This window comes from Gordonibacter sp. 28C (assembly GCF_003339845.1).
GTDB lineage: Bacteria > Actinomycetota > Coriobacteriia > Coriobacteriales > Eggerthellaceae > Gordonibacter.
Map to the genome: position 1 here is coordinate 1 of NZ_PPTR01000007.1, position 57,671 is coordinate 57,671.

General features: G+C 67.1%; 47 protein-coding genes and 1 tRNA gene (1 of these 48 running past the window's edge). 4 read left to right on the forward strand and 44 right to left on the reverse strand.

Annotation, left to right across the window (positions count from 1 at the left end):
* The first annotated feature begins 342 nt into the window (after window positions 1-342).
* Window positions 343-1,731 carry a radical SAM protein gene (locus tag C1878_RS09760; protein ID WP_114601441.1) on the forward strand — a complete coding sequence of 463 codons (1,389 nt, stop codon included), beginning with the start codon at window positions 343-345 and terminating at the stop codon, window positions 1,729-1,731.
* A 31-nt stretch (window positions 1,732-1,762) separates the two neighbouring features.
* On the opposite strand, the gene C1878_RS09765 is transcribed toward C1878_RS09760, so the two are convergent.
* The 24 genes from C1878_RS09765 to dltA all read right to left on the reverse strand — a co-directional run bounded on the left by C1878_RS09765 (window position 1,763) and on the right by dltA (window position 28,986).
* The gene (locus C1878_RS09765) at window positions 1,763-2,488 is read right to left on the reverse strand and encodes an MgtC/SapB family protein (RefSeq protein ID WP_114601442.1); all 726 of its coding nucleotides are present in this window, start codon (window positions 2,486-2,488) and stop codon (window positions 1,763-1,765) included.
* 44 nt (window positions 2,489-2,532) lie between these two features.
* Window positions 2,533-2,685, reverse strand: coding sequence for a hypothetical protein (locus tag C1878_RS16745; protein ID WP_167510328.1), 153 nt, complete (start codon window positions 2,683-2,685; stop codon window positions 2,533-2,535).
* A 108-nt stretch (window positions 2,686-2,793) separates the two neighbouring features.
* Window positions 2,794-5,571, reverse strand: a complete 2,778-nt coding sequence (gene mgtA / locus C1878_RS09770; protein ID WP_114601443.1) for a magnesium-translocating P-type ATPase — start codon at window positions 5,569-5,571, stop codon at window positions 2,794-2,796.
* A 206-nt stretch (window positions 5,572-5,777) separates the two neighbouring features.
* Window positions 5,778-6,104: a DUF3784 domain-containing protein gene (locus C1878_RS09775; protein WP_114601444.1), complete on the reverse strand. Its 327-nt coding sequence runs from the start codon at window positions 6,102-6,104 to the stop codon at window positions 5,778-5,780.
* 582 nt (window positions 6,105-6,686) lie between these two features.
* A complete protein-coding gene (locus C1878_RS09780; protein ID WP_114601445.1) occupies window positions 6,687-7,385 on the reverse strand; it encodes an HAD family hydrolase in 699 nt (232 codons plus the stop codon).
* Window positions 7,386-7,463: 78 nt separating this feature from the next.
* Window positions 7,464-8,369 carry a cation diffusion facilitator family transporter gene (locus C1878_RS09785; RefSeq protein ID WP_114601446.1) on the reverse strand — a complete coding sequence of 302 codons (906 nt, stop codon included), beginning with the start codon at window positions 8,367-8,369 and terminating at the stop codon, window positions 7,464-7,466.
* 69 nt (window positions 8,370-8,438) lie between these two features.
* A tRNA-Leu gene (locus tag C1878_RS09790) sits at window positions 8,439-8,527 on the reverse strand.
* 74 nt (window positions 8,528-8,601) lie between these two features.
* Window positions 8,602-8,856: a preprotein translocase subunit SecG gene (gene secG / locus C1878_RS09795; protein WP_041238829.1), complete on the reverse strand. Its 255-nt coding sequence runs from the start codon at window positions 8,854-8,856 to the stop codon at window positions 8,602-8,604.
* Between the two features lie 230 nt (window positions 8,857-9,086).
* Window positions 9,087-10,658 carry a 2,3-bisphosphoglycerate-independent phosphoglycerate mutase gene (gene gpmI, locus C1878_RS09800; protein WP_114601447.1) on the reverse strand — a complete coding sequence of 524 codons (1,572 nt, stop codon included), beginning with the start codon at window positions 10,656-10,658 and terminating at the stop codon, window positions 9,087-9,089.
* A gap of 242 nt (window positions 10,659-10,900) precedes the next feature.
* Complete coding sequence (tpiA, locus tag C1878_RS09805) at window positions 10,901-11,671, reverse strand: triose-phosphate isomerase (RefSeq protein WP_114601448.1); 771 nt, start codon at window positions 11,669-11,671, stop codon at window positions 10,901-10,903.
* A gap of 80 nt (window positions 11,672-11,751) precedes the next feature.
* Window positions 11,752-12,936 carry a phosphoglycerate kinase gene (pgk, locus tag C1878_RS09810; RefSeq protein ID WP_114601449.1) on the reverse strand — a complete coding sequence of 395 codons (1,185 nt, stop codon included), beginning with the start codon at window positions 12,934-12,936 and terminating at the stop codon, window positions 11,752-11,754.
* A gap of 61 nt (window positions 12,937-12,997) precedes the next feature.
* Window positions 12,998-13,999: a type I glyceraldehyde-3-phosphate dehydrogenase gene (gene gap / locus C1878_RS09815; RefSeq protein ID WP_114601450.1), complete on the reverse strand. Its 1,002-nt coding sequence runs from the start codon at window positions 13,997-13,999 to the stop codon at window positions 12,998-13,000.
* A gap of 284 nt (window positions 14,000-14,283) precedes the next feature.
* A complete protein-coding gene (locus C1878_RS09820) occupies window positions 14,284-15,048 on the reverse strand; it encodes a transposase (protein WP_114601451.1) in 765 nt (254 codons plus the stop codon).
* A gap of 73 nt (window positions 15,049-15,121) precedes the next feature.
* Window positions 15,122-16,051 (reverse strand): DNA-binding protein WhiA, encoded by a 930-nt coding sequence (whiA, locus tag C1878_RS09825; RefSeq protein WP_114601452.1) that lies wholly within the window; start codon window positions 16,049-16,051, stop codon window positions 15,122-15,124.
* On the reverse strand, window positions 16,030-17,154 hold the full coding sequence (gene yvcK / locus C1878_RS09830; RefSeq protein WP_114601453.1) for a gluconeogenesis factor YvcK family protein: 1,125 nt from the start codon (window positions 17,152-17,154) through the stop codon (window positions 16,030-16,032). The genes whiA and yvcK overlap by 22 nt, the downstream gene beginning before the upstream one ends.
* Window positions 17,155-17,164: 10 nt before the next feature.
* On the reverse strand, window positions 17,165-18,133 hold the full coding sequence (gene rapZ, locus C1878_RS09835) for an RNase adapter RapZ (protein ID WP_114601454.1): 969 nt from the start codon (window positions 18,131-18,133) through the stop codon (window positions 17,165-17,167).
* A complete protein-coding gene (gene uvrC, locus C1878_RS09840; protein ID WP_241963695.1) occupies window positions 18,126-20,321 on the reverse strand; it encodes an excinuclease ABC subunit UvrC in 2,196 nt (731 codons plus the stop codon). The genes rapZ and uvrC overlap by 8 nt, the downstream gene beginning before the upstream one ends.
* 305 nt (window positions 20,322-20,626) lie before the next feature.
* Window positions 20,627-22,822 carry an ATP-dependent helicase gene (locus C1878_RS09845; RefSeq protein ID WP_114601455.1) on the reverse strand — a complete coding sequence of 732 codons (2,196 nt, stop codon included), beginning with the start codon at window positions 22,820-22,822 and terminating at the stop codon, window positions 20,627-20,629.
* Window positions 22,823-22,864: 42 nt separating this feature from the next.
* Window positions 22,865-24,487 carry a serine hydrolase gene (locus C1878_RS09850; RefSeq protein WP_114601456.1) on the reverse strand — a complete coding sequence of 541 codons (1,623 nt, stop codon included), beginning with the start codon at window positions 24,485-24,487 and terminating at the stop codon, window positions 22,865-22,867.
* A gap of 13 nt (window positions 24,488-24,500) precedes the next feature.
* Entirely contained in the window at window positions 24,501-24,674 is a 174-nt protein-coding gene (locus C1878_RS16610; RefSeq protein ID WP_158539784.1) for a hypothetical protein, read from the reverse strand.
* Window positions 24,674-25,987, reverse strand: a complete 1,314-nt coding sequence (dltD, locus tag C1878_RS09855) for a D-alanyl-lipoteichoic acid biosynthesis protein DltD (protein WP_114601457.1) — start codon at window positions 25,985-25,987, stop codon at window positions 24,674-24,676. Before dltD ends, C1878_RS16610 begins: the two co-directional genes overlap by 1 nt.
* Before the next feature lie 15 nt (window positions 25,988-26,002).
* Window positions 26,003-26,257, reverse strand: coding sequence for a D-alanine--poly(phosphoribitol) ligase subunit DltC (dltC, locus tag C1878_RS09860; RefSeq protein ID WP_114601458.1), 255 nt, complete (start codon window positions 26,255-26,257; stop codon window positions 26,003-26,005).
* Window positions 26,250-27,422 carry a D-alanyl-lipoteichoic acid biosynthesis protein DltB gene (dltB, locus tag C1878_RS09865; RefSeq protein ID WP_114601459.1) on the reverse strand — a complete coding sequence of 391 codons (1,173 nt, stop codon included), beginning with the start codon at window positions 27,420-27,422 and terminating at the stop codon, window positions 26,250-26,252. The genes dltC and dltB overlap by 8 nt, the downstream gene beginning before the upstream one ends.
* Window positions 27,423-27,435: 13 nt before the next feature.
* The gene (gene dltA, locus C1878_RS09870; protein ID WP_114601460.1) at window positions 27,436-28,986 is read right to left on the reverse strand and encodes a D-alanine--poly(phosphoribitol) ligase subunit DltA; all 1,551 of its coding nucleotides are present in this window, start codon (window positions 28,984-28,986) and stop codon (window positions 27,436-27,438) included.
* A gap of 236 nt (window positions 28,987-29,222) precedes the next feature.
* Between dltA and C1878_RS09875 the strand changes: the two genes are divergently transcribed.
* Window positions 29,223-29,744: a DUF188 domain-containing protein gene (locus C1878_RS09875; RefSeq protein WP_114601461.1), complete on the forward strand. Its 522-nt coding sequence runs from the start codon at window positions 29,223-29,225 to the stop codon at window positions 29,742-29,744.
* Between the two features lie 421 nt (window positions 29,745-30,165).
* Here the strand turns inward: C1878_RS09875 and C1878_RS16615 are convergent, their stop codons facing one another.
* Both C1878_RS16615 and C1878_RS09885 read right to left on the reverse strand, forming a co-directional pair.
* On the reverse strand, window positions 30,166-31,185 hold the full coding sequence (locus C1878_RS16615) for a hypothetical protein (RefSeq protein ID WP_158539785.1): 1,020 nt from the start codon (window positions 31,183-31,185) through the stop codon (window positions 30,166-30,168).
* A 499-nt stretch (window positions 31,186-31,684) separates the two neighbouring features.
* Window positions 31,685-33,034: a DUF2130 domain-containing protein gene (locus tag C1878_RS09885; protein WP_114601462.1), complete on the reverse strand. Its 1,350-nt coding sequence runs from the start codon at window positions 33,032-33,034 to the stop codon at window positions 31,685-31,687.
* 274 nt (window positions 33,035-33,308) lie between these two features.
* Between C1878_RS09885 and gdhA the strand changes: the two genes are divergently transcribed.
* Entirely contained in the window at window positions 33,309-34,640 is a 1,332-nt protein-coding gene (gene gdhA / locus C1878_RS09890) for an NADP-specific glutamate dehydrogenase (RefSeq protein ID WP_114601463.1), read from the forward strand.
* 132 nt (window positions 34,641-34,772) lie between these two features.
* Here gdhA and C1878_RS09895 read toward each other — a convergent pair whose 3' ends face one another.
* The 7 genes from C1878_RS09895 to C1878_RS09925 form a co-directional block, all read right to left on the reverse strand.
* Complete coding sequence (locus tag C1878_RS09895) at window positions 34,773-36,107, reverse strand: GGDEF domain-containing protein (protein WP_114601464.1); 1,335 nt, start codon at window positions 36,105-36,107, stop codon at window positions 34,773-34,775.
* On the reverse strand, window positions 36,104-37,663 hold the full coding sequence (locus C1878_RS09900) for a diguanylate cyclase domain-containing protein (protein ID WP_114601465.1): 1,560 nt from the start codon (window positions 37,661-37,663) through the stop codon (window positions 36,104-36,106). The genes C1878_RS09895 and C1878_RS09900 overlap by 4 nt, the downstream gene beginning before the upstream one ends.
* A 161-nt stretch (window positions 37,664-37,824) precedes the next feature.
* Window positions 37,825-38,670, reverse strand: a complete 846-nt coding sequence (locus C1878_RS09905) for an alcohol dehydrogenase (protein ID WP_114601585.1) — start codon at window positions 38,668-38,670, stop codon at window positions 37,825-37,827.
* A gap of 77 nt (window positions 38,671-38,747) precedes the next feature.
* The gene (locus C1878_RS09910; protein WP_114601466.1) at window positions 38,748-39,281 is read right to left on the reverse strand and encodes a GNAT family N-acetyltransferase; all 534 of its coding nucleotides are present in this window, start codon (window positions 39,279-39,281) and stop codon (window positions 38,748-38,750) included.
* A 117-nt stretch (window positions 39,282-39,398) separates the two neighbouring features.
* A complete protein-coding gene (locus C1878_RS09915; protein ID WP_114601467.1) occupies window positions 39,399-40,985 on the reverse strand; it encodes a GNAT family N-acetyltransferase in 1,587 nt (528 codons plus the stop codon).
* 162 nt (window positions 40,986-41,147) lie between these two features.
* On the reverse strand, window positions 41,148-42,737 hold the full coding sequence (locus C1878_RS09920; RefSeq protein ID WP_199519324.1) for a GNAT family N-acetyltransferase: 1,590 nt from the start codon (window positions 42,735-42,737) through the stop codon (window positions 41,148-41,150).
* Window positions 42,738-42,963: 226 nt separating this feature from the next.
* Complete coding sequence (locus tag C1878_RS09925) at window positions 42,964-43,179, reverse strand: helix-turn-helix domain-containing protein (RefSeq protein WP_199519325.1); 216 nt, start codon at window positions 43,177-43,179, stop codon at window positions 42,964-42,966.
* A 160-nt stretch (window positions 43,180-43,339) separates the two neighbouring features.
* On the opposite strand from C1878_RS09925, the gene C1878_RS09930 reads away from it, so the two are divergent.
* Window positions 43,340-43,990 carry a CpsD/CapB family tyrosine-protein kinase gene (locus C1878_RS09930; RefSeq protein WP_241963696.1) on the forward strand — a complete coding sequence of 217 codons (651 nt, stop codon included), beginning with the start codon at window positions 43,340-43,342 and terminating at the stop codon, window positions 43,988-43,990.
* A gap of 47 nt (window positions 43,991-44,037) precedes the next feature.
* On the opposite strand, the gene uvrA is transcribed toward C1878_RS09930, so the two are convergent.
* The 11 genes from uvrA to C1878_RS09985 form a co-directional block, all read right to left on the reverse strand.
* Complete coding sequence (gene uvrA / locus C1878_RS09935; protein ID WP_114601468.1) at window positions 44,038-46,914, reverse strand: excinuclease ABC subunit UvrA; 2,877 nt, start codon at window positions 46,912-46,914, stop codon at window positions 44,038-44,040.
* Between the two features lie 224 nt (window positions 46,915-47,138).
* Window positions 47,139-49,277 carry a PTS sugar transporter subunit IIC/EAL domain-containing protein gene (locus C1878_RS09940; RefSeq protein ID WP_114601469.1) on the reverse strand — a complete coding sequence of 713 codons (2,139 nt, stop codon included), beginning with the start codon at window positions 49,275-49,277 and terminating at the stop codon, window positions 47,139-47,141.
* 130 nt (window positions 49,278-49,407) lie between these two features.
* Window positions 49,408-49,752: a nitrous oxide-stimulated promoter family protein gene (locus C1878_RS09945; RefSeq protein WP_114601470.1), complete on the reverse strand. Its 345-nt coding sequence runs from the start codon at window positions 49,750-49,752 to the stop codon at window positions 49,408-49,410.
* A gap of 283 nt (window positions 49,753-50,035) precedes the next feature.
* Window positions 50,036-52,231 carry an ABC transporter permease gene (locus tag C1878_RS09950; RefSeq protein WP_114601471.1) on the reverse strand — a complete coding sequence of 732 codons (2,196 nt, stop codon included), beginning with the start codon at window positions 52,229-52,231 and terminating at the stop codon, window positions 50,036-50,038.
* Window positions 52,221-53,045, reverse strand: a complete 825-nt coding sequence (locus C1878_RS09955) for an ABC transporter ATP-binding protein (RefSeq protein WP_114601472.1) — start codon at window positions 53,043-53,045, stop codon at window positions 52,221-52,223. Before C1878_RS09955 ends, C1878_RS09950 begins: the two co-directional genes overlap by 11 nt.
* 106 nt (window positions 53,046-53,151) lie before the next feature.
* Window positions 53,152-54,177 (reverse strand): HAMP domain-containing sensor histidine kinase, encoded by a 1,026-nt coding sequence (locus tag C1878_RS09960; RefSeq protein WP_114601473.1) that lies wholly within the window; start codon window positions 54,175-54,177, stop codon window positions 53,152-53,154.
* Between the two features lie 16 nt (window positions 54,178-54,193).
* Entirely contained in the window at window positions 54,194-54,862 is a 669-nt protein-coding gene (locus C1878_RS09965; RefSeq protein WP_114601474.1) for a response regulator transcription factor, read from the reverse strand.
* A 132-nt stretch (window positions 54,863-54,994) separates the two neighbouring features.
* The gene (locus tag C1878_RS09970; protein ID WP_199519326.1) at window positions 54,995-55,459 is read right to left on the reverse strand and encodes a hypothetical protein; all 465 of its coding nucleotides are present in this window, start codon (window positions 55,457-55,459) and stop codon (window positions 54,995-54,997) included.
* Between the two features lie 5 nt (window positions 55,460-55,464).
* Entirely contained in the window at window positions 55,465-56,070 is a 606-nt protein-coding gene (locus C1878_RS09975; RefSeq protein ID WP_114601475.1) for a TetR/AcrR family transcriptional regulator, read from the reverse strand.
* Between the two features lie 154 nt (window positions 56,071-56,224).
* Window positions 56,225-56,725, reverse strand: coding sequence for a hypothetical protein (locus tag C1878_RS09980; protein ID WP_114601476.1), 501 nt, complete (start codon window positions 56,723-56,725; stop codon window positions 56,225-56,227).
* A 153-nt stretch (window positions 56,726-56,878) separates the two neighbouring features.
* Window positions 56,879-57,671, reverse strand: partial view of a tyrosine recombinase gene (locus C1878_RS09985; protein WP_114601477.1) — the 3' portion only. Its footprint extends 173 nt past the window's final position; the window shows 793 of its 966 coding nt (coding positions 174-966); its start codon lies beyond the right edge, outside the window; its stop codon occupies window positions 56,879-56,881.

Here is a 57,671-nt window from a genome sequence, read left to right on the forward strand (position 1 = left end):
GTATATGTGGCAACCTGGGAAGAATTGCCGGTTGTATGGACGCGACCATTATCAGCCCAAAGATCCACGGTCAAATGAGAAGACGATATGAAGTAGGGGCTCACAATGTTCTACTCATATCGTCTTTCGTTCCAGACAATCTTGTCCCGCGGACGGGACCCTCCGGAAACCCGGACTCCCTAATATTACGGTTCAATGACTTTTTCTCTCCGCTTCGTTCGCCCGAACCATTATTCATATACTGCGAGTTAGGGCAACCGAAACGCGATCGGCGTTCTCACCCCGGCGGGAACGCCAGCGCACGCCGGCATGGCGAAAGCGCATCGAGGGGAAGGAACTTCTATGGCGGGCACGAAGAAGACTATCGCGGAAAGCGCGCAGACGGCCGTCGCGCGCAAGATCCTCGACTACGCGCAAGGGGGCGACCCGGCCGTCCAGCTACCCAAAATGCTCAAGGCCGTGGACACGCTGCTCCCCAACGACTACCTGGTGGAGCAGCGCGCTCTGTTCCACCAGGTCATCGACAACCCCGACAACAACTGGATGGTGCTGCTGAAAAGCCTGTGGACCGACGTCGACGACGGCGTGCGCACGAAGGCCGTCGAGAACCTCCTGGTGAACGCCAGCCTCATCGGCCTCAAGCGCCAGGACAATGCGGCGGCCGAATACGGCTGCAACGTGCCGTGGGCCATGCTCGTCGATCCGACGAGCGCCTGCAACCTGCATTGCACGGGCTGCTGGGCCGCCGAGTACGGTGACAAGCTGAACCTTTCGTTCGACGAGCTGGACGGCATCATCGAGCAGGGCAAGGAGCTGGGCGTGTTCTTCTACCTGTTCTCGGGCGGCGAGCCGCTCGTGCGCAAAAGGGACATCGTCCGTTTGTGCGAGAAGCACGGCGACTGCGCGTTCACCGCGTTCACGAACGCCACGCTCATCGACGACGCGTTCGCGGAGGACCTGCTGCGCGTGAAGAACTTCATCCCCGCCATATCGGTGGAAGGTTTCGAAGAGGCCACCGACGCCCGCCGCGGCGACGGCACGTACCGGGCCGTTCTGCGCGCCATGGACGTGCTGAAGGCGCACCGCCTGCCCTTCGGCGTGTCGTGCTGCTACACGCACGACAACGCGCGCTCCGTGGGCAGCGAGGAATTCGTCGACGACCTCGTGGCGCGCGGGGCCAAGTTCGCCTGGTTCTTCACCTACATGCCCGTGGGATGCTCCGCGCCCACCGACCTGCTGGCCACGGCGGAGGACCGCGCGTTCATGTACCGGCAAGTGAGGAAGTTCCGCGAGACGAAGCCGCTGTTCACCATGGACTTCTGGAACGACGGCGAGTTCACGCAGGGCTGCATCGCGGGCGGGCGGCGCTACCTGCACATCAACGCGAACGGCGATATAGAGCCGTGCGCCTTCATCCATTACTCCGACTCGAACATCCGCGACACCACCGTCCTCGAGGCGCTGCGGCGCCCCCTGTTCATGGCCTACCACGACAGCCAGCCGTTCAACGACAACCACCTGCGCCCCTGCCCGGTGCTCGACAACAAGGACAAGCTGGCCGAGATGGTGGCCTCGTCCGGCGCGCGCTCCACCGACCTCGAACAACCCGAAGACGCAGCGGCCCTCTGTGCCAAGACGCACGCCACGGCCGACAAATGGGCCCCGGTGGCGCAGGAGATATGGGAGGACGGCCACTGGACGACCGGCCCGAACAAGGGCCGGCGCAAGTAGCCGCGAACGCCAGGGAGCCGGCGACAACCCCCTAGTCCCCGCTCTCCACGCTTTCCGCCTCCCACCGTATGCCGAGCACCTCGGGCATCGAGAGCAGCTGGGCGAGCGCGTCCTCGATGTTCTCGTCGTCGCGGGAAAGCGTGAACACGGTCGCCGAGACCACGACGATGTCGCCCGGCTGGTCGGTCGAGGAGATGGACCGCACGACGAAGCCGGGCCGATGGACCGCGTCGAACACGATGTCGCGGATGACGAGCTCGTCGTCGCGCATGCAGCGGACCTCGAACGTGTACTCCGTTCCCATCGACTCGCGCGCCTCCGGGGCGGTCTCGCGGCCGTCGAGCAGGGACGCCACGGGGCGCAGCAGCATGTTGGCGCCCATGACGAGAACGCTCCCCAACGCCGCGAGCCACATGAGGCCCGCCCCTGCCAGCGTCCCCACGGCCGCCGACGCCCACAGCGTGGCGGCCGTGTTGATGCCCGACACGGCCGCGCCGTGCTTCATGATGACGCCTGCGCCCAGAAAGCCGATGCCGGAAACCACCTGGGCGGCGACGCGCGACGGGTCGCCGTACCCCATGCCCTCCGGCACCATCAAGGCCCCGGCCGACGTGAACAGCGCCGCGCCGAGGCAGACGAGCGCGTTCGTTCGAATGCCCGCCGCTCGCCCGCGCCACTGCCGTTCGAAGCCTATCAGGGCCCCGAACACCAAGCCGGCGAGCACGCGCGATACGATCTCTAAGTCCAAAACGTCCACGTGCGCCTCCTTGCGCGTCGTTTTCGTTCACGCCGCAGAGCAGGTCAGCCCTCGAACGGTTTGAACGCGAGCCAGAAAACCAGGTTCTCCGCCACGACGATCACGGCGACCGCCGCCATGCCGACCCAGAACCCCATGTTCAATCCCATGAAGTCGACGGTGCCGAACAGCGCCGTCCACAATTCCTTCCAATCCATCTCTCTACCTCCTCGGTGTCCAGGTCGCCGAGCGCGTCGGCGACGGTGCGCCGGGACGGCTGGGGAGCCGCCCCGGCATCGGTTACGACGTCGATCCCGTCCGCCCGCTCACAAAAGCTCTCCGTAGTGGCGCACGTACGCCTTCTTGAGACTGGTCGCCAGCGCCATGTACAGCAGGATGCAGGGGATCAGGTAGGCGAAGTACGCGCCGGGCAGGGGCGCCAAGCCGATGGCCGCGCCGAACCCGGTGAACGGGATGCAGGTGAGCACGGCGATGCCGGTCATGGTGAGCAGCATGACCGGGGCCGACGCGCGGCTCTGGATGAACGGCAGCTTCGGCGTGCGGATCATGTGGATGACCAGGGTCTGGCTCCACATGGACTCGACGAACCAGCCTGCCTGGAACAAGGCCACGTAGGCGGTCTGCATGTCGAGCAGCTGCGCCCCGCTGTACACGGTCGCCAAATCGTTGTACAGCACGCCGCCCGAGACGAACGCCGGGCAGAACACGAAGTACATGAACAGGTAGGTGGTGAAGTCGAAGATGGAGCTGGTGGGGCCGATCCATATCATGAAGCTCTCGATGGACGATGCGTCCCACTTGCGCGGCTTCTCCAGGAACTCCTTGTCCACGTTGTCCCACGGGATGGCCATGCACGACAGGTCGTAGATCAGGTTCAGCAAGATGAGGTGCACGCTCTCCATCGGCAAGAACGGCAGCAGGGCCGACGCGGCCAGCACCGAGAACATGTTGCCGAAGTTCGAGCTCGCCGTCATCTTGATGTACTTGATCATGTTCGCGTAGGTCTTGCGCCCCTCGACGATGCCCTCCTCGAGCACCATGAGGTCCTTCTCCAGCAAAATGATGTCGGCCGACTCCTTCGCCACGTCCACCGCCGTGTCCACGGAGATGCCCACGTCCGCCGCCTTCATGGCGGCGGCGTCGTTGATGCCGTCGCCCATGAACCCCACGGTGCGGCCGCCCGCGCGCAGCGCCGTTACCACGCGCGCCTTCTGGTCGGGAGAGAGCTTCGCGAACACCTGCACGACCTCGGCGGCCGCGGTCAGTTGGGCGTCGGTCAGCCTATCGACGTCGGAGCCCAGCAGCATCCGGTCCACCTCGAGGCCCACCTGGCGGCAGACGGTGCGCGCCACCTTGTCGTTGTCGCCCGTCAGTATCTTCACCGAGACGCCGTGCTGCCGCAACGCGGCGATGGCGTCCGCCGTGGACTCCTTCGGCGGGTCGAGGAACGCCAGGTACCCCATGAGCACCATGTCCGACTCGTCGGCCACGCTCAGCACGCCCACGGGGGCGGGGTCGCTCTTCTGCGCCAGGGCGATGACGCGGAACCCGTCCTCGTTCAGATCGTCCACGGTGCGCAGGATGTCGGCCTTCACGTCGTCGGTCAGCGGCATGACCTCTCCGTGGTACTCGGCGTGCGAGCACACCGCGAGCATCTCCTCCACGGCGCCCTTGGTGACCATCTGCACCTTGCCGCACCCGTCCCGCACCACGGTGGACAGGCGGCGCCGGGCGAAGTCGAAGGGCAGCTCGTCGATCTTCTCGTACGCGCTCGACAGGTCGACGAGCTGCGGGTTGGCCGCCTCCTCCTCTTCGGTCTTCTGGATGATGGCCACGTCCATGAGGTTCTTGTACCCGGTCTGGAAGTAGCTGTTCAGGTACGCGTGGCGCAGCACGCGCACGTCCTCGTTGCCGTGCACGTCCAGGTGGTACTCCAGCACGACCTTGTCCTGCGTCAGCGTTCCGGTCTTGTCGGTGCACAGCACGTCGATGGCCCCGAAGTTCTGTATGGAGTTCAGGTTCTTGACGATGGTCTTCTTCTTGCTCATGGACACGGCGCCCTTGGCAAGGCAGGTGGTCACGATCATGGGCAGCATCTCGGGCGTCAGCCCCACGGCGATGGAGATGCCGAACAGGAACGCCGACAGCCAGTCGCCCTTCGTCAAGCCGTTGATCACGAACACCAGCGGCACCATGACCAGCATGAAGCGGATGAGGACCCACGACACCGCGTTGACGCCCTTGCTGAAGCTGGTCTCCACGGCCTCGCCTGCGGCGCCGGCCGTTATGGAGCCGAAAAGCGTGTCGTCGCCGGTCGCCACGACGACCGCCGTCGCGCTGCCGGAGATGACGTTCGTTCCCATGAAGGCGAGGTCCCTGCAGTCGGTGAGGTTCTCGAAGTCCTCTACGGGCTCCGGCGTCTTCTCGATGGGCTCGCTCTCGCCGGTGAGGGACGACTGGGCCACGAAGAGGTCCTTCGCTTCGAGCACGCGCACGTCCGCGGGGATCATGTCGCCCGCCGACAGCTTGACGATATCGCCCACGACCACGTCGTCGAGCTCGAGCTCCTGCTCCCCGCCCGGCTGGCGCACGACGGTGCAGGTGGTGGTTATCATGGCAAGCAGCTTCTCCGCCGCGTTGCCGCTGCGCGTCTCCTGCACGAAGCGGAGCGTGCCCGAAAGGATCACCATGACGGAGATGATGACCACCGTGGTGGGGTCGACGTCTTCGGGCGTGCCGTCGAACAGAGACAGCGCCGGGAACAGCACGTCGGTGCAGACGGACACCAGAACCAACACGGTCAGAATGGCCGTGAAAGGGTTGACGAACGCCTCGACGAGGCGCCGCCCCAAAGACTTGCGCTTCTCGTGGGTGACCTTGTTCGAGCCGTATTCGGCCCGTGCGCGCACGACCCCTTCGTCGCCCAGCCCGGCCATCGACGAGCTTGTGCTGCGGAGCACGACGTCGGAGCTATGCTGGGCCGCATAGCGCAGACGCGCTTCGCATGCCTCGCGCCAGGGCTGGAGCGCGCTTTTCTTGTCGGCCGCTTCCCTACGGGTAACGACCTGCTTCTCCAAATTCATATCCTTGTCTCCTTCTCCGAGAGAATGCAAGGCGCGCATGCCGAGGCAAGGAGAGGGCCGAGAGGGACGCGCCGAAGAGGGCGGGTTCCGCACAGCCGTTCCGTCACCTGAGCAACACGCACAGCATTGCGTTGCTAGGTCCAGGTCCATCGTCCGATTTCATGATGCCCACCTCCTCTGGTTGGCGGTTTCGTATGCCGAACGCTCTAACGGGCGAGCGCAGCGGTGTTGACGTAGCGCTTCGACTTGCTGATGAACACGGCGTCGGCGCAGGCCGCGACGGACCACAGCGCCATCAGCGGACCGAGCGCCGCTTCGCGAAGCCCGGGCACCAAGCCGCAGGCCAGCAATACGGCGCCGCACAGCATGACGATGCAGCCGAGGTTCCTGTTGACGCGGCGCAGGTTGACGCGCGCCTTCTCGCTTTCGGGAACGGCCCTCCATGCGCGGGAACGGGACAGCGCGCTGCCCCGCAAAAACGCCGCGCCTGCGACGAATACCGGGACGGCGAACAAGATGCACAGGGTGCCCATGAAAAACCTCCGTTCGTTTCGCGCGCACCGGATAGGAGCGCGCGGCGGGACGACGGCTCGCCGCCAGCGTAGGAAAGCGCACGGCACGTCCGCCCTTCTCGTCGAAGGGCTCGTGCGGGGGCGCGTTCCGTCAACGCGGGCGCGACTGTCGGTCGTGATGCCTGCGGAAAAGAAGGAGCGTATGCGGTTGCGTTAGGAAGCGGTTATTCGGAATGGTCTTGCATAGAGCAGATCAACGTAAGGGGAATCTGACCGAGGCAAGGCATACACGAAACCGTCCCGTGCAAAGCACGTAGCTTCTACTTCGACCAGAGCTACTGTCGGTACTCATGAGCCCTCACCTCTTTTCTTTGCGTGCCGAATGTTCGATGCCGTGTTCGAGAGCGAGGCCCCGAACACGGCTCGCAGTATAACCCTACCTTGGCGAGATTTGCGAATTTTGTTACTAAACTTTACAGAGGGGTTCCGTGAAGGGACGCGAAGGCTCGCGCGCCGCCATGTCCGGTAAGAGCCCGGCGCGGGGCTCCGTCGGGTCTTTCGGCTGGCGGGATGCGCGTCCGGCCCCGCGCGGAGCCCTTGCTCTCACTCCTCCAGCAGCTTCGGCACGTCGGTGAGCGTTTCAACGACGTCGTAGCCGCACCCCGCCTCGACGCCGTGGCGGTCGACGATGACGGGCCTTACGCCCGCCGCACGAGCTCCGTCCCCGTCGGCGTCGGGACGATCCCCCACGTGCACGACGCGGGACGCCTCCACACCCAGCTCTTCGCACGCCAGGTCGAATATGACGGGGTCGGGCTTGCGGTAGCCCACGACGGCCGAGGAGACGACGGCGTCGAAGTACGGCAGCAGCCTCAGATCGCGCAGGAGCCCTTCGAGGCCCGCATCCCAGTTCGACACCACGCCCAGCATGAGCCCGCGCCGCTTGAGCGTTCTCAGGCAGCCCGCGACGTCGGGATAGAGCGCCCAATGGTCCCCTTTGCGGTACGATTCGTGCACGGCGGCGGCCATGCCGTCGGCATCGTGCGCGATGCCGGCCAGATGGCACACGTAGCGGTACTGGTCGAGCCAAATGGCCACCGAGCCCTCGTGCGAGCACCAGAAGTCGCCGTCGCGCAGGTACTCGGCCTCGTAGTAGGCGTCCATCGCCGGCATGTGGGGCTCCACGTCGCGCACGGTCAGGCGATGGCCGCGCTCGCGCGCCACGCGCGCGAACGTCTCGGCCACGGAGGGGCTCGGGTAAAGGAGCGTCGACCCCACGTCGAACAAAACGGCTTCCACCATGTCGAATCCCCCTTCGCGGGTCCAACCGGCTGACAAGGGACGCCGAGGCGTCCGGGCCCGCGCCAGCCGGCGGAGCCCCTATTCCGTATGGCCGTCGTCGGGCTCGATGTGCACGAGCGTGTCCGCCACGTTCGGGAAGCGCGCCCGCACGGCGTCTTCCACCTCGTCGGCAAGGGCGTGGGCCTCCCCCACGGTCATGGAGGGGTCCACGAGCACGTGCAGGTCGGCGTACACCTCCCCCTCCGTGCCGCGCGTGCGGATGCGGTGGGCGTCGCGCACGCCGGGAACCGCGACCGCCGCCGCCCTCACGTCTTCCTCGGGTATGCGGGCGCGATCCGACAGCGTGGCGAGCGCGTGCTTGAACACGTCGTAGGCGGTCGCCAGGATGGCGACGGTCACGACCAGCGCCATGACGGGGTCGGCCACGGGAAAGCCCAGCGCCACGGCCGCCAAGCCGACGATGACGCCGACGGACACGAGCGCGTCGGACAGCGTGTGGTTCGCGTCGGCCGCCAGCACCTCGCTCTTGAGGCGCTTCGCGCAGCGCCGCTCGTAGGTGGTCACGCCCAGGTTCACGGCCAACGTGCCCACCATGACCGCGAACGAGACGACGGTCACCTCGGCCGTGTACACCCCGGACATGAGCTTGCCCACGGCGCTCGAGCCCACCTCGAAGGCCGCCAGGAGCAGCAGCACGCCGATGACGAGGCTGGCGTACGTCTCGAACTTAGCATGGCCGTACGGGTGCCCCTCGTCGGCGGGACGGGCGGCCAGCGCGATGCCGACGAGCCCCACGACGTTGCCGGCGGAATCGAACACGGAATGGATGCCGTCGGCCTGCATGGACGCCGACCCGCTGACGGTGCCGTACGCGTACTTAGCCGCCGCCACGGCCAAGTTGAGGAAAAGGACGACCCACAGCACGCGGCGGATCGATCCCATGCGCTCCGAAACGGGGCCTTTCGTCGCCAGCGTTCTGGTCATGGGGCACCTCCGTCCAAACGAGCCGATATACGAAAAGGAGAGCCACTCGGACTCTCCTTCTAGCTTTTCTGGTGTCGGAGGCGGGATTTGAACCCGCACACCCGTTGTGTGGGCACTAGCACCTCAAGCTAGCGTGTCTGCCGTTCCACCACTCCGACGTATGTATGCTGCCTTGCAAGCAACGGAGGTTATTCTACCTGAACCGTTGCAGCTTGTGAAGAGCGAATTTCCTCTATTTTGCGATCGTGCCCTGCGGGTAGATGATCATGAGCACGATGAGCGAGAGCAGGAACACCACCGCGAAGATGATGGTGATGCGATCGAGGTTCTTCTCCACGATGCTCGTGCCGGTTTGCGTGGAGTACACCGAGCTGGCGATCATGTCGGATATGCCCGTGCCCTTGCCGGAATGCAGCAGGATGAACACGATGAGGCCCAAGCCCGACACGACGAGCAGGATGAGCATGATGATAAGGAACGGGTTCAAGGCGTCTCTCTTCTTTCCACGTGAGGACAATCGTTTACACAAGTTATGAAGTATACCCGAAAGGAGCCCGTCATGGCAAGCGCATCGCCAAGCGACGTCGCAAGCGCCGCAAAACGTCCAGACGACCCGCGCGCATCGGCCCGCTCGCCGCATCGTTCGCCCCTTCGTGCGCCTTCCCCGGAAACCGCTACGCCGGGCGGGCAGCAGCCCGCCCTTACCGAAAGACGCCCTTACGCCAGCAGGCTTCTTCCCGTCATGACGAAGGGTGCCGGAAGGCCCACGAGCTCCAACAGCGTGGGCGCGATGTCGCAGAGCGCGCCTTGGGAGCCGTCGAGCGTGCGCCCCGTGCCCGCGAAGTCCACGAACGCGAGCGGCACGGGGGCCGTGGTGTGGGCCGTGAAGGGGCTGCCGTCCTCGGCGAGCATCTTGTCGGCGTTGCCGTGGTCGGCCGTGATCAGCGCCACGCCGCCCTTGCGCTCGAGCGCCGAGAGCACCTGGGACACGCCCGCGTCCACCGCCTCGACGGCGGCTGCGGCGGCCGGGATGACGCCCGTGTGGCCCACCATGTCGGGGTTCGCGAAGTTCACGATGTACACGTCGGCCTCGTCGGCGTCGATGGCCGCGGCAAGCGTGGCGGCCACGTCGGGCTCGCTCATCTCGGGTTGCAGGTCGTAGGTGGCCACCTTGGGGCTGGGGATGAGCGCGCGCTCCTCCCCTTCCTTCGGCTCCTCGCGCCCGCCGTTCAGGAAGAACGTCACATGGGCGTACTTCTCGGTCTCGGCGATGTGGTACTGGCGCAGGCCCGCCTCGGCCAGCACGTCGGCCAGCACCTCGCTGGGGAACTCCTTGGGGAAGGCCACCGGCGCGGGGATCTCGGGGTCGTACTCGGTCAGGCACACGAAGCTCACCTGCGGGTACGCTCCGCGCTCGAAAACGGAGAACGCCGGGTCCGCCAACGCGCGCGTGATCTCGCGCGCGCGGTCGGGGCGGAAGTTGAAGAACACGACCGCGTCGCCGTCGCGCACGCCGCGTTCGGTCAGCGCCACGGGCGCGACGAACTCGTCGGTGACGTCGTCGGCGTAGGAGGCGGCCATGACTTCGGCCGACGTCGCGTCCGTGCGCGGTTCGGAGGCCACGACGGCGCGCCAGGCACGCTCGACGCGCTCCCAGCGGTTATCGCGGTCCATGGCGTAATAGCGGCCCGAGATGCTGCCGACTTCCGCCGTGCAGCCCTCGTCGGACAATTCGGCCAGCACGCCTTCGAGCTCTTCCAAGTAGCCGGCACCGCTCTTGGGCGGCACGTCGCGACCGTCCATGAAGCAATGAACCGCGATATGCGCCACGCCCGCCGTCTTCGCGGCGCGGGCGAGCGCGTAGAGATGCTCGTTGGAGGAGTGGACGCCGCCGTCGGACACGAGCCCCATGAGGTGCAGCGCCGCGCCTGGCTGCGATGCGGCGGAGAACGCCTCGTTCAGCACGGGGTTCGCCGCCAGCGAGCCGTCGGCGCAGGCGCGGTTGATGCGCGTGAGCTCTTGGAACACCACGCGACCGGCTCCGATGTTGAGGTGGCCCACTTCGGAGTTGCCCATCTGCCCGTCGGGCAGGCCCACGGCCTCGCCCGACGCCTCGAGCTTCGTCCACGGACGGGTGGCGAACACCTCGTCCAAGCACGGCGTGCGCGCCTGCGAGATGGCGTTGCCGGGGCCCGGTTCGGCCAAGCCGAAGCCGTCCATGATGACGAGGCACGCGGGAAGGGTAAGGTTTTCGGCTGACGCCGCACGGGATTCTTCGACTGCACTCACTTCGTTCGCTCCGCTCAGAATGACAGGAGGCGGCGCGGATCCCGCGCCGCCAGGACAACAGGGTATTGCAGGTTGCCATCCTGAGCGCAGGCCGAAGGTCGAAGTCGAAGGATCTCCGCTTGTCGAAAGATCCTTCGTCCCCGCTTCGCGGGGCCTCCCTGCGCTCGCTTCGCGTGCTCGGGGTCTCGACCGTCCGCTGGACTGTCGTATGCTTTGCTCGCTCAGGATGACAGCAGGGGGGTTTACAGGCACGCCTCGATCAGCTGCACGAACGATTCGCACTTGAGGCTCGCGCCGCCCACGAGCCCGCCGTCGATGTTCGGCTGGGCCAGCAGGCCCTCCACGTTGCCCGGATTCATGGAGCCGCCGTACAGCACGCGCATGTCCTCGGCCGTCTCGCTGCCGTACAGCTCGGCCAGCGTGGCGCGGATGGCTGCGCACACGGCTTCGGCCTGCTCGGGCGTGGCCGTGCGGCCCGTGCCGATGGCCCAGATGGGCTCGTAGGCCACGACGCACTTCGCGGCGTCGCGCCCGTCCACGCCGGCGAAGGCCGCGCGCACCTGGGCGGTGACGTACTCGTCGGTCGTGCCCTCGTCGCGCACGGCGAGCGACTCGCCCACGCACACGATGGCGTACATATCCGCATCCACCAGCGCCTTCACCTTGCGGTTCACGTCCTCGTTCGTCTCTCCGAACAGCTCGCGGCGCTCGGAGTGGCCGACGATGGAGCACGCGCAGCCTATCTCCTTGATCATGGGAACGGAGATCTCCCCCGTGTAGGCGCCCGACGCCTCCCAGTACACGTTCTGCGCGCCCACGGATATCTTCGTCTTGTCGAAGTCGAGCACCGTCTTGGCGGGCTTGAGGTCCACGTAGGGCGGGCAGATGACGATGTCCACGTCTTCCGGCCACTCCTTCTCGTATTGGTTCGAAATCTCCTGCGTGAGCACCACGGCCTCGCCGACGGTGTTGTTCATCTTCCAATTTCCCGCCATCATGGGCTTGCGTGCCATGTCAACCTTCTTTCACTCTCGAAGCATCCGTGAAACGTCCCGAAAGGGGACGGTCCCCTTTCGGGACGTTCGCCAACCTGCTACCTCAGCGCCTCCACGCCCGGCAACGTCTCTCCTTGCACCAGCTCCATGGAGGCTCCGCCGCCGGTCGAGATGAACGTCATCTTATCGGCCAGTCCGAACTTGTTCACGGCGGCCACGCTGTCGCCGCCGCCGATGACGGTGTCCGCGTCGGCGTTGGCGGCCACGGCGTCGGCCACGGCCTTCGTGCCGGCTTCGAACGCCTTCATCTCGAACACGCCCATGGGGCCGTTCCAGAACACGGTTTTGGCCTCGGCCACGGCGTCGGCGTAGAGCTTCGCCGTCTCGGGCCCGATATCGAGGCCCATCATATCACCGGGAATGTCATCGACCGAAACCGTTTTGGTTTCGGCATCTTCCGCGAAGCGGTCGGCGCACACGACGTCCACCGGAAGCAGCAACCGCACGCCGCGCTCCTCCGCCTTGGCGATCATGGCCGCCGCGCGCTCCACCCAGTCCTCCTCCTTGAGCGAGGCGCCCACGGCTTTGCCCTGCGCCAGCAGGAACGTGAAGCACATCCCGCCGCCGACGATGAGCGTGTCGCACTTGTCCATGAGCGCGTCGATGACCTTGATCTTGTCCGACACCTTCGAGCCGCCGAGGATGGCGGTGAAGGGGCGGCGCGGCTCCTCGAGCATGCCCGAGAGCGTGTCCACCTCGCGTTGCATGAGGTAGCCCGCGTACGCCGGCAAGAGCGCGGCGACGCCGGCCGTGGACGCATGGGCGCGGTGCGCGGTGCCGAACGCGTCGTTCACGTACGCCTCGCCGAGCGCGGCCAGCTCCTCGCAGAAGGCGGGGTCGTTCTTCTTCTCGCGCTTGTCGAAGCGCAGGTTCTCCACCACGAGCACGTCGCCGTCGCGCAGCGAGGCGGCCTTCGCGCGGGCGTCGTTCCCTACCGTGTCGGCAGCGAACACGACGGGCTTGCCCAAGAGCTCCGAGAGCCTCTGGGCGGCGGGACGCAGCGTGAACGCCTCCTCGAAGCCCTCTCCGGCCGGGCGGCCGAGGTGGCTCATGAGGATGACGCGCGCGCCTTGCGCGACGAGCTTCTCGATGGTGGGCAGCGCCGCGCGGATGCGCGTGTCGTCGGCGACGGCGCCGTCTTTCACCGGCACGTTGAAGTCGACGCGCACGAGCACGCGCTTGCCGCGCGCGTCCAGCTCGTCGACGGTTTTGATCTCGGCCATGGGCCCTCCTGCCTAAACGAGAAACGAGCCTGCCAAGGCAGGCTCGTTTCAATGAATGCTGTTAGAGAAGGATCTTGACGAGGTCCTTCACGCGGTTCGAGTAGCCCCACTCGTTGTCGTACCAGGAGATGCACTTGACGAAGTTGCCCTCGCCGCCCAGCACCATGGTGAGCTTGCCGTCGTAGATGGAGGAGTGCGGGTTGTCCACGATGTCGATGGAGACGATGGGGTCCTCGGTGTATTCCAGGATGCCCTTGAGCGGACCCTCGGCAGCAGCCTTCATCGCGGCGTTGATCTCGTCGATCGTCGCGTCCTTCTCAAGCTCCACCGTGAGGTCGACCATCGAGCCGTCCGGCGTGGGAACGCGGGTGGCGAAGCCGTCGAGCTTGCCCTTGAGCTCGGGAAGCACGAGCGACACCGCGCGGGCGGCGCCCGTGGTGGTGGGGATCATGGACATGGCGGCCGCGCGGGCGCGACGCAGGTCCTTGTGGGGAAGGTCGAGGATCTTCTGGTCGTTCGTGTAGGAGTGGATGGTGTTCATGTAGCCGCGCTTGATGCCGAAGTTGTCCAGCAGCACCTTCGCGAAGGGAGCCAGGCAGTTCGTCGTGCAGGAGGCGTTCGAGACGATGTTGTGCTTCTCGGGATCGTACTGGTCGTCGTTCACGCCCATGACGATGGTGATGTCCTCGTTCTTGGCCGGCGCGGAGATGACGACCTTCTTGGCGCCCGCGTCGAGGTGCGCCTTGGCCTTCGTGCCGTCCGTGAAGAAGCCCGTGGACTCCACGACGACGTCGACGCCCAGCTCGCCCCAGGGGAGGTTGGCGGGCTCGCGCTCGGAGAGCACCTTGACCGCATGGCCGTCGGCCACGAAGCCGTCCTCGGTGACCTCGACCGTGTCGAAGGCGCGCCCGTGGATGGAATCGTACTTGAGCAGGTGGGCCATCGTCGGAATGTCGCCGAGGTCGTTCACTGCCACGACCTCGATCTCGGGATCGTTCACCATCGCGCGGAACGCCAGGCGGCCGATGCGACCGAATCCGTTAATGCCTACTTTGATTGCCATGCGTATCCCCTTTCATGAAAGATACTTGGTTGCCCATCGTAACGGGCTGATCATACCACGCAAGCCGCCAGCAGGCACAACCTTGCCGTTCTCTCCCGAGAAAAAGCCGACGAACGGTTCTTCCTCCGTCATCCATCGGAAAACCCCCGGGCGAAGGCCGACGCGAAAAGCCCCGTTCCGAACCCTTCGCCCTCCCCCGTTTCGACGTGCGGAAAACGCCCCACAAGGGCGCCGCCGCCCTCCCGGGACGTCAGCCGCGTGTCCTAATTGGGGACAGTCCCCAATTAGGACATTTTGGAAGAGGTCGCGCGGGCGATGGTTTTGCCGCCGATGCCCGTCAGGCGCTCGATCTGCCTTATCGACAGGCCGGCGTCGCGAAGGGCCGCGAGGCATTCGTTCCTTCTCGCTTTTGGAAGCGCCTTCACCTCGACGGGCGCGCACTCGAACGACTCCGACAGAACGGCGCTGGCAACCTCGCCCATCCCGTCATCCGTGACGCGATGCCCGCCGGCGAAACAATAGCGCCCCGCAGCGTCCTCGGAATGGAACGCCGCGAACGCGTCGACCCCGCCGAGCATGTCCAAGACGGTCGACGTGGCTGTGATCTGCGGCCTTCCCACGTACTCGTGGTAACTGCTCCACCAGTACTCTGCCGCAGTGGAAACGCCCGCTTTCGCAGGGTTGTTATGGATGTAGCGAACCGCCTCGAGCAGATAGGAGTCGCCGTCAACGGGAAAGCTGGCGTATCGCCCTTGGAAAACGTGTCCCGCATGCCCGCTTTTCCGGTTGAAGTGCTGGGCGTATCTCGTCGCGATGACGCGCATCGCGCTGCTCAACCGCAAGCCCTCGTCTCGAAGCAGCAGGTGCGCATGATTGTCCATAAGGCACCACGCGATGATGTCGATGCCCTTCTCTGCAAACTGCGCCGCCGCCGTATCGACGAAAACCCCTCTGTCGGCGTTGTCTTCGAAGATAAGCTGCCTGCCGTTCCCTCGCAGCACCACGTGGTAGTAGCCGGATTCCGAGACGGCCCTTGCCGAACGCGCCATAACGCCTCCCCTTCCGATCTCCGTTTCCTTTTTTCAAAATGTCCCAATTGGGGACTGTCCCCAATTGGGACATTCAGCCGCGGATCTCGCGGGCCATCTGCTCGATGCGGCGGACGCGGTGGTAGACGGCGGATTTGGACAGGGGCGGGGTCGCGCGCTCCCCCAGCTCCTTGAGCGTGGCGTCGGGGTAGGTGACGCGCAGGCGGATGAACTCCTGCAGGGCCGGCGGCAGGTTCTCCATGCCGTGGGTCTCCAGCACCGCGCGTATGGCGTATATCTGGTCGACCGACGCGTTGGCGGCCTTGGCCTGGTTGGCTATCTCGGCGTTCGTCATGCGGTTCACGTCGTTGCGCACGCTCTTGATGACGCGGGCGTTCTCCATGGAGAGTGCGCTTTGGTGCGCGCCGGTGAACGCGAGGAACTCCAAGATGGCGGCGCCGCTCTTGAGGTAGACCATGTACGAGCTGCGGCGCTGCATGACGCGCGCGTTGATGTCCTTGCGCTCGAGCAGCTCCACCAGCCCCTCGGCCAAATCCTCGTTCTCCACGGTGATCTCGAAGTGGAAGTCGCCGCGGGGGTCGGACACGAAGCCGCTGCCGAGGAACGCGCCGCGCAGGTAGGCCGCCGTGCAGCATTCCTTCGCCACGAGCTCGTCCTTGATGCCCAGTTCGAGCCCCTCGCCCGACAGCACGCCCATGTCGCGCAGCGAGTCCGCCAGATGCGGCTGCGCGGGCACCTCGATAAGGTAGTTCGGCGTTTTGTGCAGCACGCTGCGGCGCACCGTGAGCTCGGTCTTCAGGTGGTAGAGCTCGTGGAGCAGCTTGATGATGAGGCGCGCCACGCTGGGCGCGTCGGTGGCCACCTCGATGCGGTACGTGCCCTGGCCGCTGAAGAACAACGTGCCCTCGATGCGAACGAGCGCCGCCAGCGTGGCCTTCTCGCAGTGCGAGCACACGGGAGGGACGCGGGCGAGCTCGTCTTTCACCTCTGCCGTGAACGACATAGCTTCAGCACCCCCGAAAACGCGTCGCGCAGGGCTTGCGGATCGTGCCAGGTGGGGCTGTGCGCGTCCACCAAGTCGCGCGCGATGACCACCGGCCCCTGCTGCTGGATGACCTGCACGTCGCGGTAGCTGATGCGCACCGGGCGGATGCGGCCGGAGAGGTCCGCGTCGTCGAGTCCCGATGTCGAGGCATGCTCGGGGTCGTCCCCGGTCATGGCGCCGAACACGCCCGTGGCCGGGCTGTCGGGACGCAGCGGCACCGGCGTGTGCACGAGCACGTAGTCCACCAGCCCCCGCATGCCGTGGTCCATGAGCGCCTCCACGTGCTCGCGCGCCGTGAGGCCCCACGTCTCCCCTTGCATGTCGGCGAGCGAGCACACGAACAGCGTGCCGGCCTGCGACGCGCGGATGGCGTCGACCACGCCCGGCACCAGCAGGTTCGGAATGATGGACGTGAACAGCGACCCCGGCCCCAGCACGATGAGGTCGGCGGCGCGGATGGCCTCGAGGGCCGGCTCGTAGGGCTCGACGGGGCGGTCGGCGCGCAGCGCCACGCGGGCGAGCGCCGTGCGGGAGTGGCAGGCCACCGCCTGCCCTTCGAGCTCGCGGCCGTCACGGGTGCGCGCGACGAGCGTCACGCGGTCGAGCGTGGAGGGGCACACATGGCCCTGGGCGTCCAGCAGCCGCTCGCAGATGGCGATGGCCTCGGGGAACGACCCCGCGGCGTCCTCGAGCGCCGAGAGCATGAGGTTGCCGAGCGTGTGGTTGCCCGCGAACGGGAAACGGTACTTGAACGCGCGCGCGAGCGGGTCGGACGGGTCGCCCGCCATGGCGGCGAGGCACTTGCGCACGTCGCCGGGAGGCGTGACGTTCGCCTGCTCGCGCAGCACTCCCGTGGAGCCGCCGTCGTCGGCCATGGCCACGACGGCGCTCGTGTCGAGGCCCATGGACAAAAGCGTGCGGATGGACACGGGGGCGCCGGTGCCGCCGCCGATGACCACGGCGCGCAGGTGCTCGCCGGGCTCGATGCACGGCGGCGCGGAGCCGAGCGCCGCGAAAGCGGCGGTGGCGGATGGATCGTGGGTGAACGCGGACATGGCCATGAGAGCCGCCTTACGCCTGGGGGGCGGCCGGCTCGGGCGCGGCCTTCTGCGGCACGCCCGTGATGCGCCCGTCGGCGCCCTCGGCGAGCGCGAGGTCGCGATGCGCGATGCTCACGCGGTAGCCCTTCGTCTTCAGGTAGTCTCCCGTCGACTCGGCGAGCGCCACGGAACGGTGCTGGCCGCCCGTGCAGCCCACGGCGATGGCGAGCTGCTGCTTGCCCTCGGCCACGTAACCCGGCATGACGCAGTCCAGAAGCGCGCGCCAGCGCTGCTCGAACTCCTCGGTCTCGGGGCGGTAGAGCACGAAATCGCGCACCGGCTTGTCCAGGCCCGTGAGGGCGCGCAGCTGCGGCTCGTAGTAGGGGTTCGGCAGGAAGCGCACGTCCATGACCAGGTCGGCGTCGAGCGGGGCGCCGTGCTTGAAGCCGAAGGAGTACACGGTCACGGCCAGCCCCTGCTGCTCGGTTCCGGGCGCGAAAAGCGCGCGGATGGCAGCACGCAACTGAGCCGGCAGCATGTCGGTGGTGTCGATGACGTGGTGGGCCGCCTCGCGCACCTCGAACAGCAGGTCGCGTTCCCGCTCGATGCCCTGCACGATGGAGGCGCCGTCCGCGCACAGCGGGTGGCGCCGGCGGCTGGACTTGTAGCGCGCGACGAGCTTGTCGTCGGCCGCGTCCAGGAACAGGATGCGGTAGTCGATGCCCTGCTTCTTCAGCTTGCCGAGCTCCGCCGTGAGGCTGGCGAAGAAGTCGCGGTTGCGCGCGTCGCACACCACGGCCAGGCGGCGGTGCTCGTCGGGCTGCCCCGGCATGCCCGTGAGCTCCAGCAGGTTCCCGATGAGGCTCGAGGGGAGGTTGTCCACGCAGAAGTAGCCCAGGTCCTCGAACGAGTGCATGGCCTCGGTGCGTCCGGCCCCGCTCATGCCGCTCACGATGACCAGTTCGGGCATGCTCGCCAAGTCGGCGGTTTCGTCAGTCATGCTGTCGTCCTTCCCTCGTCGTTTCCGCGCCTTGCACGACCGCCTCCACCGCCGCGTCCACGACGGGCGACGAGGCTGCCGCCGCGCCCGTGCCGGGCGGCGGGCAAGCCGCCTGCGCGGCGGAGGCGGCTTGCGCCTCGGCCTCGCCGCCCACGACGCGCTCGTCTTTTCGCTCCCTATTATACTGCTGCAGCACGCGGTAGAGCTCCTCGGCCACCTCTTCGGGCACGACGCGCGCCTCCTTGATCTCGTCGAGCGCGGCCGCTTTCAGGTTCCTGAACGACTTGAAGTGCTTGAGCAGCGCCTTCTTGCGCACGGGGCCCATGCCGACCACGTCGTCGAGGATGGAGGCGGTCATGCCCTTGCCGCGCAGCTCGCGGTGGAACGTGATGGCGAAGCGGTGCGCCTCGTCGCGAACCTGCTTCACCAGGTAGAGCGACGCGGAGCCCGAGGGGAGCACCACGGGACCCGTGTCCTGCCAGGGCACGAACAGCTCCTCGTCGCGCTTGGCCAGGCCGCACATCGCGATGTCGTCGATGCCCATCCGCTCGAACATCTCGAGCGCCGCCGACAGCTGCGGCTTGCCGCCGTCGAGGATGACGAGGTCGGGCTTGCTGCCGAAGCGCTCGTCGGCCATGCGCTCGGGCGCGTAGCGGCGGCCCATGACCTCCTGCATGGACAGGAAGTCGTTCGCCTCGTCGAGCGGCGTCTTGATCTTGAAGCGGCGGTACTGGTTCTTGTCGGGCTTGCCGTTCGTGAACACCACCATCGAGGCCACCGTGTAGGAGCCGTGGATGGTGGAGATGTCGAAGCACTCGATGCGCATGGGCGGCTCGTCCAGAGCCAGCGCGCTCTCCAGCTGCAGAAGCGCGTTGTTGATGCGCTTGTCGTCGTAGTTCGTGCGCACCTTGTAGCGCATGAGCGTGTGCTTCGCGTTCGTCTCGGCCATGCCCACGAGCTCGGCCTTCTCGCCCTTCTGCGGCGCGGTGATGCGCACCTTGGCGCCGTAGGGGCTGGCCAGCTTGCTCGTGAGCCACGCCTCCATGGCCTCGCGGTCCTCGGGCTCGTCGCGCAGGATGACCTCGTGCGGAATGGACGTGGTGGCGTCGTAGTAGCGCAGCAGGAACATGTGCAAGAGGTCGTCGTCGGGGACGTCCTTTCCGCGGTCGAGCACGAACTCGTTGGAGTTCATGATGCGGCCCTCGCGCACCATGAACACGTGCACGCCCGCCACCGTCTCCTCGCGGAACAGGCCCACGACGTCGGCGTCGAGGTTGCGCGCGGACACGGCGTGCTGCTTGTCGGTGAGGCTGTTGATGGTGTCGACGCGCGCCTTGATGCGCGCGGCGCGCTCGAAGTCCAGCTCGGCGGCGGCCTCCTGCATCTCGGCCGTCAGCTCCTCCACGAACTCGCGGTGCTGCCCCGAGAGGAACCGCTCGATCCGCTTGACGTTGACCTGGTACTCCTCGGGCGCGATGCCGCCGCAGCACGCGCCGGGGCCCAGGCCCACGTGCGCGTCGAAGCACGGGCGCGCGTCGTGCGACATGAGCGCGAGCGGATCCTTCTCCAAGCGGCGCTTGAGCTGGCGCCAGTCGGCGCACGACGTGGCGCACAGAGGCACCACGCGGCGCGCGATGTCCACCATGTCGCGGGCGGCGCGGCTGTCGGTGTAAGGGCCGAAGTACCTCGTGTCGGCGCGGTGCTTCTCGCGCGTGTACTTGATGGCGGGGAACACGTCGCCTTTCGTGAGCGCGATGAACGGATAGGACTTGTCGTCCTTGAAGTCGGCGTTGAAGAACGGCGCGTGCTGGTTGATGAGGTTCTTCTCCAGCACGAGCGACTCGTGCTCGTTCTCCACCACCAGGTAGTCGAAGCTGTCGATCTGGTCGACCAGCAGGGGTATCTTCGCGCGCTCGTCCTGGAAGTTCACGTACTGGCGCATGCGAGCGCGCAGCTGCTTGGCCTTGCCCACGTAGATGACCTGGCCCGACTTGTCCTTCCAGAGGTACACGCCCGGCAGCGCGGGCACGGCATTCAGCTCCTGCTTGATGCGCGCGAGCTTGGCGGCGAGCGTCTCGTCGGCGGTACCGTCGCCCAGGCGCTCGAAGCCGCCGGCGTCGGCAGCTTCGAGGTCGTCGCCGTCGAACGGGAACTCGTCTTCGGGAATGATGTCGGTGGGATCGTCCATGCGGTCAGTATAGCAAACCGCACAGGCGTTCCCCTGAGCGCGCCCCCGCTCCACGCGGTTTGCAAAAGCGGGCGGTGCGGGAGGGGCGGGAGCGCTTCGTCCGGGCAACGCCTCCATGAGCTGCGGCACCGAATCGACGTAACCCTTGCGTAACCTTCGGCATACGTCGATCGCAACGCAATTGGTGAAGTCGAGCGAAGAGTGCCTCCCCTCGCCGTTCTGCAGAACGAGGATCTCCGGCTCGCCGCAGTAACGTCGCTTCGTTCGCGCCGGGATTGCGCGGCGCAAGGGAAGCGAGGGCAGGCTTATCGGGCCTCGTCCAGCTTGGCCTTGAACGAGATCGTGCGGGGCGTGTCCAGATCGTCGAACGCCACCTCGTAGGCCCGCTTCTCGGTGTCGACGGCCTCCACCCGCCCCGCGCCGAACACCGCATGGGACACGCGGTCGCCTACGGCGAAGCGCGCGTCGCGAACGAGGTCGGCCATCCAGCGATCGGCAAGCGCGTAGGCGGCGCGGGCATCGTCGAGCTGCTGTTCGGCGGGCCTGTTCGAGAACTCGAGCGCCGCCGGGTCGATGTCGAGCAGGAAGCGCGACGGGTAGCGCGGCGCGCCCTCGTGCGAACGCCCTTCCGCCTCGGTGAGGTACAGCCCGTCGCGCGCCCGCGTCATGGCCACGAACGCCAACCGGCGCTCCTCCTCCATGCCCTGCGGGGTGCTCGTCTTGCGCGACGGGAGAATGCCCTCGTTCATCGAACAGAGGAACACGTGCGCGAATTCCAGGCCCTTGGCCGCATGGACGGTCATGAGCCGAACTTTGTCCTGCGCGTCGTCCATCGCGTCGGCGTTTGAGAGAAGGGCCGTATGCGCCAGGTAGTGTTCGAGCGTCACTTCCTCCCCGCACGTCGTCTCGAACTCGTAGACGGACTGCTTCAGCTCGGCCAGGTTGTCGAGCCGCTCCTGGCTGCCCTCGGTGCGCAGCGCGCGCTCGTAGCCGCTTTCCGACAGCACGGCCGCCAGGACCTCGGACACCGGACGGCCCTCGTACGACGAGCGGAAGCGGTCGACCAGCTGCAGCAGTTGGCGCGCCTTCGTGCGCTTGAACAGCTCGTCGTCCACGAAGCGCTCGAGCGCCTCGTACAGGCTGCATCCCAGCTCGTCGGCCTTCTCGCGCAGAAACGCCATGCGCCGGGCGCCCAGGTTGCGCTTGGGCGCGTTCGCCACGCGCGCGAAGTCGAGATCGTCCTGGTATGCGACGAGGCGCAGGTACGACAGCGCGTCCTTGATCTCGCGGCGGCCGAAGAACGGCACGCCGCTGTACACCGCGTGCGGCACCTCCGCGCGCAGAAGCGCCTCCTCCACCGGCCGCGACGCGTAGTGGGCGCGGTAGAGCACCGCCATGTCGCGGTACGCCACGCCCTCGCCGTGCAGCGCGAGGGCGCCCTGGGCGATCCACGCGGCCTCGTCGTCCGAGCTCTTGGCGTGGTGCCACACCGTGGGGCCGTGGACCGCGCGCATGGCGACGAGCCGTTTGGGCACGCGCTCGCGGTTCTTCTCGATGAGCGAGTTGGCCACGGCCACCACGCGCGGCGCCGACCGGTAGTTCTCCAGCATCATGACGGTGCGCGTGCCGGGGAACCGCTTGTCGAAGTCCAGCAGGTAGCGCACGTTGGCGCCGCGCCAGGTGTAGATGGTCTGGTCGGGGTCGCCCACCACGAACAGGTTCTTGTGGTAGCCGGCCAGCACCTCCATGAGCTCGTGCTGCAAGCCGTCGATGTCCTGGAACTCGTCCACCATGACGTATTCGAGCCGCTTCTGCCACTTCAACCGGATGTCGGGGTTCTGCTCGAAGAGGTGCAGCACGAACACGATGAGGTCGTTGTAGTCCAGCCCGAAGCACTTCTTCTCCTGGTAAAGGTACCCGCAGAAGATGACGTCGCGGGCGTCCGTCGCATCGAGATACTTCTGCCGCAGGCCCTCGAGCGGCATGGCCAGCATGTCGCGGTAGTAGTCCGGGCGCTCCTTCAGCTTCATGATCTCGATCATGTCGCGCGCCTTGGAGAACGTCATGTCCCGCAGCGTGAGCCCGCGCTCCTCGTAGATCGTCTGCAGCATGGCGTCCACGTCGGCGTTGTCCAGCACGAGGAAGCTCTTCGGGTACTGGACGGCGTGGGAATCCTCCTGCAGCACCGACACGCAGAAGCCGTGGAACGTGTTGATGTAGCCGGTGTCGGCATCTCCCGTGAGACGCCGGATGCGCCGCCTCATCTCGTTCGCCGCCTTGTTCGTGAACGTGGCGCACAGGATGTTGCCGGGCATGATGCCCAGGTCGTTCACCAGGTAGGCGAAGCGGTGCGCCAGCGCCCGCGTCTTGCCCGTGCCCGCGCCGGCTATCACGCGCACGTACCCTTCGGTGGCCGTGACGGCCTCGCGCTGCGCGGCGTTCAGGCGCGGGGCGCCGTCCCCGTCGTCGCCGGGCCGGGCGCTCGTTGCGATATCGATCATCTGTTCCATAAATACAGTATATCAAAAACGTACGGATGTTTCTCATGTAGTGCAGATTGTTTTCGCAACGGAGTTGCTTCGAGAGCCGTCGCCGCGCGCGCTCTTGGCAACGAGCACCAGCTTCGCGGCCCCGGCGGCGGCGAGCAGCGCCGCGCAAACCAGGAGCACGGCGGACACGTCGGGGGCGAACGTGAGCAGGTCGCGCCAGGGAACGCCCCAGACGAGCGGCAGCCCGAGCAAGGCCAGGGGAGCGGCGACGTGCAGCAGGACGGCACGCGCGGCCCGGAAGGCCCTTCCCCGTCCGCCGGATCCGCGGGACACCGGCCCGTCCCCCCTGCCCGCATTCCACCGCCGAAGCGCGAGGAGCGGCAGGGCGCAGGCCGACAGGGCGCACACGTACAGCGCGTCGTCGCGCCGGTGCGCCTGCCGCACCCAAGCGGCGTCCACCGGCTCCGGATCGGCGCCCACCGCCGCGGCCACCACGCCGCCCGCCATATCGAAGAACAGGCCGTCTCCCCCGGCATGGTCGCTCGCATCCCCCAGCACCACCACACCCAGGTCGCGCTCGGGCAGCAGGCACATGCTGGCCACGTAGTTCTCCACCTGGCCGTCGTGAGACAGCACCAGCTCGCCGTCGTCCCAGCAAAACGACGTCCACCCCATGCCGTAGAATGTGTCGCCGTCGGGGTCGGGCACGCGGTCGAGGAACATGCTCGCCACGCCCTCGGGCGACAGCACGCGCGCCCCGTTCGCGCCCTCGCCGCCGTTCAGGTACATCTGCAGGTAGCGCGCCATGTCCCCCGCGCTGGCCGCCACGTACCCCGACGGGGCCGCTCCCCACGCCTCGTCGCCCGAACGGTGCACGAACCCGTCCGCAACGGGAACGCCGAACCAGGTGCGGTGCCCCGGCGCCATGCCGAGCGAGGCCGCCCGCGCCGGGTCCGCGCTCGAGGCCGTCATGCCGAGGGGGCCGAGCACCCGGCTGTCCAGGTAGTCGGCGTAGCTCAGCCCCGACACGGCTTCGACGATGCGCCCGAGCAGGTCGTAGTTCGCGTTCGCGTAGGAGAACTCCCCGAACGCCTCCCCCACGCGCGCGTCGGCGAGCGAATCGTAGTACCCGAACCCGCTCGTCTGGTTGAGCAGGTCGCGCACCGTGACGGCGGCGGGCACGTCGTACGCGGGCGCGTAGGCCGATGCCGGGGCATCGAGGTCCACCGCGCCCTCTTCGACGAGCTGCATGACCGCGAGGGCCGTGAAGGACTTGCTCAGCGATCCGACGACGAACGGCGCGTCGGCGCCGGGGCAGTCTCCCAGCGTGCGCAGGTAGAGCACCTCCCGCCCGTCGACCACGGCGACGGCGCCGCCGGGCACGCCCGTGGCCGCAAAGCTCTGGTCCAGGTACGCGTCGATACGCGCGGCGAGCGCGGCGCCTTCGGGCTCTTGCCCTTCCGGAGGCGCCTCGGCCCCCAAATCGCCCAGGTCGCTCCCGACAAAGCCGTCGCCCCCGTCGTCGGGCTCGGCAGCGGCGGCGTCCGGCTCCGGCGCGGGGACCGGCCCGCATCCCGGAAGCAAGAGGCACGCAAGAGCCAGCGCCAGCGCCGCGCACCATGCGGCGGCGAGGGCCGTCGGCCCGCCGCGCTGCCGTTCCGCTATCCGTTTCCGCATGAGACGCCTCGCCCTAGAAGTTGCCGTAGACGAACTGCACGGGCCCGCTCAGGCCCGAGAACAGGACGAACCACGCGAGCAGCGCCGCAAGGAGCGCCGTCGCGGCGAATGCGAGCGCGGCCGCCAGCAAAGGGCGCGCCTCGACCGCGCGGCGCACTCCGTCAGCCGCTGCATGCAGCCGCTCCATCACGCACCCCCTTCCGCCGCGCCGGCCAAGGACGCGCCCGCGTCGCCCGCCGCGTCGAGCCCTTCGGCCGGCCCGAACGCGCCGCCGCCCAGAAACGCGTCGTCGCGGCCGTGAACGTAATCGTAGAAGGCCCGCTCGGTGCGCACCCAGCCGCGCCAGCCGGGGTGCACGGTGTCGCACAGGAAGTACTTCTCGTACTCGCAGCTCGAGAAGTCGGCGTAGGCCGCGCCCGCGTCGTCACAGATCGAGCGGACCCGCTCGTAGAACACGCTCCGCGTGCCGGCGTCGACGCCCTCGCGGTCGTACCAGGCGCCGTGCATCGGCAGGATGACCACGAGCGGCTCGATGCCCGTCTCGCGGCACACGTCCAAGAAGCACGCGAGGTCGCCGTACTCCTCGTCGGCGTGCTCGAAGTCCTGCCCGCGCTCCGCGTCGTATCGGGAGTTCTTCTGCCAGTACGCGTCGTAGACCCCGTAGGGGTTCGTGGTGCAGGCGGCGTCCCCCGACGCGTCGGCCTGCGCCAGCAGCGCCTTCCAGTCGGGCTCGCCCGTGGGCTTGCCGGACGACCGGACGGCGCTTTTGAGCGGCGACTGCGCGATCACCTGCGGCAGCCGACTGCGGATGCGCAAATCCTCCGCGAAGGAGAACGCCGCGTCGTTGGCCGCGTCCACCACCGAGTCGCGGTTGGCGGCGGCGACGTGCGCGGCGTCCGCGCCGAGCGCCTCCACGCGGGAGCGCACGTAGGCTTTCGTCTCGTCGGACACGCGGGGGTTCGCGACGAACTGCCGGTACAGGCTGTACGAGAACTTCGAGGAGAACTTGTCCTGCGCGCCGTTGCCCTTGAAGAACCATTGCGGAGACACCACGATCATGGCCTTCCCGTTCTTCGCCGCGCCTCCGTAGGCCCCAGCCGCGACGGCCTGCCACAGGCTCTGGTCGTAGGCCTCCCCGATGTAGGTGAGGTCCACGCCGCACGCGTTCTCGCCGAACACCGCCTGCGGGCATTGCGCCACCTTGTCCTTCGAGATGTAGAACTCGGACGACCCGAACGCCAGGTAGCCGTCGTCGCTCATGGCGGACAGCGTGAACGCGGTGCTCTCGGACTTCGCGTCCGAGTAGACGTAGTCGTAGAGCCGCGCCGGATCGTGGTCGGTCGGGCTCGGCAAGAGGAACGCGTCGAACCCCGCGAACGCGAGCGCGGCCGCCAACAGGCCCGCCAGCACGCCGCGGAGCAGCAGGCGGCCTTTCCCGCCGTCGCGTCCCCCGCGCGCGGGGGACGCGGCCGATACGGATGTCGAAGGGCTCGAAGCCATGGGCCTTCCCTCCGCCTACAGGCGTATCTCCACCTGGTGGACGATGAGGTTCACCGTGTTCATCTCGTCGCGCTCCACCTCGGTGGGGGCGATGGACACGCCGAACTCCTCCTCGATGGTCACCAGAAGCTCGATGGCCCCCATCGAGTCCAAGAGGCCCAGCGCGAACAGGTCCTCGTCTCGGCGGGCGCGCACTTCGTCGTCCTCGCAGATGTCCTCCAGGATGTCGAGCATCCGCTCCTCGAGCTCCTCGTGCGTGATCTCAGCCATGGAACGCTCCTTTCACGAGCATCGTTACCTGCCCCGAGAACAGGGCGAACCCGAACATCACCAGCTGCAGCGTGACGAACCAGGACGCCGCCCTGAACAGAGGGCTCTTCTTGTGGGCCTTGTAGAACCCCGACTTCTTCTGGAACGCCTCGGTTCCCGCCAGCAGCAGGCCGTGGTACAGGCCGTACAGCAGGTAGTCCGCCGTCAGGCCGTGCCAGGCGCCCATGAGCGCCATGTCGAACACGAAGCCCCAGCACGCCGTGGTCAGGCGGCTCTTGAACCAGCGGTGCCGAAGCGCCAGGCGCGAGAACCGCATGAACACGAAGTCGCGCAGCCAGAACGACAGCGTGATGTTCCACCGGTTCCAGAAGTCCTTGACGTCGACCGACGCGAACGGCGCGCGGAAGTTGCGGGGCGTGCGGATGCCGAAGCAGTAGCTGGCGCCCATGGCCATGAGGCTGTAGCCTGCGAAGTCGAAGAACAGGTACAGCCCGTACACGTACGCCGTCCGGACCTGCGCGCCCAGTTCCGCGACGAACGGTCCCGAGCCCCACGCGGCGGGCGCGTAGAACCGGTGCAGCCACACAGCCACCACGAACGCGTAGACGGCGCCCGCGAGCAGCAACAGGATGCCGCGCGCGAGCAGCCCTGCGTACTCGTCGCGCGGGCGCACCGCGTTCGCGTCCTCCAGAAAGCGGCGCGAGCGGTCGATAGGCCCGGAGGTGAGCACCGGGAAGAACAGCAGGAAGTACAGGTAGTCGAGAACGCCTGTCTTACCGACGACGCCGTCGCGCACTTCGAACAGCACCTGCAGCGCCTTGAACGTGACGTAGGACACGCCCGCGAACCCGAGCAGGTTCTGGTCGAACACCGCCCCGACCTTGGCGGAAAGGAGCGGGACGAGCACGACTCCGACGGACGCGTAGAAGCGCGCGTTCGACGAGGGCTTCGCCAGAAGCCACTTCGCGGCCAGCACCGCCGCGGCCGTGAAGCCCGCCGCCACGGCGAGGCCCGGCAGGTCCTTGCAGAACAGGCACGCCAGGAACGCGGCGGACGCGGCCAGGCCGTAGCGTTTGAGCGGCCTTTCGCGCAGGCCGAGGAAGGCCGCGCCCGCGACGGCGGCTGCCAGCAGCATGAAGAAGCTCGGATCGACGTAGAACGACATGGCGGCCCGGCCCCTACGCCTCGGCGAGGGCCTTGCGGTCCACCTTGCCGTTGCACGTGAGCGGCAGCTCATCCAGCAGCTTCACCGTGCGCGGGACCATATAGGAGGGCACGCGTTCGGCAAGCCCGCGCTTGATGGCCTGGCGCACCTCGAACTCGTCGCGCGCGCGGCGCTCGAGCACGACGCACGCCTTCAGATGCGACACCCGGCCGCGGCGCACGACGGGCACGACGGCCGCCTGTTTAACCGAAGGCAGCGCGCCGATGTTCTCCTCGATGTCCTCGAGCTCGATGCGGAACCCGTTCACCTTCACGAGCGTGTCGAAGCGCCCTTCGCAGTGCAGCACCCCCGCAGCGTCCACGTGCCCCGCGTCGCCCGTGCGGTAGGCGCGCACCGCCCGCCCGTCGGACAGGCGCGTCTCGAAGAACGCCGCGGCGGTCTTCTCGGGATTGCGGAAATAGCCCTTCGCCACCGTGTCGCCGACTATGACGATCTCGCCCGTTCGGCCCGCCGCGCACGGCTCGCCCGTCTCCCGGTCCACGATGCGGATCTCGGTGCCCGGGCGCGGCCGACCCACCGGAAGCGGGGCGGGATCGGCCAGTTCCGCCGCGCCGATCTCGCCGTACGTGACGGCCACCGTCGATTCCGTGGGCCCGTAGGTGTTCGCGATGCGGGCGCGCGGGAACCGCTGCGCGAGCGCCGCGGCCGTGCCGTGGTGCAGCGCCTCTCCGCAGAACAGGAACAGGCGCACATCGGGCAGGAGATCCTGGTCGAACGCCTTGTCCGCCAGGCAGAGATCGGCGAAGGACGGCGTAGAAACCCACACCTCCACCTGGGAGGCGCGCAGGTCGGCGAACAGGGCGCGCGCGTCCTCCGCCACCTCGCGGGGGACGGCGTACAGGCAACCGCCCGTCGCCAACGCCCCCGCCACCTCGTATTCGGACAGGTCGAACGAGTACGGCGGCTGGTCGAGGAACACGCAGCCGCCATCGGCGACGACGGGGAACGAGCGCACCCATTCCGCGAAGCGCGCGACGTTGTCGGCGCTCACCTCGATGCCCTTGGGCCGTCCCGTGGAACCCGACGTGAAGATGACGTACTGCGTTTCCTCGCCCGCCACCCAGCGGGATCGGTCGGGCGGGCACGCGGGCTCCGGCCGATCCGCCCCGACCAGGGCGCGCAGATCGATCGCGCGGCCGTCGGGCGCGAGCGCGCGCAGAGCCTCGGGCACCCCTTCGGCCGCCAGCAGCAAAGGCTCCCCCAGCTGACCGATTATGTCCGCCAGCCGCGAAGCCGGCATCTCCACGTCCACCGGCACGAAGGCGTGACCGCTCTTCAGGCAGCCGAGGAAGCCCGCCGCCATGAGCGCCGACTTGTGACCGAGCACCACCACCGGTTCGCGGCCGCCCGTGCGCTCGGCCAAGGTCGCGGCGATGGCGTCCGACAGCTTCCACAGCTCCCCGTACGTCATCGTCGCCCCGTCGCCCGATCGATACGCCGGCGCATCGGGACGATCCAAGGCCCATCGTTCGACCACCGCCAGCAATTCGTTCTCGCCCGCCATGCTTCTCCGCCTGTCTCTTCGAACCTTCGCCCAACCCTTCCCTGCTGCCTGGGCGGGTTCAAAAATAGTCGTAGAATATGTGCGTGCCGTAGCGATCACCAACTACGCACATTTTGATAACCAAGTTGGCGCACAAGCCGCACAAAGCCTCTAGAATTCGCCGCAACGCCGCCCGTGCGCCGTATAATCGAGAGCACCCCCACCGTTTCCGCAACCGCATGAAAGGACGATCCGCCATGCCGCCCACCATCTACATCGACGCGGACGCCTGCCCGGTCACCTCCGAGGCGCTCGTCGTCGCGCGCAAGAGCAAGGTGCCTGTGGTCGTCGCGGGCAACTCCACGCAGAACCTGGCGCGCCACATCCGGCGCGGCGACCCGCGCGAGCCCACAGGCGGGTTCTGGGTGGACACGCTCGCCGTGGGCGTGGGCGCCGACGCGGCCGACTTCGCCATCGTGCAGGAGCTCGAGCCCGGAGACATCGTGGTCACGCAGGACATCGGCCTGGCCGCCATGGCCCTCGGCCGCGGCGCGCGCGCCATCGGCGTGCGCGGGCGCGTGTTCACCCTGGCCACCATCGATCTGGACATGCACATCCGCCACGAGGAGAAGAAGGTGCGCCGCCAAGGCGGCCGTACGCACGGCCCCGCCGCCTTCGAAGAGGACGACCGCGAGCGCTTCGTCGCGAATCTCCAACGCCTGGTGAACGAGGCGCTGCGGGAAGAGGGAAAGCCTAGTCCGAGAGACGCCATTTTCTGAAAAGCGGCCCGACGGGATCGGCGCGCGCGACACGATCTTTGTCGAGCCACACGGGCGTCGTAACCTCTATCGTGCCGTCCTCGAGGACCTGTTCGGCGGGCACCTCGCCACGAGCCAGCGCGCACGCTCCGCAGACGAGTGCGAGAACGGTTGCGAAGAGGGCGGTAAGGACGAACAAACGCCAGTCTTGCGGCTTTCCGCCCAACGCAGCCGTGGCGCACAGCGGAGCCGCGATAAGAGCGAGATGGCGGAAATCCACATCGGCACGTCGTACACCACGTTCATAAGCTGCAACCCGTTCACAACTGCCAGCCCATGGCAAACGGCAAAAAATGCAAAGGCCGCGACGTTAGCGCACAAGCAAAAAACTCCCGCCGCCGCTGCCGCGCGGGCGGAGCGAGATACGCATTCCATCCAAAGATCACCTGCTCTCCCAGTAAGCCGATGAAGTGTCGTCGTTGCCCACGATCACGCCGGCGAGAAGCACGTTGTCCGTCGGAAGCTCGGAAAAGCCGACGACGACCCCGTCCATCCCCCATTGCAGGCCCTTCATGCCGAAGAGGCGGCGGACGTCCGCCCTTTCCCTCACCTGGTACGTCGCGCCGTTCTGCAACACGCCCTGCCCGTCGTCGACGCGGAACGAGAACCCTCCGTCTCCGATCTGCGAGGTCACGGTCCCCGTGACGCGGTACGCGCTTCCCGTCTCCTCGAACGCGGCCTCCGTCTCGGCCAGCGCTTCGGCCGCCTGCTCCTCCTCGGAGCGCGGCGCCTCGACGCTCGGCGCGGCTTCGGGCGGCGCCGGGGCCCTTTCTCCAAACTGTTCGACGGTCCACTCGCCGTTCGCATCGCGGCGCTCTCGACGTCGCGGCTCGGGCAGGGTATCCAGCTCGAAAGGATCGTAACCGCCGCTGCCGTACCACTCGCTTCCGATCAACGCGCCCTTGAACAAAGGTCCCTGGTACTCGTAATAGCTCACGTTCACATCGAGGAAGGCGTCGACCTCCGCGACGGCCCGCTCCCCTTCGAACTCGACTTCGTGCTCGATATCCGAGAAACCGAGCAGGAGGAAAAGGTAGAGCTCCAACAAGAGCGTTGCAACCCACACGATCAGGATGGCGCCCCCTTTGGCGAACTCCCCCAGCACGCTGGCAAGGCGATCCGTCGTCCTCGCCCACCACGTGAACCACGTGGCAACGAACAGCGAACCGCCTACCAGGGGAAAGATGGCGAGCGCCGAAAACGCCCCGACCCGCAGCTGCCACCCGCGCTGCGCGGCATAAGCGGACAATGCGAGCATCATGCAAACGGAAAGCGCGACGAGCAGCAAAACGAGCCAGCGAACAGCGCACGCCGTCGCGCTGACAGTTTTGCGCAGGCGCCGCGGGGATTTGCACGGCGGGCTGGCGTCTATGGGGCGCTCGTCTTTTCCCCGCTCAGTCATATCACTCCAACAGGTCGGAATCGGCCAGGGACGAAAGCTCGCTTTGCTTCGCAGACGAACCTCTCGAACCGCCACCATACCCTTCGGCGCACCGGTTATCAACATGCTCCGCGCAAGCGCCAAGAGAAACGGACACGTCGCCGAAGATGCAATCCCAAGGATGCAAGCAGACGAAGGGGCGCGCAGAGAGAGCCCTGGTGCACGAAAGAGTCTTCGAAAGACACGAAATTCACCGCTCTGAAGCTCTTCGGCCGCTCCAAGCGTGAATTTCGGGTCCTCTTTCGGGACGCCCCCTTTCCCGAGCAGGCCTTTTCTCAAAGAGCAAAGGCCGCAGACGGGATAATCGTTGCCCTGACGCTTCACAGCGGTGAATTTCGTGCTTCAAGGGCATCGTTTGCCGCATCTAGGCAACGAGGACGTCGCCAACGCCGCAACGTAGATCGAACGTAGCTTTCAGCGCTTCGCGCTCGCGCGCTCCGGCTCGACTGGTTCCCCGGCGCTACGACTCATCGTTCTCCTTCGCCAACTCCTCGAAGGCCGCCTTCATGGTGGGGTTGTTGCGGGTCAGGCGCTTGATGGTGAGGTCCTGGGCCTTGTTGTTCGCCAGGCGCAGGTTGTTCTCGGAGGACAGCAGGGCGTCCTTCGTCTTCTGCAGGTGGGTGATGGTCTTGTCGATCTCGTCGATGGCCGTTTGGAAGCGCCTGCTGGCCAGGTCGTAATTGCGCGCGAACCCGGTTTTAAACGACTCCATCTGCTCTTCGAAGCGCGTGATGTCGATGTTCTGGTTGCGCACGGCCGCGAGCTCGGCCTTGTACGTCATCGAGTTCAGCGCCGCGTTGCGCAAAATGGATATGATGGGAAGGAAGAACTGCGGTCGGACGACGTACATCTTCTCGTAGCGGTACGACACGTCCACGATGCCCTGGTTGTACAGCTCGCTCTCCGGTTCGAGCAGCGTGACCAGCACGGCGTATTCGCAACCCTTCTTCACGCGGTCGGCGTCGAGCTTCTTGAAGAAGTCCTCGTTGCGGTGCCGGTGCGTCGACTCGTCGGACTCGTTCTTCATCTCGAACATGATGGACACGATCTCGTTGCCCTCGCCGTCGCACTCGCGGAACACGAAGTCCCCCTTGGAGCCCTCCGAGGCGTCGTTGTCCTTCTCGAAATAGGCGTGCGGGAACGCCGTCGACCGTATCTTGTTGAACTCGGTCTCGCAGTGCTGCTCGAGCGACTCGCCCACCATCTTGGTGGACAGGCGCGCCTTCATGTCCTTGTAGCGCTCGATCTCGCCGTCCTTGTAGGCGATGATGTCGTCCTTCGCCTTGAGCTCGATGGCCAGCTGCTCCTTGAGGGCGCTCTCGCACTGGCTCTTCTCGGCCTCCTTAAGCGCCACCTGCGCGGCCAGCGCGTCGCGCTCGCGCTCCACGGCCGAGCGCGCCTGCTCCACGGCCAGCTGCTTCTCCGTCTCGAAGGCGCTTCCCTGCGCGGCGATGCGCTGCTCGAGCTCGGCAATGCGCGCGTCCTTGGCCGCGGCGGCGTCGGCCAGGGCGCGCTCGAGCTCGGCCTGCGCCACGCGCGCCTGGCTCTCGCGCTCGCGCCGCTCCGCTTCCAGACGAGCCTCCAGTTCGGCGACCCGGGCGGCTTTCTCGGCTGCGGCGTCCTGCGCCTCGGCCAAAGCCTGGGCGACGGCGAGCTCCACGGCCTGCCGCTTCTCGGTTTCGAGCAGATCCGCATGGCGGCGGATCTCCTTGTCGAACTCGCTGTCGCGCACCTGCTTCACGATGGCGGCGAAACCGGCCTCGTCGATTTGGAACGCCGTTCCGCAATGGGGACACTTGATATCGTTCATGCTCGCTCCTTCTTTCCTTGCATTCGATTCTACCCTATCGGCATGCGCATGCAGGCCCGTGTTCGGGACAGTCGCGCGGGGACGAGCGTCGACGCCGTCGGGTCGCAGGGTTTCCCACCGAACGCCCGTCCGCCTTCGTCCGCATGTTTCCCATCGACCACCTGCGCCTTCCGCAGGTTCGTTTTGTTTCAAAACGTTTAAATAATCATTGCCGCATTGTTTCGCACCCTATAATGGGCCCATGTGCAAATTTCCCGAAGGAGGTCCCACGAAGATGAGTTACGTCGATCGCGTCATCGAACAGGTGAAGGCCAAGGATGCCGACCAGCCCGAGTTCATCCAGGCCGTCACCGAGGTGCTCAAGTCCCTCGAGCCCGTCATCGAGTCCAACCCGGCCTACGAGAAGGCGGGGCTGCTCGAGCGCATCGTCGAGCCCGAGCGCGTGGTCATGTTCCGCGTGCCCTGGGTTGACGACGAGGGCAACGTCCAGGTCAACCGCGGCTACCGCGTACAGTTCAACAGCTGCCTGGGGCCCTACAAAGGCGGCCTGCGCCTGCACCCGTCGGTGAACCTGGGCATCATCAAGTTCCTGGGCTTCGAGCAGATCTTCAAGAACAGCCTGACCACCCTGCCCATGGGCGGCGGCAAGGGCGGCTGCGACTTCGACCCCAAGGGCAAGTCCGACATGGAGGTCATGCGCTTCTGCCAGAGCTTCATGACCGAGCTGCAGCGCCACATCGGCGCCGACACCGACGTGCCGGCCGGCGACATCGGCACGGGCGCGCGCGAGGTGGGCTTCATGTTCGGCCAGTACAAGCGCATCAAGAACGTGTGGGAAGGGGTGCTCACGGGCAAGGGGCTTTCCTACGGCGGGTCGCTCGCGCGCACCGAGGCCACGGGCTACGGCCTCATCTACTTCGTGCAGGAGTACCTGACCTGCCACAACGACTCCTTCGAGGGCAAGACCGTGTCCGTGTCCGGCTCGGGTAACGTGGCCATCTACGCCACGGAGAAGGCCCAGCAGCTGGGCGCGAAGGTGGTCACGCTGTCCGACTCCACCGGCTGGATCCACGACCCCGCGGGCATCGACGTGGCCCTGGTGAAGCAGATCAAGGAAGTGGAGCGCGCCCGCATCTCCGAGTACGCGAAGCGCAGGGACGGCGTGGAGTACCACGAGGGCCGCGGCGTGTGGAGCGTGCCCGTGGACATCGCCCTGCCGTGCGCCACGCAAAACGAGCTGCTGATCGACGACGCGAAGGCGCTCGTCGAGGGCGGCTGCAAGATCGTGGCCGAGGGCGCGAACATGCCCACCACGATGGACGCCACCGACTACCTCATGGACAACGGCGTGGTGTTCTGCCCCGGCAAGGCGGCGAACGCCGGCGGCGTGGCCACCTCCGGCCTGGAGATGTCGCAGAACTCCGAGCGCCTTTCCTGGTCGTTCGAGGAAGTGGACGAGAAGCTGCAGGGCATCATGAAGAACATCTACCATGCGGCCGACGACGCGGCCAAGGAGTTCGGCCACGAGGGCAACTACGTCATGGGCGCGAACATCGCGGGCTTCAAGAAGCTCGCCGACGCCATGATGGCGCAGGGCATCGTGTAGGCCCGAAAGCCTTCGAAGCGCATCGCGAAGAAGCGAGCGGCTCCGTCTTGTGACGGAGCCGCTTTTTCATGCACGCCGGCTTCTCGCTTGCACGGGCGGGTGGGAGAACGCGCGGCCGCCCGCGATCGAGCGCTAGCTCCGGCGACGGCGGCCGAAGCCCTCGGGCCTGTCGCGCTCGAGCAGCGACACCATGCGCTCGACGAGCGCGGCCGGATCGTCGCCGTCCTCCGGATAGCGCACGGCGGCCGAGCGAACCCGGCAGAACACCTTCTTGCCGTCGATGCGCGCCTTCCACAGCAACGCGAGCTCCAGCCCGCGCATGAGGTCGCCAAGCGCGCGCTTCTCCACGCGCTCGCGCAGGGCGATGACGAAGCACCCGGCCCCGCTCACGCGCGCGGCGAAGTAATCGCCCTCGACCACATGAGCTATCTCGTCGCCCACCTCCTGCAGGTAGCTGCGGCGAGCATCCCAGCCCAACGAAAGCGCGGTGCGCTCGAAGTCGTCGACCATGAGGCAGACCAACGTCAAGGGTTGGGGGCCTTTGCGCCGCGAGGCCTCCTTGCCCAACTGCTCCACGAACCCCCCGTAGGTGAGCAATCCCGTCTCGGGATCGAGGCGGCGCTCCTCGTCGAGCTGCCGGCGCATACGGCGCAACCGCAGAACCGCCACGACGATCCCTATCGTCAGCAAAGAGAGCACCGTGAAGGCGGCCGCGAGGGCAACCGTCCAGTTGGAAGGCACCCATCCGTCCGTCGGCATGATGGACAGGGTCCAGAGCGTCGGCATGTTGAAGGACATCTTCGCCGCGTTGGAGAAGTCGCACCCGCCCTCGGACGCGGCGATGACGTCTTTGCTGCCGTCCTGCGGGCTGACCGCCCACAGCTCGTAACGGTAACCCGCCTCCTCCAAGGACGCGAAGTCCAGCTGCTCGATGACGTAGTCGGCCTTCAAGGCCATAACGGCCTCGCCGTAGTATGCGCCGTCGACGTCGATAGGCTGCACGAACAGGAAAACCCTCTCGCCGTTGGAGAGCTCGGTCGGCCCCTCCACGACGAAGTCGTCGGTCACCTTCGCCAGCGTGTAGAGGTAGGAGAACTCGCTGATGTTCCGGCCGACCATGTCGCCGAACGCGTCCTCGGGGTACGCGGCCCGCATCGTCTCGCCCTGCACGTAGGCGACATAGGCCACTTCGTCGCGCGCGAGCAGCTCGCCGGACGCCTCGGCGAGCCACGCCTCGTCGTCCGGGTCGGCTTCCAGCTTCACGGCAAGGCCGCCCGCCTCGCTCAGGTCGCCCCGCAGCTTCAGCGTCATGGTCTGCTGGTAGAACGAGAGCACGTTGGCCGCCTCGGCGCGGCGGAAGTTGTGGATCTCGCCGTGGACGAACATCCCCAAAGAAGCGGCCGCCACGCACACAGCCAGGGAAAACGCCGCGAAGGCAAGGACGGTGCGCGCGCTCGGCCGTCTCACTTCTCCCCACCGTCCTGGTACACGCGGTACCCGTGCTTCCCGCTCTGCTTGACGTCGTACAGCGCCTGGTCGGCCTGCTCCATGAGCTCGTCGGCCCCCACGCGATGGTCCCACACCGAAACGCCCACGCTGCAGCCCACCGAGAACACGGAATCGCCCGACTGGACGTCGACCTGCAGGCCCGCCGTCAGGTCCCCGAGCACGTCGCGCAGCTCTTCCTCGTCGTCGAAGTCGGTCATGAGCAGCACGAACTCGTCGCCGCCGTAGCGGCCAACCAGGCCCTCGTAGCGCCGCTCGTACTCGCGCAGCAGGTATCCGACGCTCTTGAGCGCGATGTCGCCGGTCGCATGGCCGTACGTGTCGTTGATGATTTTGAAGTCGTCGAGGTCCACGAAGCACAGGGCGTACATCTCTTCGTCGTCGGCGTTCTCCAGCACGGTCTCCAGCCTGCTGGAGAACACGGAGCGCGTGACGGTGCCCGTCAGGCCGTCGGACAGGCCCGACGAGGTCAGCTCCAGGATGTCCTCGATGTCGGCGCCGGAGGGGCGCTCGTCGCTGTACACCTTCTTCTGCAGCTCCTCGACCGATTTCTCAAGCGAGCGCGCGGAGTTCATCTGGTACAGGAAGTTTCGGTACATGAGCAGGAAGCCGCCCGCCAGGATGAAGAGCCCGACGACGATCATCGGCAGCAGGTTCCACATGATCTTCGCGTAGGAGTCCCAGAAACCGACGACGCACACCGCGTCCCACTTGGTGTTGGCGATGGGCGCCGCGGCGTAGTAGCGCACGTCGAGCCCGTCGACGGTCCAGAAGCTCACGGGATTCAGCGACAGCAGCTCCGCCTCCACCTTGTCGGCCGACATGTCGAACGCGATGTTCTGGCGGATGGGGTCGAGGAAGAAGTCGTCGTACACGTAACCGCTCGTCGCCGACATGACCTGGCCCTCGCTGCCGATGAGCACCGAATCGACGTACGGGCTCGCCAAGCCGTCGTTCAGCATGCCGACGATCTCGTCGAAGTACACCGCCGCGAACAGCGTGCCCGTCATGGCGCCCTGCTCGTCGCGCAGCGGAACGACCACGGTGTAGTTGAGCGTGGAGCCGTCGGCGCCGGCAGCGAAGCTGTCGGTGACCGTGCGCTCGCCGGTGGAGTAGACCTGCTGCATGTAGTCGCGGCTGGCCAGGCTGGCGGGCCCCGTGGCGTCCCACACGTTGATGTCCCTGTCGACGTAGCAGATAAGGTAATACCCGAAATGCTCGTTGACCTGGTCGAGCATGTTGACCTTGTCCATGATGGGAACGGAGGGGTCGTACAGCGTGGGCTGCTCGGCCAGCGACTCCAGCATGTTGAACGTCTCGGCGATGCGCGACTCGATGCGAGGCTGGGCGGCGGCGAGGGACAGGTCGCCCTCGTGCCGCATGTCGCGCACGGCCATGGCGACCGCCGTCGCGCTGACGACCAGCAGGAACAGCACGGCGAGAACGACGCCGCAGGCGGCCATGCGCCTGAACGAGAACCGAGACTTTTTTCGCGATGCGCCCCTACCGCTCCCCATGACACCCTTTCTTGCTTTCAAGGCAATGATAGCATTATTGTAGCATAGCACCCCCCCCCCGGTCAGGCCCTTTGCCCGAAATTGGCCGGACGACAAAAGAATCGCAGGCGAAAACGCGGTTTCGGAGAACCAGGGAGGAGCGCTTCGTGTTGCGCAACCGCTTAGGCCGCTTGCAGCACTTTCGCGGACACGACGTTGCTGGGGGAAATGAGGATGGCGCCCACCGAGCCCACGGCCGGGGCGTCCACGTAGAACGTGCCGTCGATGGTCTCGCCCATGACGAACAGGTCCTCGTCCTGCGTCGACACGACGATGTCGATGCCCGCAACCCCCTCGGCGTACTCCTTGTCGGGCGTGACGAGCACGATGAAATCGACTTTGTAGCGCTTGAAGTAGGCTATCTGCTTCTCCAGCACGATGCTGGACGTGGGCGCGTCGATGCTGAACACGCCGAAACGGTGCCCGCCCTTCTTGAGGATGACGCCCTCGCTGTACGCGTCGAGGTCGGTGGTGTCGAGCGAGAACACCGTGGCCCCCTTGTCCTCGTACCCTTCCTTGGCCTCGTCCACGCTGAGCGCCTTCTTCTTAGGGGTCAGAGAGCCGTCGGTCGATCCGACGGCGGCGGTCGCGTCCGTCGGGATCGCAGGGTCGCCGACGTCGTCGGAGGGCGGCGTTGCGGAGGCGCCCTCCGCGGCTTTCGCGTCGCTCGGCAGGTCGGCCCCGGGAACGGACGCCCCGGCCGCGCCCTCGTCCGCGTCTTTCTCGGAGCGCGCGCCCTCGGCCGCCTCCGGCGGCGCCGGGGCCTTCTCGTCTTGGGACGCGACGGCGGTGCCGGGGTACACGATGGCCGTGTAGCCGTCCATGCTGCCGAACGTGTCGTCGAGGTTCGAGGCCGCGACGTTCCAGGAGTGGCCGGCCAGCAAGTACCACCCCAAGCCGCACAAGCTCAGGACGATCAGGCCCAGGAACACGACGAGCGCTATTTTCTCGCGAGATTTCACCGACATAGTGCCCACCATTATAGCGTCTTGCGTCGCCGCGGTCGCCGTGACGGGCAACCGACAGAATTTCGACAGCCGAGCTTCTACACGAGCTTCTCGTAGGCGATGCGATCGGGCGTGGCCCCTTCGGCATGGGTGATGTATATGGTGCCGCACGCCGCATAGCCCCGCTTCTCCAAAAGGCGGCGCATGGGCAGGTTGCCGGGATGGGTGTCGATGCGCACGCTCGCGCACCCGCGCTCGCGCGCCAGGCGCTCGGCGCTCTCCAGCAGAAGCGAGGCGGCCCCCCTTCCCTTGCACGCCGCCGACACGGCAACGCGGTGCATGACGCCGTAGCATGGATCGTCCGAACGCGAGTCCGTGAGCCACGAGCCCTGCTCGATGAGATCGTAGTCTTGCTCGCCGGAGAAGCCGACCATGGCCGTGGCCACGACGACGCCGTCCTCGTCGACCGCAACGTAGGAATCGCCTCGGGCCACGTCGGCCTCGATGGCCTCGCGATGGGGATAGCCGCCCTGCCACTGGTCGATGCCGAGCGCGGCGAGCGCCCGGCGGCCGTCGGCGAGGATGTCCATGATGCGGTCGATGTCCGACGCGCGGGTTAGGCGGAATTGCACGTGAGTGTTCGCTTTCTTCTCGAAATGCGGCCGTTCGGGAAAAGACGGCGGCCAAAGGCCGCCGCAGGTGGTTCGTAGAGCGTCATGAGGCCTGACGGCCGGAAGGTCCAACCGCCGTCACCATATGCGCTCGAACACGTCGCGTCGTCTCTCGCGGCCCAGGCGGTCGCGGATGGCGATGGACCCGCATGGCGAGAAGCCGTACTCCACGAGCAGCGCCCGCATAGGTTCGTTGCCCTCGTACACGTCGCAACGGAGGCTTCGCTTGCCCGCCGCCTTCGCGATGCGCTCGGCCTCGCCCAGGATGAACATGCCCACGCCGCGCCGGCGCGCCTCCGAGGCCACCGTCACCCAATGCAGAGCCGCGTATGAGGCCTCGCCGTCCGGCGGATCGGGCGACTCGGTGAGCCAATGGGCGCCCGACGAGCGGGCGTAGGCCGCGTCGCCGCGCGCATCGACGGCGAACACGCCGATGATGCGCTCGCCTTCGGCGGCGGCGTCTTCGGAACCGCTGCGGTCGGGGATCGTGACCACGTAGGCCGTCCCCCAGTCGATGGCGCGCATGACGCGGCGCTCGGAGGGGTACTTCTTCGACCCCTTCTCCTCGATGCCGAGCGCCTCGAGCGCCTCGTGGCCGTCCTCCAGCACCTCTTGGAAGCGCACGAAGTCGTCGTGCACGGCCGGCCTCACGCTGTAATACCCCAGAAGCGAGGCGCGCCCCTCGAAGGGCGGCAGGTCGTCGGGGGACCCGTCCAAGCCACCCTCGCCCTTGGCCGGCGCCTCCTCGCGCTGCGTCACGAGCAGCACCATGACCACGATCATGGCGATGCCCACCACGTCCACGGGCGTGACGGGCGTGCCCAGCCACACGGCCGAGATGACCGTGGCCGACACGGGCTCCACGCAGCCCACGAGGCCGGCGCGCACCGGGCCGGCGTCGGTGATGCCCTGCAGGTAGAACAGGTACGCGGCGAACGTGCCGATGAGCACCATGGCCGCCATGACGCCCACGAGATCGGGCGTGACGTGCACGGGGATGTTCCACGGCTGCACGAACACGGTGGCCACCGTGCCGCCCAGCAGCATGGCCAGGCCCGTGACGATGAAGCTGCCCCATTTCGCCAACGCCTTGCCGGGGATGAGCGTGTAGGCGGCCAGCGCGAAGGCCGACACGACGCCCCACATGAGCCCTTCGGCCGGTATGGCCAACGCGCCGACGTTGCCCTTCGTGGCGATGAGGAACGTGCCTCCGAGCGCGAACACGAGCCCGAACAGCTCGCGAGGTTTGGGCCAGCGCCGCACGCGCACGCACACGATGAACATGATGACCACGAGGCCCAGGCGCTCGAGCACCGTGCCGGTGCCCGCGTTCGTGTACGAGATGGCCGACAGGTAGCTCATCTGGGTGAGCAGCACGCCGAACATCGAGAAGGCGGCGATGCGCAGAAGCGAGCGCTTGTCCCGCAGCACGGCACGCAGGCTGCGCCAGTTCTTGAAGAGGCACGCCACGAGGAAGATGGCCGCGCCCAGCAGCAGGCGCACGCAGGTGATCCAGGTGACCGGCACGCCGAGCTCGCTCGTCATGAGCTGGGCGCACGTGCCCGAGAAACCCCAGCAGATGCCGCCGAGCGCCGCGAACGCGATGCCGCGCGCCACATGGCTCTTCCGCGGCGCCGCCTGCGCTACCGCCGTCTGACCGGCCATGGCTCCCCCTTTCCTCGTCTCGCGGGAACTCGCGTCCCCGTTGCGGTCCATCAGCGCATTGTCGCATGGAAGCGCACCCCGGTAAAGGGCTTTGACGAGTCTTTTACCGTGTTTTTGAGCGAGTGCGCAAAACAGCGCGCGGGCGATGCGCGCGGGCGACGCCTACAGCATGCGCTCGTAGGCGGCACGGGTCTTGCGACGACCGAACACGTCCTTAATGGAGATGGTGCCGCACGGCGTGTAACCGTGCTTCTCGAGAAGCTTTTGGATGGGCTCGTTCCGCTCGTACACGTCGGCGCGGAGGCTCTGCCGGCCGCCTGCGCGCGCTATGCGGTCGGCCGTCTCCAAGATGAACATGCCAACGCCGCGCCGGCGCGCCTCGGGCGCCACCGACACCCAGTGCAGCTCCGCGTAGGGCTGGGGATCGGCGTCGGAATCGGTGAGCCAGGCGGCGCCCGCCCCGCCCGCGTAGTTCTTCTCGGGCGAGAACGACACGGCGAACACGGCTATCATGCGGCCGTGCGCGTCCTCCACCACGTGCGTGGTGCCGTTCTTGATGCTGTGCATGAGGCGGCGCGCCGAGGGGTACTTCTTGCGCCCCTCGTCGATGCCGAGCGCGGCGAACGTCTCGTGGCCCGCATCGAGCAGCGCGGACACCTGGTCGAAGTCCTCGCGGGCGGCCGGGCGGCTCGTGTAGTAGCCCAGCACCGACGCGCGACCGGCGAACAGCGGCGGGTCGTCGTAGGCCGCGGGGGCCGGAGCAGGGGCTCCCCCCTCCGCCGCCTTCGGCCTCTTCTCCCGCTCGGTGACGAGGAAGATCATGACCACGATGAGGCCGCAGCCCGCGATATCCCACATCGACACGGGGGTGTGCAGCCAGAACAGGGCCAGCACCATGGCCGACACCGGCTCGACGCAGCACAAAAGGCTCGCCTTGACCGGGCCGGCGTCGGCCACGCCCTGCAGGTAGAGCATGTAGGCGCCGAGCGTGCCCACCAGCACGATGGCGACGAGGGCCGCGAGCGCCCCGCCCGACAGCTGGACCGGGATCGCCCACGGCTGCACGACCAGCGAGGCCGCCGAGCCGCCGAACAGCATGGCGAGTCCCGTGACCAGCATGGCGCCCCACTTCTTGAGCACGCGCACGGGCATGAGCGTGTAGAACGCCAGCGCCACGGCCGACACGAGCCCCCACCCCAGGCCCTCGGGCGGGATGGCCAGCTGGTCGAGCTCCCCCTGCGTGGCAATGAGGAGCATGCCGCCGAGCGCGCACGCCAGCCCCAGCGCCTCGCGCAGGCGCGGAAGCCGCTTGGCGCGCACGCACACGTAGAGCATGATGATAACGAGCCCGATCTGCTCGATGGTGGTGCCCACGCCGGCGCTCGTGTACTTGATGGCGTTCAGGTAGCTCATCTGGGTGAGCAGCACGCCGAACACGGCGAACAGCGCGATCTGGAGAAGGGAGCGGCGATCACGGAACACCGCAACGAGGTCGCGCCAGTCCTTGACCGCGGTGAGGAACAGGAAGAACACCGCGGCGATGACCATGCGCACGCAGGTGATCCACTCGGCCGGAGCGCCGTAGTCGTGCATGAGCAGCTGCGCGCACGTGCCCGAGAAGCCCCAGCACACCCCGCCCGCCAACGCGCATACGATGCCGCGCGCCAGATGCCGGCCCTCCGTCGTTTCAGCCACGTGCCCCGCCCTTTCGCTTTGGATGATTTCGATGGGCCGGAAAAGGCCGCACGGCATTGTCGCACGAGCGCGCCCGCAGGTAAAGGAGGTATTCGGCAAGATTCCGGTAAAATCCGAAGCGGAGCCCCGCACGCCGCCAGGTTGCCATCCCGGGCAGAGGTTGGAAGGCCCAGCGCGCTTTGCAATCCTGAGCGCAACACGCAGGATGAAGGGGGACCGCCCGCTTGAAGAACGCCGCCGGATCGCGCTTCTCGAGCGGGCGGGTTCCGCCTCCCAGCGGGCCTTAAAAGGTGAACAGTTGGCGCACCTCTATGTCGAGGGCATCGGCGATGCGGCCAAGGTCGTCAAGCCCCACGCTCACGCGCCCCGATTCGATCCGCCAGATATGGGACTTGCTGCTGCCCACCATCAGGGCGAGCTTGTGCTGCGACAGACCCTGCGCCTCGCGGCGGTCGCGGATGGCGGCACCTAAGCGCAATCTTTTGTCTTCTGGAGTCATTTTTTCAGAGTATTCTGTATAATCGGCTTAACGGCTTCATATATGAAGCCGTTAAGCCGATGTAGACAGACGGTCGCCGCGTACTTGCCCGAGACGCCGCATTGCGGCGCGCTCCACCAAGCGAATCGGCGGCGCAACGCACGAAGCGAAGGTGGGACGGTTGAACGAAAAGCGCAAGCGGCTACCGAGGGAACGGCTCGACGAGGGCGCAGCGGTCGCCAACGCGGCGAGCACGCTCTATGCAAATATCGGTTTCATGGGCGTGGACCGCCCGCTTCGCTCCGTTGTCGTCACGAGCACCGTTCCCAACGAGGGAAAGTCCACGATTGCCGTCGAGCTGGCGCGAGCGATGGCATCGTCGGGAAAGCGCACGCTTTTGCTGGAATGCGACCTGCGCCGCCGCTCGCTCGCGCGCTTGCTGGGCGTCAGGCCGACTGCGGGTTGGTGGGCGGTCGTCATGGGCGAAGCCGAGCTAAGCCGGGCGATGACGCACACCGGCGAGGGCAACCTGTTCCTGCTCGATGCCGAACCAGGCCTTCCCAGTCCGACGGACCTGCTGGATTCCAAGCGGTTCCGTGCGCTCTTCGACGCGCTGTCGCGATCGTTCGCCTACGTGGTGGTCGACACGCCGCCGGTGGGCATGTTCGTGGACGCAGCCGTCGTCGCCGCGCAAGCCGACGCCACCGTGATGGTCGTGCGCGAAGGGTTCGCGAAACGCAAGGGAGTCGTGCGTGCACGCGGTCAACTCGAACAGGCCGGAGCGAACGTCGTGGGCATCGTGATGAGCTTCTGTCGCGAGAACCCCTCCTGAGTCGACCGCAACGTCGACGGGTTCCGCTGGCCGCAAACCAGCGGAACCTACAGCATCCTCTTGATGAACTGGCCGGTGTAGCTGCCCTCCACCTGGGCCACTTCCTCGGGGGTGCCCTGCGCCACGATGGTGCCGCCGCGGTCGCCGCCTTCGGGTCCCAGGTCTATGATGCGGTCGGCGCATTTGATGACGTCGAGGTTGTGCTCGATGACGAGCACCGTGTTGCCGGCGTCCACCAAGCGCTCCAGCACCTCCAGCAGCTGGCGCACGTCCTCGAAGTGCAGGCCGGTGGTGGGCTCGTCCAGGATGTAGAACGTCTTGCCCGTCTGGCGGCGCTGCAGCTCGCTCGACAGCTTCACGCGCTGGGCCTCGCCGCCGGAGAGCGTGGTGGCGGGCTGGCCCAGGCGGATGTAGCCCAGGCCCACGTCGTGCAGCGTCTGCAGCTTGCGCTTGATGCCCGGGATGTTCTCGAAGAACGCCAGCGCGTCCTCCACCGTCATGTCCAGCACGTCGGAGATGTTCTTGCCGCGGTACGTGACCTGCAGCGTCTCGCGGTTGTAGCGCTTGCCGCCGCACACTTCGCACGGCACGTAGATGTCGGGCAGGAAGTGCATCTCGATCTTGATCTGGCCGTCGCCCTTGCACGCCTCGCAGCGCCCGCCGTTCACGTTGAAGCTGAAGCGGCCCGGCCCGTAGCCGCGCGCCTTCGACTCCTGCGTGCTGGCGAACAGGGCCCGGATGTCGTCCCACAAGCCGATGTAGGTGGCCGGGTTCGAACGCGGCGTGCGCCCGATGGGGCTCTGGTCGATGTTGATGACCTTGTCGATCTTGTCGAGCCCCGTGATCTTCTTGTACGCGCCCGCGCGGCGGTGCGCGCGGTTCACGCGGTTGGCCAGCGCCGGCGCGAGCGTGTCGGTGACGAGCGAGCTCTTGCCCGAGCCCGACACGCCCGTGACCACGGTGAGCGTGCCGTAGGGCACCTCGAGCGTCACGTTCTTCAGGTTGTTCTCCGCAGCCCCCGTGAGCTTGAGCGAGCCGCGCCGGGGCTTGCGGCGCTTCTCGGGCACCGCGATGGTGCGCCGGCCGCTCAGGTAGTCGGCCGTGAGCGAGCCTTCGAACTTCACGATCTCCTCGGGCTTGCCGGCGGCCACCACCTCGCCGCCGTGCTCGCCCGCGCCCGGGCCCATGTCGATGACGTAGTCGGCGCTGCGGATGGTGTCCTCGTCGTGCTCGACCACGATGACGGTGTTGCCCAAGTCGCGCAGGCGCTCGAGCGTGGCGATGAGCCGCTCGTTGTCGCGCTGGTGCAGGCCGATGGAGGGCTCGTCCAGGATGTAGAGCACGCCCATGAGGCCCGCGCCGATCTGGGTGGCCAGGCGGATGCGCTGCGCCTCGCCGCCCGAGAGCGTAGCCGTGGCCCGCTCGAGCGTGAGGTAGTCCAGACCCACGTCCACCAGGAAGCGCAGGCGCGCCTTGATCTCCTTCACGATGGGCCCGGCGATGTGCTCGTCCTGGCCCTTGAAGGAAAGGCCCTCGAAGTAGTCGAGCGAGTCGGCCGCGCTCATCTCGGTGACGTCGTGGATGGACTTGTCGCCCACCGTCACGGCCAGGATCTCGGGCTTGAGGCGCTTGCCGCCGCAGGTCTGGCACGGCACGATGGCGAAGTACTCCGACAGCTTCTCGCGCTGGTTGTCGGACTGAGCCTCCTGGTAGCGGCGCTGCACGGCGGCGAGCGCGCCCTCCCATTCGATGTACCAGTACGTCTCGCGCCCGTCGACGGTCACGTAGTCCACGCGCACCTTGTTCTTGCCCAGGCCGTAGAGCAGCGCGTCCTGCGTCTTCTTCGGCATGTCCTCCCACGGCGTGTTCTCGTCGACGCCCATGTGCTTGGCCACGGCGCGCAGCACCTGCGGGTAGTAGTTGCCGGTCTTGAACGGAGCGATGACGCCCTCGGCAAGCGTGAGCGAGGGGTCGGGCACCACGAGCGAGGGGTCCACCTCCTCGCGGCTGCCTATCCCTAAGCAGTCCGGGCAGGCGCCGTAGGGCGCGTTGAACGAGAAGTCGCGCGGCTGCAGCTCGTCCATGGAGTGCCCGTGCTCGGGGCACGCGAGCGCGAGCGAGAACAGGTGCTCGCCAGCGCCCAGGCCGCCCGTGGCGCCGCTCGACTGGCCGCCGCCTTCTCCCAGCGGCTCGCCGTCGTCGCCCAGCACCTGCACGAGCACGCGCCCGTCGGCCAGCTTCGTGGCCAGCTCCACCGCCTCGGCGATGCGGCTCGTGGCGCTCGCCTTCAGCTGCACGCGGTCCACCACCACGTCGACGAAGTGCTTGATCTTCTTGTTGAGCGTGCGCGGCTCGCCGTCGAGCTTCACGATCTCGCCGTCGATGCGCACGCGGCTGAAGCCCTCCTTCTGCAGGTCGGCGAACAGCTTCGTGAACTCGCCCTTGCGGCCCGTGACCACGGGCGCCATGATAATGGCCTTCGCGTCGGGCGCGAGCGCCAGGATGTCGTCGGTCACCTGGTCGGTGGTCTGCTTCCTGATGACGCGGCCGCACTCGGGGCAGTGCGGCACGCCCACGCGCGCGAACAGCAGGCGCAGGTAGTCGTATATCTCGGTGGTGGTGCCCACCGTGGAGCGCGGGTTCTTCGACGTGGTCTTCTGGTCGATGGACACCGCCGGAGAAAGGCCGTCGATGCTGTCGAGGTCGGGCTTGCTCATCTGCCCCAGGAACATGCGGGCGTAGCTGGAAAGGCTCTCCACGTAGCGGCGCTGGCCCTCGGCGTACATCGTGTCGAACGCGAGGGAGGACTTGCCGCTGCCCGACAGGCCCGTGATGACCACGAGCTCGTCGCGCGGGATGATGAGGTCGATGTCCTTGAGGTTGTGCTCGCGGGCACCCTTGATGACGATGGCGTTCTGTCCCATGTTGCTTGTCGCTCTTTCTCGTATCGCCCGCCGCCGTGCCGGCGCGCTCCAAGATTCCAGGTCCCGTATATGGATACCGGAATACTATCATTTCCGTGCAATCGTTCATTCTAGCGCAGCGCGGGGATCGAATTTGCGAAAACATCCGTTCGTGTTCAAGCGTTCAAACGATGCGCACAATTCGTTCGCTTTCTGCCGGGCGGGAACCCGGGCGAAGCGGCGCGTCAGGCGGCCGGAACCGCCCGGGACGTCCCGGCAAGCTCGACCATCTCGTCGAACGACAGCGCGGGCGCGTACAGATAGCCCTGGAAGTACGAGCAGCCCAGCGCGGCAAGGCGGTCGCGCTGCTCGGCCGTCTCCACGTACTCCGCCAGCACCGTGAAGCCCAGCTGCTCGGACAGGCGCGTGATGGACGCCACGATCTCGGCGTAGCGCTCGTTCTCCATGACGCCCTTGGCGATGGTGCCGTCCAGCTTCACGACGGTGAACACGCTGGTCTCCAGGTACTGGAACGACGTGCGCCCCATGGAGAAGTCGTCGATGGCCAGCGGGATGCCCGCGTCCGCCAAACGGTGCAGCAGCGCCGAGGCGCCCTCGTCCCAGCGCAGCGCCTCGCGCTCCGTCGCCTCCACCACCACGCGCCCCTCGTCGAGGCCGCGCGCGCGGAACGCGGCGATGATGAAGTCGACGCACGCCTCGTCCTGCAGCATCGCGGCCGTGGCGTTCACGCTGACGCCGAATCCCGGGCGAAGGGCGCCGGCGTGCGCGAGGGCCTCCACCCGCTGCGCGTCGTCGAGGGCCCGGTCGAACACGGCGCGCTCCAGATCGCCGCCGATGCCCGCCTCCTTCGCCAGCTCGATGACGATGGGAGGGTACAGCGCGCCGTAGACGGGGTGCTCGAACCGCAGCAGCGCCTCCGCGCCGACCGCCTTGCCAGACGCGTCGAACTGCGGCTGGTAGCGCAGCTCGAACGTGCGCTCGAGCACGAGCCGGCGCACGTCCTCCGCAAGCGAGCGGGCCACGGCGCCCAGCGAGCCGGGCGCCGTCATGAGCTTCGCGTCGCGGCCCGTGCGCTCGTCCTCCTGGAAGGAGGCCAGCAACGCGACGTACCCCGCCCGGGCGCGATCGTCGGCCACGCGCTCGTAGCGGCGCAGGAACGGCAGGTACAGCGCGGTTCCCAGGGCGATGCACACCAGCTGCAGCACCGCGCCTGCCGGCGAGCCCGTGGCCACGTAGCCGCCCACGATCGGCGGCGTCGTCCACGACACGTCCACGATCACGGGCGGCACGAGGCCGACGGCCATGGCCGCGTAGGACACCACCATGTTCACCAGAGGCACGACGATGAACGGCACGAACAGCGCCGGGTTCCACACGACCGGCAAGCCGAACATCATGATCTCGCTGATGTTGAAGAACATGGGCACGGCCGCGAACGAGGACAGGCGACGGAAGCTGCGGCGCCGGCCGAACAGCAGGATGGCCACGAGCAGCGACAGCAGGGCCCCGGCGCCGCCGATGGAGGCGAACACGTCCAGGAAGGTCTTCGTGACGATCTGCGCGGGCTCGCCCCCCGCTGCGAGCGCCGCCGCGTTGGCGGCCGTGCCGGGCACGAACACGCTCTGGGCGACGCTGTCGAGCATGTTGCCCCCGTGTATGCCGAAGAACCACATGACGTTGTTCATGAGCAGGTACAGAAGCCCGCTCGCCAACGTCGCGGTGGCCAACGGGAACAGCGCGCTGACGCCTTGGAAGAACAGCTCCTCCACGCTGTCCACGTTCGCGATCTGCGCCACGGTGGCGTTCGCCACCCCGAACAGCACGATGACGACCGCGATGGGCATGAGCCCCGCGACGGCGTGGTTGAACACGTTGTCCACGCCGTCGCCGTACAGCCGCTGAGAGCGCTTCATGCGCACGAGCCGGCAGTACAGCATCGACGAGAGCAGCCCGCACACGATGGCGATGAACAGCGAGCGCGTGCTGAGCACCGCCCAGTCGAAGCCCTCGGAGCCGAATCCCACGAACATGAGGTAGGCCGCGAGCGCGGCGAAGGGCGCGCCTTGCACGAAGAAGTCGCCGAATCGGTCGGAGCACGCCTTCGCGTAGCGAAGGGCTATGGCCACGGCCACGTACAGGGAGAAGATGCCCATCGTGGCGCTGTACACGAGCCGCAGCACGCTTTCGAGCCAAGGCAGCGACACGAGCAGGTCCTGGTACGGAGCGAGGGGGAGGTTGAGGAAGATGAGGCAGAAGGACCCCACGAGCAGCACGGGTATGGTGAGGATGAGTCCCTGGCGGATGGCCTGGAACGCCATGACGTCCTCCAACCGAGCGAACCACGCGTTGACCTTGTTGAACATTCCCACCCTTCCGCCGTCGACGACCTCCCGCAAACCATTCCGACCATTGTACCTTGAACGAAACGCCCAGGCGACACGCAAGGAAACGGGAAGGAAACGATTTAGGAAACGGAAGGAAACATCGAGCGCGTCAGCATCCCAGCAGGTGGCGCACGGCGGCGACGGGGTGGCTTGTGAGCATGCGCGGCCCGGCGTAGCGCATGACGGACCGTATCTCCTCGCGCTTCTCGGGAGCGTAGCAGTGGTTCCCGCACTGCTCGCACGACGTCTTGACCTCCATCTTGCGGCAGCGCTCGGTGCGCAGCACGGCGTACGCGTCGACGGCGGCGCACGCGGGGCACACCGGCTCGCCGCAGTGCGCCGACTCGGTGCGGTCGGCGGCCTCGTGGTTGCCGGCGCAGTACAGCGCCACCATCTGCGAGATGGTGCGCTTCTCGCGCGCGCGGCGCTTCGCTGTTTTCGGTGAATCGCCCATGGCAACAGGCTATCAGAAGCGCCGCGCCGCGGCGAGAGGGGTTTCCCCTCGCCGCGGCGGACGGCGCGCCGGGCGGAACGGCCGTCCGGCGCGCGAAAGCTTACCGGGCAATGAGGAACCCGACGAACGCAAGCACGTACACGCCGAACACCGCGTACACACGCCCCCATCTTCGCCAAGCCGGCAAGGCCCCGCTCGAGCACGGCGCGGGCTCCCGCGACCAGCACGACGGCGAGCGCGATCACCGACACGACCAACAACGCGTTCGAAAGCATGCCTCCCCCTATCCCACGAGCTTCTTGCCGAGCGACGCGCGGATGATGCCCTTGCTGGCGTAGTAGGTGACCAGCAGGTACGCCCCGTACACGACGCCGGCGAGCACGGCGGTCATGAGGGCGGGCTCGAACACCGACACGCCCAGCTGCGCGAGCACCGCGTCGCTGATGACGCCCACGGCGCACACCGTGTGGCACACCGCCAACCCGAGCGGCACGAGGAAGTACACGAGCACCTGGGTGCGCAGCGAGCGGAAGATCATGCGGCGGTCGCAGCCGATCTCGGCGAGCACCTTGTAGCGCGGCAGCGAGTCGCTCGTTTCCGACAGCTGCTGGATGGCCAGGACGGCCGCCGTGGCGATGAGGAACACGAAGCCGATGTAGAGCGCCAGATACGAGATCATCATGTTCATGCCGCTCGACTGGACGATGACCTCCTCCGCCGTGAAGGAAACGGTCACCGGCCAGGGCTTCGGGCCGAACGTCCACCCCGACGCCGCCACCTCCGCGCTGGCGGGCGACGCCTCGGCCAGCAGCTGTTCGAGCAGCTTGTCGCCCTCGGCGCGGTCCGTCTTGTACATGACGTTCAGGCGGCTCGTGTCGGGCACCGCGCCCTGGGCGCGCAGGTCCTCTATCACGGCGTCGGGCACGATAAGCTCGGCCCCGCCGGAGAAGAAGGAGGTCGTCTCGAGCGGCTGGTTCAGCACCTTGCCCGTCGAGGTCAGCTCGCGCCCGGCTATCTCGATGGTCTGGCCCTCGCGCACCATGCCCTCCGCCAGGCTCGCCGTCATGTCAAGCATGTTGTTCACCGCGTAGCCGCTCTCCCCCACATCGGCCGTGGGCCGGCCCGTAAGCTCGGCAAGCGCGTTGAACTGCGATGCGCCCATAAGCGCCACGCCCTGCGGGGCCACCGACTCGTCCTGCTTCTCGTTGCCAACCGAGATGCCGAAACGCTCCATGAACATGCCGTAGGTCACCTCGGCGCTCTGGTACACGTCCAGCTGCAGCGCACGGTCAACCAACTGCTCCCAAAGCGCAGGCGACGCGGCCGCGAGCCTCGCCGCGATATCCCAGTCGTAGGCCTCGGCGTCGGCCAGCACCGCGGCCGCCCTCGCGTCGGCCACCGCCTGGTACTCGCGGTCCTCCTCGTCCATGGCCGCCAGCTCGTCGGGATCGTGCGTCCCGCCCTTGTTCAGGTACACGTTCGCCGTGAGCGTGGCGTCGTAGATCGTGCCGTTCTCGATGTCCCCGGTGAACGCGCGCGTCAGGCCCATGCCCGTGGAGAACACGGTGAGCGAGAAGAACAGCATGACGCACACCACCGACAGCGAGACGAACGCGGTGTTCACCTTGCTGGCGATCTGGCGCATGGTGAACATAGCCAGGCCCTTGAAGTAGACCCCGCGCGTGCGCTCGATCACCGCGAGCGCGAAACCCGCGAGCGACCAGAAGAACAGGAACGTGCCTGCCACCATGAGCGCGGTGGCCCGCCAGAACCCCTCGTCGAACTGCAGGAGCCCGTTGTCGATAAGCGTGACGTAGGCCCACGCGATCACGACCACCGCCGCGACGAACCCGACGAGGCTGATCCACGGGTTGCGCACGCGGAAGCGCGCGTTCCTGCTGCGCGCCGAGAGCAGGTCGATGAGCTTGTAACGGCGGATCGACAGCGTGTTGAACAGGGCCGTCACCACGAAGATGAGCGCGAAGCACCCCAGCGTGAGCAGGAACGCGTCGGCTGAGAAGATGAAGCGGTACTGCGTCATCTGGATGTTGAACAGCCCCGCCGTGACGAACGACAGCCCCTGCGACAGCGCGAAGCCGAGCACGAGGCCCACGACCAGCGACACGAGGCCCACCGTCACCGTCTCCAAGAGCACGATGGCCGACACGCCGCGGGGGTTCATGCCCAACATGAGGTACGTGCCGAACTCCTGCTTGCGCCGGCGGATGAGGAACCCGTTCGCGTACAGCACGAGAAATCCCAGCACGCAGGCGATGACCACGCTGAACATGCCCAGCATCTGCCCGGTCATGTCGAACACGCTGGCCGACGCCGTGTCCTCGAGGTCGAACAGGATGGACTGGCCCGTCACCGAGTTGAACGCGTAGAACACCGCCACGCCGAACACGAGCGTGACGAAGTACACGCCGTAGTCCTTGACCGAGCGGCGGATGTTGCGGAAGGCGAGTTTAGCGAGCATCGGCCGCGTCACCGCCCAAGAACGTGACGACTTCCATGATGCGGTTGAAGAAGTCCTTGCGGGAGGTGTCGCCCTTGCGTATCTCGTTGAACACGGCGCCGTCCTTGATGAACAGGATGCGGTTCGCGAACGAAGCGGCGTAGGAGTCGTGCGTCACCATCATGATGGTCGCGCCGAGCGAGGCGTTCATCATCTCCAACGTCTCCAGCATGACGGCGGCGCTGCGCGAGTCGAGCGCGCCCGTGGGCTCGTCGGCCAGCACGAGCTTCGGGTCGGCCACCATGGCGCGCGCGGCGGCGATGCGCTGCTTCTGGCCGCCCGACATCTGGTAGGGGTACTTCTCCAGCACGTCGGCCACGCCGAGCGTGGCCGCGATGCGCTCGACCTTCGGCTTCACCTGGCCGGTGGGCTCGCCTTTCACCGTGAGCGCGAGAGCGATGTTCTCGAAGCCGGTCAGCGTGTCCAGCAGGTTCGAATCCTGGAAGATGAAGCCCAGGTCGTCGCGGCGGAACTTCGCGAGCGCGCGGCTGCGCAGGCCCGTGATGTCGCGGCCGTCCACCAGGATGTGGCCGCTCGTCACCGTGTCGATGGTGGCCACGCAGTTGAGCAGCGTGGTCTTGCCGGAGCCCGACGGCCCCATGATCCCCACGAACTCGCCCGGCATCACGTCGAAGCTGATGTCGCGGACGGCCTTGGTCACGGAATCCTTGGAACCGTACACCTTCTCCATCTGGCGCACCGACAGGATGGGACGGGAGCCGCCGGCGCTCGGAGCGCAGACGGGTGCGGCGGGGGTTGCGTACACTTCGGTCATTGGTGTCTCCTTCTCTTGCGTACGACCCCATGATACGGACCTGCCCGAACGGCAGCCATCGAAGGAACTTACCGCAACCTTACGCTTTCGAAAGGTTGACGGCGACCTACCGCGCGTCCATGCGCCTGCGGTCGTGGGGGAACGTCAGCAGCACGCGGGTGCCCGCGCCCTCCTCGGAGGCCAAGCCCACGCCCAGCCCCATCTTCTCGCAGAGCATGGCCACGAGGTAGAGGCCCATGCCGGTGGCCGAGCCCTGGGCGCGGCCGTTTTCGCCGGTGAAGCCGCGGTCGAAGACGCGCGGCACGTCGGCGGCCGGAATGCCCTGCCCGTCGTCGGCCACCTCCAGCACGGTGCGCGCCGCGCTCGTGCCCGCGTCCTCCTCGCGAGCCGAGAACCGCACGGCGGTCGCCCCGTACTTCGCCGCGTTCACCACGATCTGCCCCAAGATGAAGGCGAGCCACGAGGCGTCGGCGAACACGGTCGCGTCCTCGTCCACCTCGACAAAGGGAGTGGCACCGCGCTCGATGAGGTAGCGCGCGTTCTTCTTGCAGGCCGTGCGCACGGCATCGGCCAGCGGGATCTCGCGGATGGCGTAGTCGTGGGCGAGCGACGCGGAGCGCGCGTAGAAGAGCGCCTGCTCGACATGGGACTCGATGCGGTCGAGCTCGCCTTTGAGCTTGGCCGCCTGCGGGCCGTGCAGGTCGGCCACCATGAGGTGCGCGGCGGCGATGGGCGTTTTGATCTCGTGGATCCACAGCTCGATGTAGTCGCGGTACGACTCGGCCTGCTGCCGGTGGAACGCCACGTCGTCGGCGGCGGCCTTCCCCACCGCCTCGAGGGCCTCGTGGGCGAGGCGGCCCTCCAAGAAGTCGGGCGCGTCCACGAGCTCGGAAGCGAAGTACGTGCGGTCGAGGTCCTCCACGATGCGCGCGAGCTCGGCGTAGAAGCGACGACGACGGACGTAGCCGACGCCGAGCGCCACCGCGCCGCACGCCGCCACGAAGCACGGCACGAGCGCCGTGGCGTCCGGGCCCGTGCCGAGCGCGGCCATCATGCCGGCCACGCCCAGGCAGCACAGCACGCCCGTGACGATGGCCGCGAGGTTGTCGCGCAGGTAGGCGGACAGGCTCATAGCCGCACGCCGCCCATCAGACGAGGTAGCCCTGTCCGCGGCGCGTGACCAGGAAGTCCTCGGGCACGCCGATGGAGGCGAGGCTCTTGCGCAGGCGGTTCACGTTCACCGTGAGCGTGTTGTCGTCGATGAAGGCGTCCGACTGCCACAGCTCCATCATGAGCTCCTGCCGCGTGATGATGCCCCCCTTGCCCTCCATGAGCAGGTGCAGGATGCGGAACTCGTTGCGCGTGAGCTCCGCCCCGCGCCCTTCGTACTCCACGCGGCTCTTCGCCACGTCGAGCGTCACGCCCTTGTGCTCGATGCGCGAGGGAGGCTCGGTGCGGGCCGCTCGGCGCAGCACCGATTGGATGCGCGCCAGCAGCACGGCGGGGTTGTAGGGCTTGGTGACGTAGTCGTCGGCCCCCAGGTTCATGCTCATGACCTCGTCGAACTCGTTGTCGGACGACGTGAGCATGACGATGGGAACGTCGCTCGCGCGACGCAGGTCGCGGCACACGGCATGGCCGCCCTCGCCGGGCAGCTTGAGGTCCAAAAGGACGCAGTCGGGGTCGGCTGCCAGCGCCTCTTCCGCGATGCGGTCGAACTCCGTGCTGGCGAGCGCCACGTGCCCCTGCAGCTCGAGCAGGCGCATGACCTCGCTGCGCAGCGCAGCATCGTCTTCCACGACGAATATCCTGGCCACAGGACCCCCTTCGCACTCGATGTGCGCGTCGGGCACCTGGAGCCCGACGCCTCGGTTCTTCCATCATACTATGGCAAGAGGGCGCGAGCGCCCCCCAGCCGTAACCATTTCTTCATAGAAGAACCGTCGCCGCTAACCGCGTTTCGCGTAGGTGCGCGGCAGCACGGGGCATCCCGGCTCCACGTTCATGAAGTAGCGCAGCAGGAACGTGAGCCCCGCCACCGTGAGCGCGATGCCCAGGCCCGTGTAGAAGAAGGCGATGAACCAGTCGGGCACGAGCCCCGACATGCGAAGCGCGATGCCGCCGCCCATCATGATGGCCATCATGAGGTAGCCCTTCTTGTCGAAGAACTTGAGGACGTTCGTCTTGGCCTCCTCGTAGCCGCCGATGCGCTTGGCGTGCTTTCCCACCATCTTCTGGAAGATGCGCGAGTGGAACAGCACGAAAATGAGCGCCGAACCCGCCAGCAGCGCCCAAAGCACCCAGCCCCACTCGTGCCGGTAAGCCGTGAGCCCGATGTTGGCTATGTTCGCGCCCGCGATGGCCCACACGATGCCGGCCACGAGCATGAGCTTGTTCGTTGCGATCTTAAGCATGGATATCACCTTTTCCCGGCGGCGAGCGCCGCCCTTTCCCTACCGTTTCCGTCCCCGCCGTAGAGGGCCGCGCGCAAAAGCGCGGCGAGCACGTGACAATCGGCCTCGCCGGCGCATAGGCTGGCCACCATGCTCTCCAGCGCGAAGGCGACCAGCTCGACGGGCTCCACGCCCGCGCGGGCGGGGTCGGCCAGCGCGTCGGCCTCCAGCACGGCCAGCATGCCGGCGCGGATGTGGTCGAACGTTTCCGATTCGCGCATCTTGCCCTCGTCGCGGCCCTGGATGGACAGCGCGCTGATCTGGGGCAGCCAGTCGGATCGGAAGGCCGCGAGCGCCGAGCACATGGCGGCGTACACGCGGCTGACAAAGGCGTCGAAGCGCTCCCCCTCGACGATACGGCAAAGGTCGTCGTGGAAGGCGCGCTGCCAAAACGTGCCGATGACCTCCACGAGGAGGTCGTCTTTCGTCGGGAAGTGGTTGTATATCGTGCCCACGGACACCCCGCACGCCTCGGCCACGCCGCGGATGTCGAGGCCCGCCAAGCCGCGCTCCTCGGCCAGCGCGTACGCGGCCTCGGCTATCGCCGCTCGGCTGACGCCCTGTCGCGCCATGGCGCACCTCCCGTTCGTCTGGTTGAACCTCGTTCATTGACGAACCTATTATAGCCGAGCGCCGAAACGAAGCAAGCGGTTTATGAACGATGTTCATAAACCGCTTGCAAACGATGGTAAGGAGGAGGGCCGGGCCTCTCGGCCGAGGGGCCCGCTACGCGGCGTCCTGGGACGCGCTCGGAGCGGCTTCCTCCACGCCGTTCTCCACCACGTCGACGATCTCCACCTTCGAGGGCCGGTAGTCGGTGCCCTCTCCCGTCCCGCTCATGACGATGACGTCGTCGGCTGCGAGCATGGGGTCGTCGATCACGGCGCCGGACTCGTCCACGATGACGACGTCGCCCTTGTTGAACGTGATCTCGTCCTCGTCGGCCTCGAACGTCTTCTTGCCGCTGCCGTCCTGCGCGTCCTTCATCTCGCCCAGCACGACGGTGATCTCGTCGCCGTTGACGGCCATGACCTGGCCGTAATGCACGACGTCGGTCTGGCTGCCGGTGTTCTGCTGCTCGGAGCCGTTCTGCTGCTGCTCGGTCGAGTTCTGCGAGCCGTTGCCGTTCGAGGCGCCGTCGTCGGTGGCGCACCCGTGCAAGAACGGCGTCAAGGCCAGAACGCCGGCCAGAACCATGCCCATCATCCTCATCTTACGCTTGTTCATAATCGTGTCCCTTCGACGCAGGTTTGCCGCGCGGCGTGGCGCGCGCTGTTTCGGGTACCGATTGTGAGGGACGCGGGGCGCGGGCGCGAGGGGTTCGCGCCAACCGTCAGGCAGCGGTTGCGGCGTTGCAACCTTCGCGCAAGGGACGGGGCTTCAGCCGCGCGGATGGGCGCGGTGGTGCACTTGCTTCAAACGGCTCGGGGAGAGGTGCGTGTATATCTGCGTGGTGGACAGGCTCGCGTGCCCGAGCATCTCCTGCACGCTGCGCAGGTCGGCGCCGCCGTCCAAGAGGTCGGTGGCGAACGTGTGGCGCATGTCGTGCGGCGAGAGCGTCTCGTCGAGCCCCGCCGCGCGCAGCGCCTCCTTGAACATCTTGCGGATGGCGTCGGTGGTCATGCCGTTGCCGCGCGTGGACACGAAGAAGAACTCGCTCTCCCGGTCTTTGAGCATCTTGGGCCGGCCGAGCAGCAGATAGGTGCGCATGGACGAAAGGGCCAGGTCGTGCAACGGGATGATGCGCTCCTTCGACCCCTTGCCGAACACCTTCACCTGCCCGCGCTCGAAGTCGACGTTGGAGGTGGCCAGCCCCGAGGCCTCGGACACGCGCGCGCCGCACGCGTAGAGGAACTCGAGCAGGGCCAGGTTGCGCATGTCGACGGGCGTCTGCGTGCGCGGGTTGCCGGCCGCGTCCCGTTTGCCGTACACGCTCAGCAGCTTCACCATGTCGGCCGCGCGGATGACGTGGGGCAGGCTCTTCTGCTGGCGGGGGCCCTGCAGCACGCTCGCCGGGTCGCAGTCGGTCACGTTCGTGACGTTGAGCCAGCGGAAGAAGCTGCGCAGCGCCGAGAGGCGCCGGTTGATGGTGGTGCGCGAGTACTGGGCGCGGTCGAGCTCCCCCAGGTAGCGGCGCAGCTGCTTGTGGGTGGCCGCCAAGGGGTCGATGCCC

Bases quoted from the DNA above. Each gene is read 5' to 3' on its own strand.
- C1878_RS16615 (WP_158539785.1), bottom strand. From the start codon at position 31,185: ATGACTGAGCGGGGAAAAGACGAGCGCCCCATAGACGCCAGCCCGCCG.
- mgtA (WP_114601443.1), bottom strand. From the start codon at position 5,571: ATGAATTTGGAGAAGCAGGTCGTTACCCGTAGGGAAGCGGCCGACAAG.
- C1878_RS09850 (WP_114601456.1), bottom strand. From the start codon at position 24,487: ATGCGGAAACGGATAGCGGAACGGCAGCGCGGCGGGCCGACGGCCCTC.
- C1878_RS09885 (WP_114601462.1), bottom strand. From the start codon at position 33,034: ATGAACGATATCAAGTGTCCCCATTGCGGAACGGCGTTCCAAATCGAC.
- dltB (WP_114601459.1), bottom strand. From the start codon at position 27,422: ATGTCGTTCTACGTCGATCCGAGCTTCTTCATGCTGCTGGCAGCCGCC.
- C1878_RS09785 (WP_114601446.1), bottom strand. From the start codon at position 8,369: ATGACCAGAACGCTGGCGACGAAAGGCCCCGTTTCGGAGCGCATGGGA.
- C1878_RS09915 (WP_114601467.1), bottom strand. From the start codon at position 40,985: ATGGCCGGTCAGACGGCGGTAGCGCAGGCGGCGCCGCGGAAGAGCCAT.
- tpiA (WP_114601448.1), bottom strand. From the start codon at position 11,671: ATGGCACGCAAGCCCATGATGGCGGGAAATTGGAAGATGAACAACACC.
- C1878_RS09955 (WP_114601472.1), bottom strand. From the start codon at position 53,045: ATGACCGAAGTGTACGCAACCCCCGCCGCACCCGTCTGCGCTCCGAGC.
- C1878_RS09920 (WP_199519324.1), bottom strand. From the start codon at position 42,737: ATGCCGTGCGGCCTTTTCCGGCCCATCGAAATCATCCAAAGCGAAAGG.
- C1878_RS09775 (WP_114601444.1), bottom strand. From the start codon at position 6,104: ATGGGCACCCTGTGCATCTTGTTCGCCGTCCCGGTATTCGTCGCAGGC.
- C1878_RS16610 (WP_158539784.1), bottom strand. From the start codon at position 24,674: ATGGAGCGGCTGCATGCAGCGGCTGACGGAGTGCGCCGCGCGGTCGAG.
- C1878_RS09940 (WP_114601469.1), bottom strand. From the start codon at position 49,277: ATGTTCAACAAGGTCAACGCGTGGTTCGCTCGGTTGGAGGACGTCATG.
- gap (WP_114601450.1), bottom strand. From the start codon at position 13,999: ATGGCAATCAAAGTAGGCATTAACGGATTCGGTCGCATCGGCCGCCTG.
- C1878_RS09820 (WP_114601451.1), bottom strand. From the start codon at position 15,048: ATGGCGCGTTCGGCAAGGGCCGTCTCGGAATCCGGCTACTACCACGTG.
- C1878_RS09970 (WP_199519326.1), bottom strand. From the start codon at position 55,459: ATGCTTAAGATCGCAACGAACAAGCTCATGCTCGTGGCCGGCATCGTG.
- C1878_RS09975 (WP_114601475.1), bottom strand. From the start codon at position 56,070: ATGGCGCGACAGGGCGTCAGCCGAGCGGCGATAGCCGAGGCCGCGTAC.
- C1878_RS09780 (WP_114601445.1), bottom strand. From the start codon at position 7,385: ATGGTGGAAGCCGTTTTGTTCGACGTGGGGTCGACGCTCCTTTACCCG.
- C1878_RS09980 (WP_114601476.1), bottom strand. From the start codon at position 56,725: ATGAACAAGCGTAAGATGAGGATGATGGGCATGGTTCTGGCCGGCGTT.
- C1878_RS09845 (WP_114601455.1), bottom strand. From the start codon at position 22,822: ATGATCGATATCGCAACGAGCGCCCGGCCCGGCGACGACGGGGACGGC.
- rapZ (WP_114601454.1), bottom strand. From the start codon at position 18,133: ATGACTGACGAAACCGCCGACTTGGCGAGCATGCCCGAACTGGTCATC.
- C1878_RS16745 (WP_167510328.1), bottom strand. From the start codon at position 2,685: ATGGATTGGAAGGAATTGTGGACGGCGCTGTTCGGCACCGTCGACTTC.
- C1878_RS09875 (WP_114601461.1), top strand. From the start codon at position 29,223: ATGCCGCCCACCATCTACATCGACGCGGACGCCTGCCCGGTCACCTCC.
- C1878_RS09925 (WP_199519325.1), bottom strand. From the start codon at position 43,179: ATGACTCCAGAAGACAAAAGATTGCGCTTAGGTGCCGCCATCCGCGAC.
- dltD (WP_114601457.1), bottom strand. From the start codon at position 25,987: ATGGCTTCGAGCCCTTCGACATCCGTATCGGCCGCGTCCCCCGCGCGC.
- C1878_RS09950 (WP_114601471.1), bottom strand. From the start codon at position 52,231: ATGCTCGCTAAACTCGCCTTCCGCAACATCCGCCGCTCGGTCAAGGAC.
- uvrC (WP_241963695.1), bottom strand. From the start codon at position 20,321: ATGGACGATCCCACCGACATCATTCCCGAAGACGAGTTCCCGTTCGAC.
- uvrA (WP_114601468.1), bottom strand. From the start codon at position 46,914: ATGGGACAGAACGCCATCGTCATCAAGGGTGCCCGCGAGCACAACCTC.
- C1878_RS09960 (WP_114601473.1), bottom strand. From the start codon at position 54,177: ATGAGCCTGTCCGCCTACCTGCGCGACAACCTCGCGGCCATCGTCACG.
- yvcK (WP_114601453.1), bottom strand. From the start codon at position 17,154: ATGGCCATGTCCGCGTTCACCCACGATCCATCCGCCACCGCCGCTTTC.
- C1878_RS09900 (WP_114601465.1), bottom strand. From the start codon at position 37,663: ATGGGGAGCGGTAGGGGCGCATCGCGAAAAAAGTCTCGGTTCTCGTTC.
- pgk (WP_114601449.1), bottom strand. From the start codon at position 12,936: ATGGCCGAGATCAAAACCGTCGACGAGCTGGACGCGCGCGGCAAGCGC.
- dltC (WP_114601458.1), bottom strand. From the start codon at position 26,257: ATGGCTGAGATCACGCACGAGGAGCTCGAGGAGCGGATGCTCGACATC.
- C1878_RS09760 (WP_114601441.1), top strand. From the start codon at position 343: ATGGCGGGCACGAAGAAGACTATCGCGGAAAGCGCGCAGACGGCCGTC.
- C1878_RS09905 (WP_114601585.1), bottom strand. From the start codon at position 38,670: ATGTCGGTGAAATCTCGCGAGAAAATAGCGCTCGTCGTGTTCCTGGGC.
- C1878_RS09945 (WP_114601470.1), bottom strand. From the start codon at position 49,752: ATGGGCGATTCACCGAAAACAGCGAAGCGCCGCGCGCGCGAGAAGCGC.
- whiA (WP_114601452.1), bottom strand. From the start codon at position 16,051: ATGTCGTTCACGGCAGAGGTGAAAGACGAGCTCGCCCGCGTCCCTCCC.
- dltA (WP_114601460.1), bottom strand. From the start codon at position 28,986: ATGGCGGGCGAGAACGAATTGCTGGCGGTGGTCGAACGATGGGCCTTG.
- gdhA (WP_114601463.1), top strand. From the start codon at position 33,309: ATGAGTTACGTCGATCGCGTCATCGAACAGGTGAAGGCCAAGGATGCC.